The 57,671-nt window shown below is 48.2% G+C and carries 48 protein-coding genes, 9 tRNA genes and 3 rRNA genes (2 of these 60 cut by a window edge); 6 read left to right on the top strand and 54 right to left on the bottom strand.

The genetic code is table 11. The features are described 5' to 3' along the window. The 5 genes from ABGV42_RS22220 to cymR all read right to left on the bottom strand — a co-directional run. Positions 1-46, bottom strand: the start of a protein-coding gene (locus ABGV42_RS22220) for an AI-2E family transporter (protein WP_183522167.1). 1,022 nt of this gene lie to the left of the window's left edge; the window shows 46 of its 1,068 coding nt (coding positions 1-46); the start codon lies at positions 44-46; its stop codon lies off the left edge, out of view. A 273-nt stretch (positions 47-319) separates the two neighbouring features. Then, entirely contained in the window at positions 320-529 is a 210-nt protein-coding gene (locus ABGV42_RS22215; protein WP_347383712.1) for a hypothetical protein, read from the bottom strand. 10 nt (positions 530-539) lie between these two features. Continuing rightward, a complete protein-coding gene (locus ABGV42_RS22210) occupies positions 540-1,061 on the bottom strand; it encodes a PRC-barrel domain-containing protein (protein ID WP_095289518.1) in 522 nt (173 codons plus the stop codon). Between the two features lie 165 nt (positions 1,062-1,226). Further along, the gene (locus ABGV42_RS22205) at positions 1,227-2,378 is read right to left on the bottom strand and encodes a cysteine desulfurase family protein (RefSeq protein WP_347383711.1); all 1,152 of its coding nucleotides are present in this window, start codon (positions 2,376-2,378) and stop codon (positions 1,227-1,229) included. 136 nt (positions 2,379-2,514) lie between these two features. Next, positions 2,515-2,934 carry a cysteine metabolism transcriptional regulator CymR gene (gene cymR, locus ABGV42_RS22200; protein WP_076287765.1) on the bottom strand — a complete coding sequence of 140 codons (420 nt, stop codon included), beginning with the start codon at positions 2,932-2,934 and terminating at the stop codon, positions 2,515-2,517. 316 nt (positions 2,935-3,250) lie between these two features. Between cymR and mnmA the strand changes: the two genes are divergently transcribed. After that, positions 3,251-4,375, top strand: a complete 1,125-nt coding sequence (mnmA, locus tag ABGV42_RS22195; RefSeq protein ID WP_347383710.1) for a tRNA 2-thiouridine(34) synthase MnmA — start codon at positions 3,251-3,253, stop codon at positions 4,373-4,375. A 132-nt stretch (positions 4,376-4,507) separates the two neighbouring features. On the opposite strand, the gene crcB (ABGV42_RS22190) is transcribed toward mnmA, so the two are convergent. The 4 genes from crcB (ABGV42_RS22190) to ABGV42_RS22175 are packed head-to-tail and all read right to left on the bottom strand — an operon-like array spanning position 4,508 to position 7,525. Then, positions 4,508-4,864, bottom strand: a complete 357-nt coding sequence (crcB, locus tag ABGV42_RS22190) for a fluoride efflux transporter CrcB (RefSeq protein WP_347383709.1) — start codon at positions 4,862-4,864, stop codon at positions 4,508-4,510. Next, positions 4,861-5,259 (bottom strand): fluoride efflux transporter CrcB, encoded by a 399-nt coding sequence (crcB, locus tag ABGV42_RS22185; RefSeq protein WP_347383708.1) that lies wholly within the window; start codon positions 5,257-5,259, stop codon positions 4,861-4,863. The genes crcB (ABGV42_RS22190) and crcB (ABGV42_RS22185) overlap by 4 nt, the downstream gene beginning before the upstream one ends. Positions 5,260-5,287: 28 nt before the next feature. Then, positions 5,288-6,595 carry a replication-associated recombination protein A gene (locus ABGV42_RS22180; RefSeq protein ID WP_347383707.1) on the bottom strand — a complete coding sequence of 436 codons (1,308 nt, stop codon included), beginning with the start codon at positions 6,593-6,595 and terminating at the stop codon, positions 5,288-5,290. Positions 6,596-6,637: 42 nt separating this feature from the next. Next, positions 6,638-7,525 (bottom strand): LysR family transcriptional regulator, encoded by an 888-nt coding sequence (locus ABGV42_RS22175; RefSeq protein ID WP_347384459.1) that lies wholly within the window; start codon positions 7,523-7,525, stop codon positions 6,638-6,640. Between the two features lie 137 nt (positions 7,526-7,662). Here ABGV42_RS22175 and ABGV42_RS22170 point away from each other — a divergent pair, with 137 nt between their 5' ends. Further along, a complete protein-coding gene (locus tag ABGV42_RS22170; RefSeq protein ID WP_347383706.1) occupies positions 7,663-8,406 on the top strand; it encodes an SDR family NAD(P)-dependent oxidoreductase in 744 nt (247 codons plus the stop codon). Further along, the gene (locus ABGV42_RS22165; protein WP_347383705.1) at positions 8,403-9,341 is read left to right on the top strand and encodes a DMT family transporter; all 939 of its coding nucleotides are present in this window, start codon (positions 8,403-8,405) and stop codon (positions 9,339-9,341) included. Before ABGV42_RS22170 ends, ABGV42_RS22165 begins: the two co-directional genes overlap by 4 nt. Positions 9,342-9,438: 97 nt before the next feature. On the opposite strand, the gene ABGV42_RS22160 is transcribed toward ABGV42_RS22165, so the two are convergent. The 11 genes from ABGV42_RS22160 to ABGV42_RS22110 form a co-directional block, all read right to left on the bottom strand. After that, positions 9,439-11,625: a HelD family protein gene (locus ABGV42_RS22160; RefSeq protein ID WP_347383704.1), complete on the bottom strand. Its 2,187-nt coding sequence runs from the start codon at positions 11,623-11,625 to the stop codon at positions 9,439-9,441. A 181-nt stretch (positions 11,626-11,806) separates the two neighbouring features. Next, the gene (locus ABGV42_RS22155; protein ID WP_347383703.1) at positions 11,807-13,600 is read right to left on the bottom strand and encodes an ABC transporter ATP-binding protein; all 1,794 of its coding nucleotides are present in this window, start codon (positions 13,598-13,600) and stop codon (positions 11,807-11,809) included. A gap of 71 nt (positions 13,601-13,671) precedes the next feature. After that, positions 13,672-14,970: an NCS2 family permease gene (locus ABGV42_RS22150; protein ID WP_347383702.1), complete on the bottom strand. Its 1,299-nt coding sequence runs from the start codon at positions 14,968-14,970 to the stop codon at positions 13,672-13,674. Between the two features lie 166 nt (positions 14,971-15,136). After that, positions 15,137-15,895: a tRNA threonylcarbamoyladenosine dehydratase gene (locus tag ABGV42_RS22145; protein ID WP_347383701.1), complete on the bottom strand. Its 759-nt coding sequence runs from the start codon at positions 15,893-15,895 to the stop codon at positions 15,137-15,139. Between the two features lie 18 nt (positions 15,896-15,913). Then, a complete protein-coding gene (gene aspS, locus ABGV42_RS22140) occupies positions 15,914-17,692 on the bottom strand; it encodes an aspartate--tRNA ligase (RefSeq protein WP_347383700.1) in 1,779 nt (592 codons plus the stop codon). Between the two features lie 208 nt (positions 17,693-17,900). Next, a complete protein-coding gene (gene hisS / locus ABGV42_RS22135; protein ID WP_347383699.1) occupies positions 17,901-19,154 on the bottom strand; it encodes a histidine--tRNA ligase in 1,254 nt (417 codons plus the stop codon). 725 nt (positions 19,155-19,879) lie between these two features. Then, positions 19,880-20,326, bottom strand: a complete 447-nt coding sequence (locus ABGV42_RS22130) for a hypothetical protein (protein ID WP_347383698.1) — start codon at positions 20,324-20,326, stop codon at positions 19,880-19,882. 71 nt (positions 20,327-20,397) lie between these two features. Further along, complete coding sequence (locus tag ABGV42_RS22125) at positions 20,398-20,904, bottom strand: type 1 glutamine amidotransferase domain-containing protein (RefSeq protein WP_175397172.1); 507 nt, start codon at positions 20,902-20,904, stop codon at positions 20,398-20,400. 323 nt (positions 20,905-21,227) lie between these two features. Continuing rightward, positions 21,228-21,395: a hypothetical protein gene (locus ABGV42_RS22120; RefSeq protein ID WP_347383697.1), complete on the bottom strand. Its 168-nt coding sequence runs from the start codon at positions 21,393-21,395 to the stop codon at positions 21,228-21,230. A gap of 73 nt (positions 21,396-21,468) precedes the next feature. Then, entirely contained in the window at positions 21,469-21,930 is a 462-nt protein-coding gene (dtd, locus tag ABGV42_RS22115; RefSeq protein WP_347383696.1) for a D-aminoacyl-tRNA deacylase, read from the bottom strand. A 12-nt stretch (positions 21,931-21,942) separates the two neighbouring features. Then, the gene (locus ABGV42_RS22110; protein WP_347384458.1) at positions 21,943-24,120 is read right to left on the bottom strand and encodes a RelA/SpoT family protein; all 2,178 of its coding nucleotides are present in this window, start codon (positions 24,118-24,120) and stop codon (positions 21,943-21,945) included. Positions 24,121-24,492: 372 nt separating this feature from the next. Between ABGV42_RS22110 and uraA the strand changes: the two genes are divergently transcribed. Further along, on the top strand, positions 24,493-25,809 hold the full coding sequence (gene uraA, locus ABGV42_RS22105; protein WP_347383695.1) for a uracil permease: 1,317 nt from the start codon (positions 24,493-24,495) through the stop codon (positions 25,807-25,809). 183 nt (positions 25,810-25,992) lie between these two features. Here the strand turns inward: uraA and ABGV42_RS22100 are convergent, their stop codons facing one another. The 6 genes from ABGV42_RS22100 to ABGV42_RS22075 form a co-directional block, all read right to left on the bottom strand. Then, a complete protein-coding gene (locus ABGV42_RS22100) occupies positions 25,993-26,505 on the bottom strand; it encodes an adenine phosphoribosyltransferase (protein ID WP_347383694.1) in 513 nt (170 codons plus the stop codon). Between the two features lie 36 nt (positions 26,506-26,541). Next, the gene (gene recJ / locus ABGV42_RS22095; RefSeq protein ID WP_347383693.1) at positions 26,542-28,950 is read right to left on the bottom strand and encodes a single-stranded-DNA-specific exonuclease RecJ; all 2,409 of its coding nucleotides are present in this window, start codon (positions 28,948-28,950) and stop codon (positions 26,542-26,544) included. Positions 28,951-28,990: 40 nt separating this feature from the next. Then, positions 28,991-29,956: a cation diffusion facilitator family transporter gene (locus ABGV42_RS22090; RefSeq protein WP_347383692.1), complete on the bottom strand. Its 966-nt coding sequence runs from the start codon at positions 29,954-29,956 to the stop codon at positions 28,991-28,993. 73 nt (positions 29,957-30,029) lie between these two features. Next, positions 30,030-30,938 (bottom strand): protein translocase subunit SecF, encoded by a 909-nt coding sequence (gene secF, locus ABGV42_RS22085; RefSeq protein ID WP_347383691.1) that lies wholly within the window; start codon positions 30,936-30,938, stop codon positions 30,030-30,032. Then, complete coding sequence (secD, locus tag ABGV42_RS22080; protein WP_347383690.1) at positions 30,928-32,178, bottom strand: protein translocase subunit SecD; 1,251 nt, start codon at positions 32,176-32,178, stop codon at positions 30,928-30,930. The genes secF and secD overlap by 11 nt, the downstream gene beginning before the upstream one ends. Positions 32,179-32,269: 91 nt before the next feature. Next, positions 32,270-32,509 carry a post-transcriptional regulator gene (locus tag ABGV42_RS22075; RefSeq protein WP_095289489.1) on the bottom strand — a complete coding sequence of 80 codons (240 nt, stop codon included), beginning with the start codon at positions 32,507-32,509 and terminating at the stop codon, positions 32,270-32,272. A gap of 228 nt (positions 32,510-32,737) precedes the next feature. Between ABGV42_RS22075 and spoVB the strand changes: the two genes are divergently transcribed. Next, positions 32,738-34,351 carry a stage V sporulation protein B gene (gene spoVB / locus ABGV42_RS22070; RefSeq protein ID WP_347383689.1) on the top strand — a complete coding sequence of 538 codons (1,614 nt, stop codon included), beginning with the start codon at positions 32,738-32,740 and terminating at the stop codon, positions 34,349-34,351. A gap of 15 nt (positions 34,352-34,366) precedes the next feature. On the opposite strand, the gene ABGV42_RS22065 is transcribed toward spoVB, so the two are convergent. Next, positions 34,367-35,062, bottom strand: coding sequence for a DUF421 domain-containing protein (locus ABGV42_RS22065; RefSeq protein ID WP_347384457.1), 696 nt, complete (start codon positions 35,060-35,062; stop codon positions 34,367-34,369). A gap of 228 nt (positions 35,063-35,290) precedes the next feature. Between ABGV42_RS22065 and ABGV42_RS22060 the strand changes: the two genes are divergently transcribed. Next, a complete protein-coding gene (locus ABGV42_RS22060) occupies positions 35,291-35,683 on the top strand; it encodes a TIGR04086 family membrane protein (protein WP_095359806.1) in 393 nt (130 codons plus the stop codon). Positions 35,684-35,770: 87 nt separating this feature from the next. Here the strand turns inward: ABGV42_RS22060 and yajC are convergent, their stop codons facing one another. The 27 genes from yajC to ABGV42_RS21925 all read right to left on the bottom strand — a co-directional run. Then, complete coding sequence (gene yajC, locus ABGV42_RS22055) at positions 35,771-36,085, bottom strand: preprotein translocase subunit YajC (protein ID WP_347383688.1); 315 nt, start codon at positions 36,083-36,085, stop codon at positions 35,771-35,773. 66 nt (positions 36,086-36,151) lie between these two features. Next, positions 36,152-37,288 (bottom strand): tRNA guanosine(34) transglycosylase Tgt, encoded by a 1,137-nt coding sequence (tgt, locus tag ABGV42_RS22050; protein WP_095289474.1) that lies wholly within the window; start codon positions 37,286-37,288, stop codon positions 36,152-36,154. Between the two features lie 52 nt (positions 37,289-37,340). Then, positions 37,341-38,369, bottom strand: coding sequence for a tRNA preQ1(34) S-adenosylmethionine ribosyltransferase-isomerase QueA (gene queA, locus ABGV42_RS22045; protein WP_347383687.1), 1,029 nt, complete (start codon positions 38,367-38,369; stop codon positions 37,341-37,343). A 7-nt stretch (positions 38,370-38,376) separates the two neighbouring features. Then, positions 38,377-40,461, bottom strand: coding sequence for a SpoIID/LytB domain-containing protein (locus ABGV42_RS22040; RefSeq protein ID WP_347383686.1), 2,085 nt, complete (start codon positions 40,459-40,461; stop codon positions 38,377-38,379). Between the two features lie 95 nt (positions 40,462-40,556). Continuing rightward, positions 40,557-41,567, bottom strand: a complete 1,011-nt coding sequence (ruvB, locus tag ABGV42_RS22035) for a Holliday junction branch migration DNA helicase RuvB (RefSeq protein WP_347383685.1) — start codon at positions 41,565-41,567, stop codon at positions 40,557-40,559. A gap of 54 nt (positions 41,568-41,621) precedes the next feature. After that, entirely contained in the window at positions 41,622-42,236 is a 615-nt protein-coding gene (ruvA, locus tag ABGV42_RS22030) for a Holliday junction branch migration protein RuvA (protein ID WP_095289470.1), read from the bottom strand. Continuing rightward, positions 42,233-42,736: a crossover junction endodeoxyribonuclease RuvC gene (gene ruvC, locus ABGV42_RS22025; RefSeq protein WP_056701196.1), complete on the bottom strand. Its 504-nt coding sequence runs from the start codon at positions 42,734-42,736 to the stop codon at positions 42,233-42,235. Before ruvC ends, ruvA begins: the two co-directional genes overlap by 4 nt. Positions 42,737-42,971: 235 nt before the next feature. After that, the gene (locus ABGV42_RS22020) at positions 42,972-43,667 is read right to left on the bottom strand and encodes a BofC C-terminal domain-containing protein (protein ID WP_347383684.1); all 696 of its coding nucleotides are present in this window, start codon (positions 43,665-43,667) and stop codon (positions 42,972-42,974) included. A 153-nt stretch (positions 43,668-43,820) separates the two neighbouring features. Beyond that, positions 43,821-43,894 (bottom strand) — tRNA-Pro (locus tag ABGV42_RS22015). An 8-nt stretch (positions 43,895-43,902) separates the two neighbouring features. Then, positions 43,903-43,981: transfer RNA gene (locus ABGV42_RS22010), tRNA-Leu, on the bottom strand. A gap of 16 nt (positions 43,982-43,997) precedes the next feature. After that, positions 43,998-44,074: transfer RNA gene (locus ABGV42_RS22005), tRNA-Arg, on the bottom strand. 8 nt (positions 44,075-44,082) lie between these two features. Continuing rightward, a tRNA-Gly gene (locus tag ABGV42_RS22000) sits at positions 44,083-44,157 on the bottom strand. A gap of 20 nt (positions 44,158-44,177) precedes the next feature. Next, positions 44,178-44,255 (bottom strand) — tRNA-Asp (locus tag ABGV42_RS21995). Positions 44,256-44,282: 27 nt separating this feature from the next. Then, a tRNA-Met gene (locus tag ABGV42_RS21990) sits at positions 44,283-44,356 on the bottom strand. 17 nt (positions 44,357-44,373) lie between these two features. Then, positions 44,374-44,449, bottom strand: a tRNA-Val gene (locus ABGV42_RS21985). A gap of 7 nt (positions 44,450-44,456) precedes the next feature. Then, positions 44,457-44,528, bottom strand: a tRNA-Glu gene (locus ABGV42_RS21980). 4 nt (positions 44,529-44,532) lie between these two features. Continuing rightward, positions 44,533-44,608 (bottom strand) — tRNA-Asn (locus tag ABGV42_RS21975). A gap of 82 nt (positions 44,609-44,690) precedes the next feature. Continuing rightward, a 5S ribosomal RNA gene (gene rrf, locus ABGV42_RS21970) occupies positions 44,691-44,807 on the bottom strand. Positions 44,808-44,880: 73 nt separating this feature from the next. Continuing rightward, a 23S ribosomal RNA gene (locus ABGV42_RS21965) occupies positions 44,881-47,806 on the bottom strand. A gap of 309 nt (positions 47,807-48,115) precedes the next feature. Continuing rightward, a 16S ribosomal RNA gene (locus tag ABGV42_RS21960) occupies positions 48,116-49,667 on the bottom strand. The 16S, 23S and 5S rRNA genes sit together here with 9 tRNA genes alongside, the layout of an rRNA operon. Positions 49,668-50,190: 523 nt before the next feature. Beyond that, positions 50,191-51,813: a LysM peptidoglycan-binding domain-containing protein gene (locus ABGV42_RS21955; protein ID WP_347383683.1), complete on the bottom strand. Its 1,623-nt coding sequence runs from the start codon at positions 51,811-51,813 to the stop codon at positions 50,191-50,193. Positions 51,814-52,014: 201 nt separating this feature from the next. Beyond that, the gene (ilvE, locus tag ABGV42_RS21950; RefSeq protein WP_347383682.1) at positions 52,015-52,899 is read right to left on the bottom strand and encodes a branched-chain-amino-acid transaminase; all 885 of its coding nucleotides are present in this window, start codon (positions 52,897-52,899) and stop codon (positions 52,015-52,017) included. Positions 52,900-53,041: 142 nt separating this feature from the next. Next, the gene (gene pheA / locus ABGV42_RS21945) at positions 53,042-53,923 is read right to left on the bottom strand and encodes a prephenate dehydratase (RefSeq protein ID WP_347383681.1); all 882 of its coding nucleotides are present in this window, start codon (positions 53,921-53,923) and stop codon (positions 53,042-53,044) included. Next, on the bottom strand, positions 53,920-54,888 hold the full coding sequence (thrB, locus tag ABGV42_RS21940) for a homoserine kinase (RefSeq protein ID WP_347383680.1): 969 nt from the start codon (positions 54,886-54,888) through the stop codon (positions 53,920-53,922). Before thrB ends, pheA begins: the two co-directional genes overlap by 4 nt. After that, on the bottom strand, positions 54,885-55,955 hold the full coding sequence (thrC, locus tag ABGV42_RS21935; protein WP_347383679.1) for a threonine synthase: 1,071 nt from the start codon (positions 55,953-55,955) through the stop codon (positions 54,885-54,887). Before thrC ends, thrB begins: the two co-directional genes overlap by 4 nt. A gap of 113 nt (positions 55,956-56,068) precedes the next feature. Further along, positions 56,069-57,355 carry a homoserine dehydrogenase gene (locus ABGV42_RS21930; protein WP_347383678.1) on the bottom strand — a complete coding sequence of 429 codons (1,287 nt, stop codon included), beginning with the start codon at positions 57,353-57,355 and terminating at the stop codon, positions 56,069-56,071. A 108-nt stretch (positions 57,356-57,463) separates the two neighbouring features. Further along, positions 57,464-57,671, bottom strand: partial view of an ACT domain-containing protein gene (locus ABGV42_RS21925; protein ID WP_024633956.1) — the final stretch only. It continues 230 nt past the right edge of the window; 208 of the gene's 438 nt are visible here — the last part of the coding sequence; the start codon falls outside the window, past its right edge; it ends in the stop codon at positions 57,464-57,466.

Here is a 57,671-nt window from a genome sequence, read left to right as displayed (position 1 = left end):
GCCAGATGGCATAACGGAACAGCTTGTTTTTGGTTAATTGCTCCACTTGCATCCTCTCCCCTTTGGACTGGCTCTGAGAGTCAGTATATGTAGGAAAGGGAATATTTATTAACCCCGCACAGATGTGGAAAAGAGAAAACAAAAAGCGCCTCCCTCACAATGGAAGGAGACGCATGCTGCACCCTGCTCCAGCATACATTAATGCATGGACAGACTGCTATGTAACTGTCATCTATACACATTATCTGTCACCAAAATGCGACAGTGGCCAGGACGTTTGTTGTCACAAAACCCCATATAGAGGAAGTTTCGCTGGCATTTAAGAAGATGCGTGCAGGTGAGGGAAGTCCTGTGGCAGCTCATCCCCGAAGAACAGATCGTCCAGAGAGCTGAGCGTTCCGTCTTCTTCGACTTGATATACAGACATTTTCTCACCATTTACGTTTAATTCAATAAAGCAACCCCAGCAATAAAACTGGTGGGAACCAATTTTCCCGATATCTTTTGAACTACAATTTGGACATTTCATATACATTCACCTATCCATTAACAGAATGAATGGCATTTTCCAAGCGCTGTTCACTCAGTGGAGGCACCATAATGGCACTTTCCCCGATAGACATATCGCTTGTACATGGCAGCCATTTACGGCCCTCAATCAGATCGGACACAAAACCGTCCGTAATTTCAATCCCTATTATTGTATTTCCCAACTCTTGGTCAAAATAAACATCGGAGACTCGTCCAAGCAGCAAACCTTCTTCTGTCAGCACGGACATCTCTTTCAATTTAGACTGGCCAAGAAGATACGTGTGTTTTATGTCGTCGGCTCCCGTCTTGCGGACAGCCTGTTGATTACGGATCATGACGGCATCTTCGCCGTAGGCAACAATGTCTTGCCACTGCACGATTTTGACATGATTGGTAAACAGGCCTTTGTTCTCAAGTTCAATGCCTTCAATTTTCCAATCGTCACTTACAATGAAATCCTGGATTTTACCGACCTGCTTTCCGTCCTCGACATCAAAAACGGCTAGTCCGATCATTTCCTGAAGCTTCATCGCAGGGTCCTCCTCATCTTCTTATCATTAAATAGGCGCGGCGCTATTGCTAGGTATGCCCAAAGTTGATGAGTGGCAATCAGACGCCGATCATCAAAACCGCTTCTATCTAACCGATGAAATGGAACTTCTTCCCTCCTTCTGTTCCATGTGCAAAAGAGCCCCTTAGGGTCTATTACGCAATCGTTCAAGAATGGTTCCAATTTTTTCGGCGGTTTTCATGATTTCTTCCGTAGTATTACCCAATCCCCAGCTAAAACGAATCGCTGAATGCAAAAATGCCTCCGGCAGCATCATTGCTTTAAGCACATGAGATACTTCGAGAGAGCCTGACGTACATGCAGAACCGCTCGCGACCGCGATGCCTTCCATGTCCAGATTCATTAACATGGTTTCTGTAGATACCCCAGGAAAACTGATATTCAGAATGTTGGGCAGCGTATATTCGGGATGACCGTTCACGTGAAAATGTGCTTTGCCTACATGGGTTTCCAGCTGTTCCAACAAAAGCTTCCGTAATTCCAGATCATGCTGACGATTCGTCTCTGCTTGCGCTGTCGCAATTTTAAGTGCCTCTGCAAATCCGGCAATCCCTGCTATATTTTCCGTACCTGCTCGCCGCTGACGCTCTTGCAGGCCTCCATGGGATCTGGCTTCCAGCACAATGCCACGACGTACATAAAGTGCCCCTACGCCTTGGGGCCCATTAATTTTATGCGCAGAGAAACTGATCAAGTCAACCGGAAGATCTTTACAAGAGATGTTTTGAGTGCCCAGAGCCTGTACTGCATCGGTATGAAATAAAATTTGATGCTTCCGTGCCAGCTCCCCTATTTCGCGGATGGGCTGAATCGTTCCTACCTCGTTATTGGCAAACATCATCGTAATCAATACCGTATCCGGTCGAATAGCCTCCTGCAGCTCATCCAAACTTACTCTTCCATGCTCGTCTACAGGCAAATAGGTCACTTCATAACCTTGATGTTCAAGCTCCTGGCAGCTGTGAAGAACCGCATGATGTTCGATCGCCGTTGTAATCACGTGTTTCCCTTGCTCTTTTCGCGCATAAACTGCGCCAAAGATCGCCAGATTATCACTTTCCGTGCCGCCACCCGTAAATACGAGTTCATCCGGGAAGCAGCCCAAGGAAGCCGCAATACTGTCCCTTGCTCCACTAACCGTCCGCTTCGCATCCCGTCCAAAGGCATGTATGCTTGAGGCATTGCCATATTGGCCTGTCATGACTTTCATCATGGCTTCCGCCACCTGCGGATGCATGGGTGTTGATGCAGCATGGTCCAAATAAATTCTGTTCATTGAATTCACCCCGTTATATGTTGAAATTCCATTTGATTCATTTGTATAAAATTTGTATAAAATGTTGCTTTGCATGGCTAAAGCCCCCATAATGGGGGCTTTAGTGTGTGGCCGCAATGTTCAATATCAACCTTGATTAAATATAGAACATGTAGCTGTCTTTTTGTTCCTGATCCTGGAATGTAATCAGGTCTTTGAGCGTTGTGGAATCCAGTACCTCTGCAATGCTGTCACGAATGCGCAGCCATAGATCACGTTTGGCCGGGTCATCTTCTTCGGTGAAGTCCACTGGGGAGATCGGCCCCTCCAGTACACGAATCACGTCTCCTGCAGTCACTGTCGCAGGATCTCCTGCCAAAATATACCCGCCGTATGCACCACGGATACTCTTGACGAGTCCGGCATTACGCAGCGGAGCGATCAGCTGCTCCAGATAATGTTCCGAGAGCTGATTGCGCTCCGCAATACTTTTAAGGGATGTAGGGCCTTCGCCTGTTCTGGCTGCCAGCTCCATCATGATGGTTAGCCCGTAACGGCCTTTTGTCGATATTTTCAAAGGAGTCACCTCTTTCAATTTTCAGAAAAACAATTAAACTATATACTTGGCGTGAAGCAAGATCGTCTTTTTCATGATCCGCCACAGCGGGATATGAATAATACAGATCTCTTGCCCGTAATCCTCCGTATTCCGATCATAACCCTCAGCTAATGTTAACATATCTGCAAGCTTTATGGAAAACAAAGATTGACGATATTCCAAATTGTGCGCATGGAGTGGACACTATCCAAAATTGGCCGGGTGTATCGTAACTTGAGTCGGGTTATGCTAGAATAGAAACGAAACACATTTATATATAGAAATGGTGATAACGATGTCCAAAACAATTGAGAATACTCGGGTCGTCGTTGGCATGTCCGGAGGTGTCGATTCTTCCGTTACCGCATTGCTGCTGAAGGAGCAGGGATACGATGTCATCGGCATTTTCATGAAAAACTGGGATGACACGGATGAGTTCGGCCACTGTACCGCTGAAGAAGATTCAGAGGACGTTCGCCGGGTTTGTGAACAGATCGGCATTCCCTATTACACTGTCAACTTCGAGAAAGAGTACTTTGATAAAGTATTTACCTATTTCCTTGATGAATATAAGTCAGGTCGGACACCAAATCCGGATGTCATGTGCAATCGCGAGATCAAATTTGGCGAATTCCTGAACAAGGCGCTTGATTTGGGCGCAGACTACGTTGCCACAGGCCACTATGCTCGCCTTATCGAAGAAGACGGCACGTTCAAGCTGCTGCGAGGCGTGGATAGCAACAAGGACCAGACTTACTTCCTTAATGCACTCAACCAGAACCAGCTGTCCAAAGCGATGTTCCCGATTGGTCATCTTCCTAAACCGGAAGTTCGGAAAATTGCTGAAGCGGCAGGTCTGTATACGGCTAAGAAAAAAGACAGCACAGGCGTATGCTTTATCGGCGAGCGCAACTTCAAAGAGTTCTTGAGCAACTACCTTCCTGCCAAAGGCGGAGACATGGTTGATATTGTAACGGGCGAAGTAAAAGGCCGTCATGACGGACTGATGTATTACACCCTCGGTCAGCGCCAAGGTCTGGGTATTGGCGGCTCCGGCAATGGTGAACCATGGTTCGTGGCAGATAAGGATCTGGAGAAAAATCAACTGCTTGTGGTTCAAGGCGATGCACATGCAAGCCTGTACTCAACAGGTTTGACGGCTACTGGCGTTAACTGGATTGCCGGTGCTGATCAAGTGCCTAACAAACCTTTCCGCTGTACCGCCAAATTCCGTTATCGTCAGCCGGATCAAGGCGTCACGTTGACTTGGCAGGAAGACGGAAGCGTGGATGTACAGTTCGATCAACAACAAAAAGCCATTACACCCGGACAAGCCGTTGTATTCTATGATGGTGATGTTTGTCTCGGCGGCGGCACGATTGATCAGGTTCAAAAAGTACCTGTACCAGCGATGCAATAATCGGGAAAGTCTCCAATATGTATAGATGATGTGGAATACCCTGTATTCCCATCATAAAAGCCATCTTTCATGTATACCATGAAGGATGGCTTTTTTCCTGCTTTTTCCTGCAAAAACATTTAAAATCTTTGGTTATGTAAACCACACGCCTGCGAAGGAGACAGCTACACCCAGCAAAACGGAACTCGTTACATATAGAATAGCCGATGGATAACGTTTCATTGCGAGCAAATGAATCGTTTCATACCCAAATGTCGAGAACGTTGTGTATGCTCCGCAAAATCCGGTACCCCACACAACCCAGAGCCCATCGGAGATCACCTCTGATTGATGCCATCCATATAACAACCCCAGCAGCAGAGAACCACTGATATTAATGACCCATGTCCCCCATGGAATAGCTGTGCCCAGTTTTCCTGAGATCCATCGCCCCAGACTGTAACGAAGTATGGCTCCTAAAGAACCTGCAAGTCCAATCCAGATGATCATGCTACACCATCCTGGGCGGATTTACCCCGCATGAACTGCCCAACCTTGATACCCAGAGCACAGAGCAGCAGACCTGCGAGCAAACTCACCAATGTATAAATAACGGTCTTCACCCACATGCCACCCTCGGATAGACGGACGATATCCAACGTAAACGTGGAAAACGTAGTAAAAGCACCTGTAAATCCGGTCCCTATCGCCAGACGAAGTTGTGGTGTTACTTTGTCGGGGACAGCGATGGTAAAGAACCACCCCAAAAACAGGCTGCCAATTGCGTTAATCAGCAGCACGGCCCAGGGAAAGCCTACATTGGCAGCTGGTATCCCTAATTGAATGGAATATCGGGTCAGTGTACCCAGAAATCCGCCAACACCTATATACAGAAGCTCTCTCATGTTGTATACATCTCCCGGATCATCAATCTTACAGTTCTTTTCTCCGCTGTTGGTTCAGCCTGATTTTCGACTCGTTGCCTTGCTCCGTTGCTTCATAGAATACTCTTCGCGAGAGCTGCTTGGGCAGGTATTCCTGCTTCACATAGTGTCCCGGATAGTTATGGGGGTATTGATAACCTTCGTGTCCCAGCTTCACTGCACCTGAATAATGGGTGTCCCTCAAATGAAGGGGTACCTCTGCCGATTTCACCTCATCGATTGCATTCATCGCCTTCGATATGGCCGTGTATACTGCATTCGACTTCGGACTCTCTACTGCAAATAAAATCGCCTGAGCAATATTCAGCTTCGCTTCCGGCCATCCGTTGTTACGATAGGCGTCCAGTGCTCCAATAGCCTGGGTCATCGCTTGTGGATTCGCCAGACCGATATCTTCGCTACTTGCTGCAATCAGACGTCTGATAAATGTCATCGGATCCATGCCCAGCTTCTCTACGGCGTACAAAAACCAGAACAACGCAGCATCACTGGAACCACGAATGCTCTTGTGAAAAGCAGACAGCACATCATATTGCGTGGACTCATCGGCCTTTACAATTGGACGACGGATCGATTCCTCCGCAACGGCAAGCGTAATATGAATGGAACCATCCTTCTCGGGCGGCGTGGTCAGTGCAGCAAGTTCCAGAGCATTCAGAGCACGCCGAATGTCTCCATTAGCCATTGTGGCAATATGATCCAAGGCTTCGTCATCTGCCTGCAGTTCCATGAATCCAAGCCCTTTATCGGAATCAGCCAGTGCTCGGCGCATGGCGACAAGCGAATGTGCCTTGTTCAGCGACTCAAGCTGAAAGAGGGTTGAGCGGCTCATCAAGGCTCCATTCACGTAATGAAAAGGATTCTCTGTCGTAGCACCGATAAATATGATGGTGCCCTTCTCCACTGCTGGCAGCAATGCGTCTTGACGGGAACTATTGAAGCGGTGTACCTCATCAAGGAACAATATGGTTTTGGTTCCGTACAATTGCTTGTTCGTCTGTGCCTGTTCGATGACTTCACGTACGTCCTTCACCGAAGCGTCCACTGCATTCAGACGAACAAACTCTCCCTGTGTATGCTGGGAGATGATGTGAGCAAGCGTAGTCTTCCCGCAGCCGGGAGGACCGTATAATAAGATGGATGAAATCTGGTCTGCTTCAATGGCGCGCCGCAGCAGCTTACCCGGTCCAACAATATGTTCTTGTCCAATATATTCATCAAGACGCTCTGGTCGCATGCGGTCTGCAAGCAGTCTTGCCTGGGGCTTGGAGTCCTGTTGAAACGAAAATAAATCCATTGCTCATCACTTCCTTAACGGATTACCTATCCTAGGTTGAAACTAAACGCCTGAATAATCTCTATTCTCTATCATATCATAATCCTGCGGCAGCATAGCCATAAATGCACCAAGCGCACTGCTGACGAACGCATCCTTGCGAGTAATAAAACGAGTCATCATCCGGCTCATCCCAGTGGGAAGTGAATGTTTGCCAAGCATGCCGCTTTCAATCTGCTGGCGAATAACAATCTCCGGTAACAATGAAATCCCCATCCCCGATGCCACGCCACTGATAATGGCTTCCAGCGTACCAAATTCCATAATTACCGGACGATTTACCCCATAGGATAGCAACCACTCCTCTAGCGTCTGTCGATAGGAACACCCCATGCTGTAGACAAGGATCGGTTTACGAGTCAGCTCATCTGCTGGCATTACGCCCGATGAAACCACAAACAATTCTTCATCAAATACATCAACAGATGCGATCTCGGGATGATCGCAGGAGCAACCAATAAACGCCCCTTCCAATTCATACCCGATAACTTGATCTATGAGCATTTGCGAATTGCCGGTAGCCAGTGACAAAGATACGTCAGGATATTGTCTATAATATCCTGCAAAAAGTTCAGGCAACCGCACCGCAGCAGCGGTCTGCGTAGAGCCTATTCGTAGTGGACCTGATGGCGTGTTCGTCGCCCGAAGCGCCTTGGAAGCATCATTCAGCAAACCAATAATTTTATCCGCGTAAGCCAGCAGCATCTCTCCGGCTGGAGATAACGTCATTCCCCGGTTGTGACGAATGAACAGCGTTGTACCCACTTCTGCTTCCAGATGTCTGATCCGGGCCGTTACGTTGGATTGCACATACCCCAGCTTCGAAGCGGCTTTCGTCAAGTTTCCTTCCTGTGCAACACATTGAAATATTCGAAGATCTCCGCTCTCCATCGAGTCCTCCACTCTGACATCATTCAAAATGATGTCCAGTTCACTAACAATCATTATACTTCATGTGCAAACAAGACTACAATTCATGTAGATTCCAAACCAGTCAACCAAATGGATGAGGATAAGGAGTGTTCAACATGACATACTGGAAAAACAGAGTAGCCTTAATCACAGGCGGCGGAACAGGCATAGGCCGTGCGGTAAGTCTGCTGCTGGCTCACAAGGGAGCATTGGTCGCCGTCAACTATTCCTGCTCGCAGGCTGCAGCCGAGGAGACGGTTCAACAGATTTTGGATGAAGGAGGGCAAGCATTCGCCGTTCAAGCCAATGTTGCCGATGATACGGACGTCAGGCAGATGGTCGCTACCGTAACCGAAACATATGGCCCCCTAACTGCCCTTGTGAATAATGCCGGAATCACTCATCATATTCCCCTGCACGATCTGGAATCCGTAACGGATGACATCTGGAATGAATTGTATGATGTGAATGTGAAAGGCATGTTTCATTGTGCTCGTGCAGTGTCGGAGGGAATGCGGCAGGCAGGCGGTGGCTCCATTGTGAATCTGGGCAGTATTGCGGGCAGCACAGGTTCCGGATCTTCCCTCCCTTACGCGGTCTCCAAAGCGGCAGTTCACGGCCTGACCTTATCTCTTGCTCACGCACTCTCACCGCTCATTAGGGTAAATGCCATCGTCCCTGGCGCTGTTGCAACACGGTGGTGGGCCGGAAACGAGGAGCGAATGAATCGTCTCGGCGGCTCGTTGTTATTGCAGAGAATTTCCTCGCCTGAAGATATCGCACATATGATATGCGCTGCGCTTGAACAGCCATCCATGACCGGACAGCTTATTACCGTAGATGGCGGACAGACGTTATGAGCCCCAGTAATGAAAAAGACAGCCGCACGATGAAACCCGTGAAATATACGATGTGGATCTTGCTAACGACATTAATCATGGGTACTTCTTTTCCGGTTGGCAAAATCGGCATGGTATATGCTCCCCCTTTCCTGCTCATGGGTATACGTTACGTACTGGCAGGTGGCTTGATGGCCTGGTTTCTGCGGAAACGCCTTTTACCTGCCGGATGGCAAGCCTGGTTGAAAATCATTTGGATTGGCCTGTTCCAATCTGCTGGAGTGATGGGATGCGCTTACTACAGCATGAACTGGATTACATCCGGTGAGTCAGCCATACTTACCTTTACCAATCCGCTGCTGGTCATTATGATCAGTGCTTTATTGTATCGGTTAACGTATCGCTTCAGCCAATGGATTGGTGTTATCCTCGGTCTTGTGGGCATCCTGTTAACCTTTGGTTGGCATATGAGTTTTAGCCCCGGTACCTGGATCGGATTCGGCGGTGCAGTCTCCTTTGCGGCATCCACTTTGCTCATTAAACGCTGGGGTGAACGTTACGATACCTTTGTGCTTACCGCTTACCAGATGCTAGCTGGAGGTGCTGTGTTGCTCCTGCTAAGCGCATGGACTGAACAGCCTCATTTTATCGTGAACGTAACTTCGGTCGCGGTGCTGCTCTGGTTGACGCTTGCTTGCTCCATTATCCAGTTCTCACTCTGGTTTTATTTACTGCAGCATAGTGATCCCGCCCAAACCAGTTCCTATCTGTTTCTGGCACCGTTCTTTGGTGTATTGTCGAGCTGGATTTTGCTGGGGGAACAGGTTCAATGGTTCGTTGGTGCAGGCGGCATACTCATTGGTATCGGTATTTTTCTGGTCAACCGTCGTTCAACTGCACTGAACAGGAAAAACCATTCATCCGAGCTCCACAGGTATTCTTCGTCAGCAAATTGAGATTTTTCATACAAAAGCAGAAAAAGGCATGCGCTATGGAATTTGCCCATGAACGTCATGCCTTTTATCTCATTTATATTACCAAGCTTTGCCATGTTTAATCGGTATCACTGTCCGGCCAACCCTGAATGGTTACCGGTTCGCCATCCGAATGATGTGCTGCAGCCGCATAAGACGGCAGTTCACCGTCATGGAACAGCCACAACTCGTGCAATGCCCTTGTACAGCCCACGTACAGCAGCTTGGCATCACCCGCATTAGACAGATAATGCTGCTCATCCGCATCTGCCACAATAACCGCATCAAACTCTAGTCCCTTGGACAGATAGACAGGTAAAACCGAATGTCCACCCGTGTACTGCTTTTTGCCGCCATCGATCAAATTTAGGTCCCAGCCCGCATCCAGAAGTTCACGATGAAGTTCCACTGCTTCATGTAGGGTACGCGTCAAAATGGATACTGTGCGGTAGTCTTTCACCGTTAACAGCTTCAAAGCCCGTTCAAGACTCTTCATTCTCCCTTCACCCTCATAGGCTAATGTTCGAACCGGATCCCCGCTCCGGAAAACAGGAATCGCCGTAATCCCGCTTTTGACGCCACGTTCCAGAATCGTATTGGCATAATCAATAATTTCCATGGTGGAACGATAGCTCCGGGTCAAGGCAAAGTAAGCATTCTGCTCGTCGGGAAACAGGGTACTCATCTCTTCCCACGCATGAACGCCGCGATACTCATGAATGCCTTGGGACAAGTCACCCAAGATGGTGAAGGAATGTCCCTTGACGAACAGATCCAGCAGAGCGACGTGAAATGGCGAGAAATCCTGCGCTTCATCAATTACGACATGATCAAATCGTTCCGACCCTTCAATATCATGAATAAGCGTGTGAATATACACGAGCGCAGGCAGATCCTCTTCACGAATGACATCCTGCTTCAGATCTGCTGTCGTCTGCTTCATCACATCTTTGGGAATAAGACTGCTTAGTGAAGCAGGCACTGAGCCGCCCTTAGCGGCCTTGAACAGCTGTTTGTACAGTGTGAGCGCTTCATATTGAGGCCACTTTTTGGCATATGCTTTTTCACGCGTCGCTGCTTTCTTTTTACGTTCTTTGCGCACGCTTTCGGGACAAGGCTTTTTGAGCTCCATTTCAATCCAGCGGTGGATCCGCGCCATGACGCGCTCTTTCCGTTTAGCCAGAGGGTAGTGCTTATATTCTTCGCTAAACCAGCTTTCAATCTCTGCCTTGCTAAGCACCGCACCGTCCCAGGGACTGAAGTCCAGATCGGGTACAGCTTCCTCCTCCATGCCTGACAGCCAATCCCGAATGAGTTCCATGAAGCGTATCGAACCCTTATAGCGCCCAGGTACATCATCGTTCAATTCGGGACGTGCTTCCGGCGTTTCAAACCAGGTGTTTAGTGTCTCCGACGTATCTGCCAGAGGCATATCCAATCCAAGCAGATTCATCGCCCAATCCGGGAATGTGCGCTGCTGAATATCTCCAACGCCAAGTTCTGGGAGTACATCCGAGATGTAATCGAGGAACATGTGGTTGGGTGCGAAGATAACCATCTTCTCCGCAGATACCTGCTCTTTGTACTGATACAGCAAAAAGGCAAGCCGGTGCAGGGCAACGGTTGTTTTCCCCGAACCAGCCACACCCTGGATGATCAATGCCGTGTTCCTTGCCGCACGAATGATCTGATCCTGTTCTGCCTGAATGGTGGATACGATATCACGAAGCTTGTTATCCTTGTTCTCTCCCAGCCGATAGACGAGAAACTCATCCGATACGGCCGGCTGGTCGCTATCCCGGTTGTATGTATCCGCAACACGCTCCAATATCCGCTGCCGGATAACCACGTTGCGTTTCAGATAGACCAGGCCTTCAATCAAACCTTCTGGTGCTTCGTAAGTTGCGGAGGCTTCCCCTCCTGTAAATGAGTAAAACAGGCTCGCGACAGGAGCGCGCCAATCGATGACGAGTGGATGCTCTCCCACCTCTTCGCGGTCTACGCCGACTTTGCCAATGTACAGCGGCTTCCGTTCCCCGCTGCCCTGTTCTTCGAAATCCAAGCGTCCGAAATAGGGTTGCTGCGCGCTCTTGGACAAGGCGGTGCGGCGCTCTTCGCGTCCGGCTTCCAGCACTTGTTCGGTGAAATCGTGGCCGGTATACACTGGAATACCCTGCAGCCGTTCCAGCTGACGATCCACTTCCTCCATCGTTCGCTCTAACCTGTACTCTTCTTCTTGATAGGCACTTTGAAAGCTGTCTGACATGTTTCAGTTACCTCCTAAGAATATGTTTTTTTGCATAGCCAATCTGACTGACGACACAAAAGGATACCCACTATATCATATTGAATTGCAAAAAGCTACAGCTAACAGAATGAAAAGATCAAAGGAAACCGCTGTTCTCCTCCCTTTAAGACGATTGAACAGCGGTTAACATTTCCATCAATTAATATTCCTCGGGCTCAGTCTTTCCATCTTGTGCAACAAACTGCTTCTGAGCCAGTTCACGATATACCGGATGTGTGCTGATCAGCTCTGCATGTGTGCCCGTCCCAGTGACATGGCCCTGCTCCAATACAACAATCTGATCCGAATCCACGACTGTGGACAAACGGTGCGCAATAACAACAGTTGTCCGCCCTTCCATCAGATTCGAAAGGGCTTGTTGCACTTCATGTTCCGAAGTGCTGTCCAAACTGGATGTTGCCTCATCAAGCATTAGTATATCCGGGCTGCGCAGCAGTGCCCTGGCGATGGCAATGCGCTGACGCTGACCACCAGAGAGCTTGATTCCGCGTTCCCCCACCTCGGTCTCGTAACCCTGAGGCAAGTTATCAATAAATGCGGACGAATACGCCATGTCTGCAGCATGCCGGATCTCGTCCATACTTGCCTCGCGTCCAAGTCCATAGGTAATGTTGTCCTTGATGGTACCTGCCATTAGCGGACTCTCCTGGGAAACATATCCGATCTTGCTGCGCCAGGAAGCAAGCGAATAATCCGTTATGTCTTGTCCACCGTATGTTATGTTACCCGTACCCGGAAGGTAAAACTGCTCGAGCAGCGAGAAAAGCGTTGATTTGCCACTGCCGCTCGGACCGACGATCGCCGTCACTTGACGTGCCGGCACGGTCAGATTAATGCCATGCAGCACTTCTTCTCCTGTAATATAAGAGAAATGCAGTTTGTTGAATGCAATCGTCTCGTTGCCCTTTGGGGCTGACTTCGTACGGTGTTGTGGTTCTTCTTCATGTGCGAGAATAGCCTGAATGCGTTCGGTTGCACCAACAACCTTCTGCAAACGCGAATACAGCGTCGTGAACTGCCCCATTGGCATAATAACTTGGAACAGCAGCAGGATAAAGGCCACCAGTTCGCCGGGAGATAACATCCCCGATGCAACCCGCATACCGCCAACGCCCAGAATAACAACCAATACAGCAGTCATGACAAAGGTAAACAGAGGGCCGATCAGCGCCAGGATTCTTGCTTCCTGCAAGCCAAATGCGAACATTTTGCCAATGCGGGAATGTCCCGCTTCCGCCTCCTGTTTTTCGGTGCCATACGCTTTTACCAATCGGATCTCACTAATAACCTGGCTCAGCACGGAAGTGAGGCCGGCCATCTCATCCTGCTGCTTTTTGGAGATTTTGTACATTTTACGTCCAACCGGCAGCAGAATCAGCAGCGTTAGCGGTACAAGGCTCAGGATGATGAGCGACATGACCCAATCGAGATAGAAAAGCAAAGCCACCCCGCCCACGACCGCAACGATATTGGATACAAAGGAGACCAGATAGTCGGCAATCAGTGTCATGATCTGGCTTGTATCATTAGTGATGCGGCTCATCGTATCTCCTGTACGATTACGATCAAAATATGGCATTGGCAGGGATAATACTTTGTTCCACAGCTTCGTTCGCAGCGTTGCTACCACGCGTTGTCCTGCATAATTCAACATATAGATGCTGATGCCTGAAGCAATCGCCTGAATGACAAAAGCGCCAAGCAGGAGAAAAATGACGGATTTATTGAGTGCAGACATCGTTAGTCCATCAATGAGGCCCTTGGTCATCAGTGGAACAATTAACCCGGCCGTAGTCTGAATGAGGGTCAGAATCAATGCGACGATCAAAATGAGTTTGGGAGGTTCTGTGGAAGCAATCAGCTTCACGAAATCTTTGAATCCTTTTTTCCCCAGCTTCGGTTCAACCCGGTCCGTCTGTTCCTTCTCTTCCATTCCCCGTTCCTCCCGTTCTCCACATGTTCACCAGAGATCATACGTATGACTTGTCCGTACGTCCCAACTTGTTACAATACGCCATGCAGTACAAAGTTGGCCAGAAACAGAATGGCTATGCCATACATGACCACAGGTACCTGTTTCCCTTGACCTGCGGCCAGCTTCGCCAGTGGATAGGCAATGAATCCAAACGCCATGCCGTCCACAATGCTATACGTAAAGGGAATCATGACCATAATCAGAAATGCCGGGAATGCCTCTGTAAAGTCACCAAAATCCATATCCTTCACACCTTGTACCATCAAACCGCCAATGATGATCAAAATGGGTGCTATTGCACTGTCTGGAATATACCCAAGCAGCGGGATAAAGAAAAAAGTCGCGCCGAACAGCACGGCTGTAACGAGTGGAGTCAAGCCCGAGCGTCCGCCTGCAGCAATCCCGGCCGTAGTCTCTGCCGCGGCTACAGGAGGACTGCTCCCGAATATGCCTGCCAATACCGTGCTGATCGACAGGGCGCGCAGGCTGCCTTTGAATCGCTGCGGGCGATCAATCATTTGCGTCTGAGCCGTTATCAATCCGATATTTTCGAATACCACAATAAGCAGCAGCAAAAACACGGCAATCCAGAACGCGACATCAGCCAGCTTCATTAGAGATAACTCGCCAAACAAGCCGCCGTATTGACGCAGCGCTTCCATAGCGGACACCGGTTCACCCGGGTGCACTGCACCAAGCACATAGGCAAGTCCAGTCCCGATAAGAATACTGATGAGAAGACCGCCCTGAATATTACGTATGAATAGAATCACGGCAAGCACCAGTGTTACGCAGGCCGTAATGACATTGGGATCATTGAAATGCCCGATTGCGACAAACGTGGTCTGATGAGCAATAACGATTCCGCTTTTCTGCAAACCAATAAAGGTCAAAAACAGGCCAATTCCCACCGTAATCCCATGCTGCAGGTTCTTCGGTATGGCTTCGCTGATCAATTTATATAGTGACGTAAACGCAACAATTGCAAACAGTATACCTGTAACGGCCACAACAGCCAGTGCTTCCTGCCAGCTCAGCTTCATGGAATGTACGAGTGTGTACGTAAAAAATGCATTAATCCCCATTCCGGGTACAACCACAATAGGTGACTTTCCGCCGAATGCCATCAGTAAGCAACCCGCAATAGACGTCAGCAGTGTGCCTACCATCGCTGCCTGCAAAGGCATGCCGGCATCTGCCAGTATTGTAGCATTGACCATCACGATATAAACGACAGCAAAATAGGAGATGGCTCCCGCCACAATCTCTTTTTTCCACTGGTCCCCCGGCTCCACACCGAGACGTCTGGTCATCCAACCTTGTTTCATCCGTTCTGTTCCCCTCTCTCTATGTACACTGACATTTCTCTATATATTTATCATCATTTCGCGCAGCACCACATATCATACACGGTTTTGAGATTGAAGTACATCACGCGATGACTATAAAAAAGCGCAGGCGCCTTGTAGGCACCTACGCTTTTCGCTCAACAGGTTACTGTTGTTTTTTCGCTGCATTTTCAATCAATTCCTTGACTGCCACACTGACCATAATCAGTCCGGCTACCGGAGGAACAAACGCGTTGCTCGCTGGTGGCTGTTTCGCCTTGCGAATTTCCGGTGCGTTCTCAGGAACGATCTTTTGAGTAACATCTTCACGCGGCTTTAATGGCTCCTCCGTAGAGAAAACCACTTTGACCCCTTTTTTGATGCCTTCTTTGCGCAGTTTTGTGCGAACCACACGGGCAATCGGGTCCATGGACGTTTTGGAAATATCCGCAACCTGGAATTTCGTCGGGTCCATTTTATTCGCCGCACCCATGCTGGAAATCACGGGAATCTTACGTTTAAGGCATTCCTTGATGAGATGGATTTTGTAGATGATCGTGTCGGATGCATCCAAGACATAATTCAGTTCATATTTAAACAGTTCCTCATACGTTTCTTCCGTGTAAAACATGTTCAAGGCGATGGCTTCAATCTCGGGGTTAATCAGCTTAACCCGTTCCACCATCAGATCCGCTTTTTTCTGACCAACGGTCGTGGTCAAAGCGTGAATCTGGCGGTTAACGTTGGTGATGTCCACCACATCCTTATCGATCAGGATGATGCGTCCAACCCCGCTGCGAGCAAGGGCTTCAACGGCCATACCGCCCACGCCGCCGATACCAAGCACGGCAACTGTACTATTTTTCAAGGCATCCAGACCTTCAGGTCCGATCGCCAGTTCTGTTCTCGAAAATTGATGGAGCATTGAGAATCGATGCCTCCTTTATTTCTTTTCCGCCACCGGTTTACGGGCTACACGGATGTGAAGCTGTTCCAATTGGGACCCGTCTACTTCGGAAGGTGCATTCATAAGCAGATCGGTTGCACTTGCCGTTTTCGGGAAGGCAATCGTTTCACGCAGGTTTGTACGGCCTGCCAGCAGCATCACCAGACGGTCGAGACCGAAAGCGATTCCGCCGTGTGGTGGCGTTCCGTATTCGAATGCTTCAAGCAGGTATCCGAATTTCTCGTTGGCTACTTCTGGAGAGAGTCCCAGGGCAGCAAACATTTTTTCCTGAACGTCACGTTTGTAGATACGCATTGAACCGCCCCCTACTTCATAACCATTCAGAACAAGGTCATAGGCTTGAGCGCGAATGGCACCTGGATCTGTATCGAACAGATGCACATCTTCGTCTTTTGGACGAGTGAACGGATGGTGTTCAGCCACATAACGTTTCGCATCTTCATCATATCCGAGCAATGGGAAGTCCACAACCCAGGCAAATTTGAATTTGCTGTCATCGATCAGACCAAGTTGACGGCCGATTTTCAGACGCAGTGCACCCAGAACGTCTGCAACCACTTTTTTGTTGTCTGCAGAGAAGAGCAGCAAGTCGCCTTCTTCAGCGCCAGTGCGTTCTTTAACGGCTTCAATCTCTTCCGGTGTAAAGAATTTCACGATTGGCCCTTTGAATTCTCCGTCTTTCACTTGAATCCACGCCAAACCTTTGGCACCGTAACGTGCTGCGAATGGTCCGAGATCATCGATCTCTTTGCGGCTCCATGTGCCACAGCCTTTGGCATTTAGCACTTTCACTTCTCCACCTTTTTCGATGACAGAAGCAAATACCTTCACACCACTGTTCGCTACGATATCGTTCATTTCCACCAATTCCATGCCAAAGCGCAGATCCGGTTTGTCAGAACCGTATTTACCCATCGCATCTGCATACGTAATCCGTTGAAACGGCAGTTCAAGCTCAATGCCTTTTGTTTCACGAAGCAATTTGGCCATCAGTTCTTCCATCATCGGCAGCAGGTCATCCTGTTGCAGGAAGGAAGTCTCGATGTCGACTTGTGTGAACTCAGGTTGACGGTCTGCACGCAGATCCTCATCGCGGAAACAGCGGGCGATTTGATAATAGCGCTCAAGTCCGCCGACCATCAGCAATTGTTTGTAGATTTGCGGGGACTGCGGCAGGGCGAAGAATTCACCTTCATGCACACGGCTTGGTACGAGATAGTCACGTGCACCTTCCGGGGAGCTCTTCGTCAGGATTGGTGTTTCCACTTCAACGAACTCTTCTCCATCCAGGAAGTCACGGAATACTTTGGACGCTTTGGAACGCAGTTTCAGTGTTTCGAACATTTCCGGACGACGCAGATCCAGATAACGATATTTCAAGCGAAGAGACTCATCGACTTCTACACCATCTTCAATGAAGAATGGCGGCGTTTTTGCCGCGTTCAGCACTTCGATTTCCGTAATCTGAACTTCAATTTCACCTGTAGGCAGGTTTTTGTTCACAGTCTCTTCATCACGTTTAACCACTTTACCCGATACGGCGATAACATACTCACTGCGTACTCGGTCAGCAATTTGCAGAGCTTCCCCGGAGTATGCCGGGTTAAATACCACTTGTACAATGCCGCTGCGGTCACGCAGATCGATAAACAGTACGCCCCCCAGGTCACGGCGGGTTTGTACCCAGCCGTTCAATGTTACGGTTTCGCCGATGTGTGCGGTCGTTAATGCGCCGCAATGATGACTTCTTTTCATAACCAAACTCCTCATTATGTGAATTTCCGTTCTGTGCAAGTAGGCCAAGACCTTTACTTTTAACAGCGCGGTTGCGTGAAGACGATGTATTGAAAGGCATGGTACTTACGGGAGCTGTAACCTTCTTGGACAAAATCCAGATAGAATGGCTCCAGGCCCAGTAGGATGCCGAATCATTAGAATTAAACTTAACTTACTAGGTACGAGCTTATTTGGCTCCCTGAATAGTTGCAATCAGCTCTTCCAGTTTCACGGTTTGCTGTTCTCCTGTATCCATCGCCTTGAGTGCAATTTCCCCACGTTCCAGTTCATCGTCGCCAAGAATGGCCGTGTAACGGGCTTTGTAACGATCGGCTGATTTCATTTGAGCTTTCATCTTGCGTCCTAGATAGTCACGTTCACCCGAGAGACCAGACTGACGAAGCTTGAACAACAGACGGTTTACTTCTCGATCTGCTGCTTCTCCAAGAGCAACAAAGTATACATCAAGCGGAGTGAGGGCACTTACATCAATATTTTGGTGTTCCAGAATCAGTTGAATGCGTTCCAGCCCGATCCCAAAACCGATGCCCGGTTGATCCGGCCCACCAATGTCCCCAACGAGGCCGTTATATCTGCCGCCGCCACCAACGGTGTCAATCGCACCAATCCCCTGAGCTTTCAATTCAAATGCGGTCATCGTGTAATAATCCAGTCCGCGCACGAGACGTGTGTTCACTTCATAATCCACGCCGAAATCATTCAGGAAACCTTGAACTTTGGCAAAGTGGTTCGTTGCTTCCTCGTCCAGGCTATCCAGAATGGAAGGCGCACCGACAAATTTGTCCTGATCTACCTTACAATCGAGGACGCGAAGCGGATTACGTTCCATACGATTTTGGCAATCCTTGCACAAGGTGTCCTTCATCGGTCTCAGGAAGCCCAGCAGCTCTTCACGATAGGCAGCACGGCTTGCCGCATTACCCACCGAGTTCACTTCAACTTTGACATCCTTCAATCCCAGCTCAACACAGAACTGATAACCAAGTGCGATAACCTCTGCATCAATCGCCGGATCTACTGCTCCGAATGCCTCTACCCCGAACTGGTGGAACTGACGCTGGCGTCCTGCTTGCGGACGCTCATAACGAAACATGGGACCTACATAATAAAGTTTCGTAACGTCTGGCTCCCCATAAAGCTTATTCTCTACAAAAGCACGAACAACACCAGCGGTTCCTTCTGGACGAAGCGTCATGCTGCGATCACCCTTGTCCTTGAACGTGTACATTTCTTTCTCAACGATGTCGGTTGTTTCCCCTACCCCTCGCTCAAACAGTGAAGTCTGCTCGAAAATGGGTGTACGGATCTCCCGATAATTAAACCGGCGGCACAGATCTTTAATTTTCTCTTCGACAAACTGCCACTTTTCCACGACTCCAGGCAGCAAATCCTGCGTTCCCGTTGGTTTCTGAAAAGCCATCTTTCATCCCTCCAGCATTATTTTCTCTATATAACAAAAAAACCCCTCGCCCTGTCGCTGCATACAGCAAACAAAGGGACGAGAGATTGTGTTTATACATTCACCCGTGGTACCACCCACATTCCGGAACTCCTGACACTTTCGCCGTTCAGGTGACCATCTGATCATAAAGGACTGACTTGCTGCAATCCGATCAAACCATCGTTCCGCTCTACGTGTAACGCACGTCCTGCGCAGGCCGGCTAATGACAATCAGAATCATGTCTGATGTGTTCGCCGTCTGTTCTCGGGGAAGTCATTCGTCCGCTCATCAAGAGAATCCTTACAGCCAGGGGATTCCTCTCTGTTCATGTGGGCACGGAGTACTTGGTCCCGTCATCAAATCAGTAATATAATTCAAGAAAACGACTGATATTGACTATAGTCAACATATTATTTTCTGATTGTAATGAACCGCAGTACTAAAGTCAAGGGCTAACATCAAAAGACAACAAAAAAAAACCTGCACACGGTGTGCAGGCTCAAAGGATATATAAAAAAAGGGGGTCATGCTTGTTATTATAAACGCCCTATGTTAAAGCCTTATGTAACTAATATTACAGTAATATTACAAAAATGATAGCGCTTTATTTACGCAAAATATAATTAGAGTTATTAAGAAGAGCCCTGGCGAATCGCACTGAACTAATAGTCAGGCGCCGCAAGGGCTCTTCACGATCTACACGTTAATTCAATTCTTCCACATAGGCGTTGTTGGACCGAAGCTTATGAATAATTTCATCATAATCCTCGTCCTGGACTTTGGCAGACAAAACATAATGCAGATCATCATAATCATCCGAGGATACGTCAGCCGCACCGAGTAGGTCGCCGTCCCTATTCACATTGTCGCGTGAATCCCGATCAGCATTACGATCCACATTACTAACCACTGGAACTACGTTCTCGCTTGCCGGAACCCCAGGTGCAGTTCCCACACCCATAGTTCCATTTGTACCTGCGCCACCTGCCGTGTTATAAGGCACCAGCGGTAGCAAGATTCGTTTATCTCTGCCAACCGCACTGTCCAGCTGTCCTACCTCCAAATGCTCGGTCCGAAACGTCTGAAGTGAAGTTCTAGCACCCTCCGCCTCATCTTCGGTTCGAAAATATGCCTGAATATGCTTTGCCATGTCAAACCCTCCTTTATCGGAATACATTGCATCTTTTATTGTGCAGATCTAACTTAATTACCCGTGACAGATTAGATGACTTTCAGCAGTTCACGAACAAATGCAGGCTCATCGGCTGGTGTTCTTGATGTAATGTAATTTCCATCCACTACCGCCTCATGATCCTTAAATTCAGCACCCGCATTGACCATATCATCCTTAAGTGGAGGATAGGACGTAATGGTTCGCCCTTTGAGTAAGTCAGCGCTGGCCAGAATTTGCGGGCCATGGCAGATGGCCGCGATTGGTTTCTTCGCACTGTTAATCTCCGTTACAAATTTCAGAATATTCGCATCCGTACGCAGGTTTTCAGGAGAAGATCCCCCTGGAATAACCACAGCGTCATAATCTGAAGCTGACACTTCTGAAATCGCCTTGTCTGAAGTATAGGAGGCCTTACCGCCTTTACCTTTAAGCGTTTCTCCTGCCTTCAAACCGATGATTTCCACATCATGCCCGGCTTTTTTTACCTCATCATATGGAACCTGCATTTCCGAATCTTCAAAATCGTTCGCCAATAAAAAAGCAACTTTACTCATAACGTACGTTCTCCTTTCCGTGTTCGAAAAATCTTTTCGTATTCGGGTTTTGCAGAACTTTGTAATCTACAAATTCAGTAAATCCGTTTACAAACCCTGAACCTCGGCACAATCATGCGCCTCGTGTTGTTATTACCCTAACCAGACCTGTTTATAACAGCTTAAGCAATCAATATTTAGAGTTTGGAACTCTCCAGCACAAAATGATGGAAGCATGAAAAACCCCGATTCATCCATCGAATCGAGGCTTTCTAGGCCTGTTGCTATACAGGTAAGCTTCAACATATATATGACTGCATGCTTACAGCTTTTCTTTCAACATACTAGGCACGCGGAAGATGACTCTGTTCTCCCTTGTCCGAATCTTGGGTAGACCAAATCGTAGCCATGCATTCAGAAGCTGCACGAGCCAATTTTAGCGACTCATACAGATTCCCTGGAATAAGCAGTGGTTCCATGCGGGAACGTGTTATCTTGGCAGATTGACGCATAGTGAGAGATACTCCTTTGATCAGCTTATCTAGTGCTTGAACTATCCCTCATTATGGCCTGATCTCGGATGAATTATGCACGTGCTTCCTGACGGACAGGGCTCTCCAGCATTAAGGTCACAGGACCCCAGTTGGTGAAGGACACATCCATCATCGCTCCGAATCTCCCTGTTTCCACCTGAATGCCTTTGTCCCTCAACAGTTGATTAAAGGTCTCATATAATACCTCAGCAGCTTCAGGCCGGGCGGCAGCTGCAAAACTCGGCCGTTTCCCTTTGCGGCAGTCGCCGTATAAAGTGAATTGAGAGACTGAAAGGACAGCGCCACCTACGTCCACAAGGCTAAGGTTCATCTTTTCCTGATCATCCTCAAAAATTCGAAGTCCTGCCACCTTGTCTGCGAGGTACACTGCATCCTTCTCCGTGTCCTCATGGGTAATACCCACGAGCAGCATTACCCCGGATTCAATCCGTCCCGTTATTTCGTCTCCAACGGTAACCTGAGCCTCTTTGCAACGTTGTACAAGAACTCTCATCTTACAGGCTCCTTACTGCATAATCCGATGCACTGAATAGACATCCTTCACCCGTTTGATCCGTTCGACAACAGAATGCAGATGCTCTGTATTGCGGATCAGGATCGTAACGTGCACCAATGCTAATTTATTTTTGTCTGTCCGTCCGGTGACGGCAGATATATTTGTTTTACTTTCGGACACTGCCTGAAGCACCTCATTAAGCAATCCGTTGCGATCATGTCCGGTAATCTCGATATCGACACTGTAATTGGCCTCGATATTTTCTTCCCATTCCACCTCTATCACGCGTGCTGCTTCTTCTCCATCCCCGCTTGACGGAATGTTTGGACAGTCACTCCGGTGCACGGAAACACCGCGTCCGCGCGTAACATAACCGATAATGTCATCACCTGGAACAGGGTTACAACAGCGCGCGAAACGAACGAGCAAGTTATCGATGCCTTTGACGCGGATGCCGTTGGTTGGACGATTCTTACGTTCAGGTGCAGGTTTCAGCTCCCGCATTTCGGAATTCAGTTCGAGCAAGCTCGACTCTTCCTGTTCCTTACGCAATTTCTCCGTTGCTTTGGTTATGATCTGCGCAGCTGTAATCCCACCGAATCCAACCGCTGCAAGCATGTCATCAATATCGTTAAAAGCATATTTTTTGCATGCTTCCATCAATTTGTCATCCGTCATCCACGCAGAAGGATCAAGCCCCATACGTTTCAACTCACGCTCACAGCTTTCGCGGCCTTTTTCAACGTTTTCTTCGCGGCGTTCCTTCTTGAACCATTGCTTGATCTTAGCCCTCGCATGAGATGATTTCGCAATTTTGAGCCAATCCTGACTTGGACCATATGAATGTTTGGATGTCAGAATCTCAATGATATCCCCAGTCTTCAGATGGTAATCAAGCGGAACGATGCGACCGTTTACTTTGGCACCAATTGTACGGTTGCCCACTTCGGTATGAATTCTGTACGCAAAATCCAGCGGCACGGAACCTGTAGGCAGCTCAATGACTTCACCTTTTGGCGTAAATACAAATACCAAATCAGAGAAGAAATCCATCTTAAGGGATTCGACAAATTCAGATGCATCCTGCGCTTCATTTTGAAGCTCAAGAATTTCCCGGAAAAACGTGATTTTATCTTCAAAATTATTTCCGGTTGCCGCACCTTCCTTATAGGCCCAGTGGGCCGCAATCCCGAATTCGGCAGTACGGTGCATATCCCATGTCCGAATCTGAACTTCAGTCGGCTCTCCATTCGGTCCAACCACCGTTGTATGGAGCGATTGGTACATGTTAGCCTTCGGCATGGCAATGTAATCCTTGAAACGCCCGGGCATTGGTTTCCATAATGTGTGTATAATGCCGAGGGTAGCATAACAATCCTTGATATTATCCACAATAATACGAATCGCAAGCAAATCGTAGATTTCGTTGAACTGCTTGTTCTTCGTTGTCATTTTTTTGAACACACTGTAAATATGTTTCGGACGACCAGACAGATCTGCCTGAATCCCCATTTCATCAAGCTTGGTCGTGATCCCGTCCATGACCGTATCGATATACTGCTCACGTTCTGCACGCTTCTTGTGCATCAGATTCGCAATTCGGTAGTATTGCTGCGGATTCAAATAACGGAGAGCGATGTCCTCCATTTCCCATTTGATCGCAGAGATACCCAAACGGTTGGCAATGGGACAGAAAATCTCCAGCGTCTCATAAGAAATCCTGCGCTGGCTTTCTTCCGACTGAAATTTGAGTGTCCGCATATTGTGCAGACGGTCAGCCAATTTGATAACGATGACACGGATGTCCTGCGCCATGGCGATGAACATTTTACGATAGTTTTCGTTCTGCTGCTCTTCCTTGGAGCGGAACTGAATACGTTCCAGCTTCGTCAAGCCGTCAACAAGCATGGCACACGTATTGCCGAAGTGATTGCGGATTTCTTCAAGCGATACCGTAGTATCTTCTACAACATCATGAAGAAGCGCTGCAATAATGGAGATGGTGTCCATCTGCATGTTCACAACAATGTCGGCAACCGCAAGCGGATGCAGAATATACGGTTCTCCCGATTTACGCGTCTGTCCATGGTGGGCCTGATCAGCAAATTCGTAAGCTTCACGTATGCGCACCAGATCGGGTTCTTTGATATAAGCTCCGGCCTTCTCGAGTAATTGCTCTATGCCCATTCTGATCTGTTCCGTGTCCTTTCTATACAAAATGGAACCCGTGACAAATGCATCAACACAGGTTCCCCGTAAAAGTAATTTCCTATAATTATGACGCTTCGCCCGTTTCCCGTCAACTGCTGACGAATAAGAGCATATATCCAATTTTTTAAAAGAATTTATGACTGGCCCATCCATGTCTCAATAATCCGCTTAAACGGATCGAACCGTTCCATTATCTTAAATATTATGGCCATTTATTACCGAAATAGAATCAACATCTGCTAAAAAACGTACATTCGAAGCCGAATCGCAAAAAATGTTATTGCTTAATTAAGAGAAACTCTGTAATCTATTGAAGATTTGTGTTTCGGAAAAGGAGATGAATATTCATTGCAACGCGAAATTCAGGTTAATCAGAAGATGCCACTAGGATCTGGCTCCCTGCTCAGTCTGCAGCATTTGTTTGCCATGTTTGGCAGCACGGTGCTTGTACCCAACCTGTTCGGGGTTGATCCAAGCATGATCCTGTTGATGAACGGTATCGGAACATTGCTTTACATATTAATGTGCAAAGGCAAAATACCAGCATACCTGGGTTCCAGTTTTGCATTTATCGCGCCCGTAACAGTTGTTATTGAATCACATCCGGGTAACGGCTACTCCATGGCCCTCGGAGCATTTATTGTAACAGGCATCGTATTCTGTCTTGTCGCTCTTATCATTAAATATGCCGGGACAGGCTGGATTAATGTTGTGTTCCCTCCGGCAGTCATGGGAGCCATCGTAGCCTTGATCGGTTTGGAACTCGTGCCTGTTGCAGCGGGCATGGCTGGACTGATCAACTCTGACCCTGTGAACAACCCCAACTGGGTTCCTCAGGCCAAGCCCATTATTTTATCCATGGTTACTCTGGGCATCACTGTAATCGGAGCCGTAACATTCCGCGGATTCCCTAAAATCATTCACATACTGATCGGGATTGTATCTGGATATGTACTTGGGTACTTTATGAAAGCAGTCGAAACGGATAAGATCACAAGTGCCGATTTCATTTCAATGCCAACGGTCACAACGCCGACGTTTGACTGGTCCGTTATCTTCACCATTCTGCCTGTAGCGCTGGTCGTTATCGTCGAGCACATCGGACACTTGCTCGTAACGAGCAGCATTGTAGGCAAGGATCTGTCCAAGGACCCTGGTCTTCATCGTTCCCTTCTCGGAAACGGAGTTTCCACTATTTTGTCCGGCTTTGTTGGATCCACACCAAATACAACCTATGGCGAAAATATCGGTGTTATGGCACTTACTAGAGTCTATTCCACCTACGTGATCGGTGGCGCAGCCATCATTGCGATCGTACTCTCGTTCTCAGGGACATTCTCGGCGCTTGTTGCCAACATTCCGGTACCTGTTATGGGTGGTGTATCCTTGCTACTGTTCGGGGTTATTGCCGCATCCGGTTTGCGTATCCTGGTCGAGCAAAAAGTAGACTTTGCCAAACCAACGAACCTCTTGCTGACAACGCTTGTACTTGTGATCGGACTGAGCGGAACTGAGGTATCCATCTACGGAGTACAATTGAAAGGGATGGCACTGGCTACCATTGTCGGTATCCTGCTGAGCCTGTTGTTCAAACTGTTCGAAGTACTCGGATGGTCCAATGATCAATCAGAGAAACAACCTCTGACAGAGAAAACGCCGGACTGATGTCCTTACCGGATACTCAGGCGCATTCCGGGTTACATGCAAACATATATACCAAAAAGCCTGCTTTCTCAATCCTTAGGAACTGAGAAAGCAGGCTTTTTAATAATCATTAATGCTGTATATTATTTCCCGGGAAACGGGAGATGCACTTTAATGTGGTGAGACAGCACGTATGCAGGGATCTTAGTAGTTCATCAACGTAAATACATCGATCTCCGGCAATTTGGCGCGTCCATTCAGGTCAGACAACTCAATCAGGAATGCCGCTCCTACAACTTTGCCTCCCAATTGTTCAATCAGGTTAACGGAAGTTGCAATCGTTCCACCTGTTGCCAGCAAATCGTCAGCAATCAGGACATTTTGCCCTTTTTCAATTGCATCGGTATGCATCGCAAGTGTATCCTTGCCATATTCGAGATCATAACCTACTTCAATCGTCTCTCCAGGCAGTTTACCGCTTTTGCGAATCGGGGCAAAACCGACACCAAGAGCGTATGCCAGAGGGGCGCCCACAACGAAACCACGTGCTTCAGGTCCAGCAATGACATCAATTTTGAGATCAGAAATCATTACTTTCAGCTCATTGATCGCCTTGCGGTACATTTCTCCATCCTTCAACAATGTCGTAATGTCCTTGAAGCTGATTCCCGGTTGTGGAAAGTCAGGAATGACACGAATATACTCTTTAAAATCCAAAATAATCTCCTCCTAAAATAAATACACAACTTCCATCTAAGATACGCCCTTCATCCGGGATATCATCCATTGTGTCAGCTGCGGTGTAGATGCATCCAGCAATACCTGTTCTGTCTCGGCCATACTTTCCAGTGCCTGATAATGACGGGACGAGGTCAGATCCCGTTTGGGCGGGTTATCCACAAACGATATTTTGCCATCTTTTCTAGTGATGAACGATAACTCCTCAAACACATCCAGCATCATAGTAATCATACGCGGCGAACATCCACACTGACGACTGAGTGCAGGAGTAATCTCTTGTTCCTCTACCGGTTCAGCTCTCCATTTTGACACCATCATATAAATACGCTTGAAGAGGTCTCTGGAAGGCATCTGAAGGCGATCTCGGCGGTTGCCTGATCCGTGCAGAAGGATGATATTCTCGGCTCCGCTGAACATGGCCAGCATGGCATCAAGTTGTTCCGGGGTTTCCGGCGTATCAAACACAAATAACGTCCGGACCTGTTCCTGTCCATAATGCTGCGCAGCAGCATTAAACGGAAATAAGCCGACCTTTCTATCATATACCCAAAGGCAAGGTTCATACAATGAATTTCCCTCAGAAACATGGATATCCTTCCGGACAATCGCACCTATTGAGCCAGACGTGTTCCTTAAATGTACTTCAAGTGAACCAAGGAACTGCTTCATCGCGTTCAGCGGATCAGCATTCCCACGCAAATCGAAGACTTGAGCATGTGGAACATGGATATCCTGGAGCATCAATTGCGGTTTGCGCATCCCGTTCCATTCATTGATGGACAATTCACCCATTACATCAATAAGAGAACCCACAGGCAAAAATTCAGCTAAAGCTCCCTTGCCAAATGCAACCGTTTCGAGCTGTTGCCCGTCCTGTTCGAGAACCAATTTCAGATGCCGTTTCTCCCGGCCCATCGTTCGTGTTTCTTTTACCATCACATCTCTTAAAACAAACCGAGGCGAAGGATTACTCATACCGAAAGGCTGAAGTCTGTCAATCTCCTGAATGACTTTCAGCGGCACGTCACTAATTCTACACTCGTCGTCTGCCAGCCGCTGAGGCATAAAATCCTCTTCCGTCAGAACGTTTGCTGCAAACTCGTTCAACCCAGCCTCCAGCTCTTCCAGCTGATCCCGATGAAGAGTCATGCCAGCCGCTGCGGGATGTCCACCATAGTGGTCCATTGTATGTTTATAAGCGGTAAGCGCCTCATAGATATCCAGACCATCAATGGAGCGAGCAGAGCCTTTGCACACACCGGTCTCCGGATCTATTCCCAATATGAGTGTCGGACGATAATAACGTTCCAGTACTTTGGAAGCCACGATGCCCACAACCCCCACATTCCAGCCTTCTCCTGCTAGAACGATCACGTCTGGAACTTTACCGGAACGAAGCTGAATTTTTTGTTCCAACTGTGCGCTGGCTTCCTGGACTATGCCCTCGACGACCTGCTGTCGTTCTCGATTCAACAGATCGAGTTGACCTGCAAGCATATGAGCCTCATCCAGATCCTCGGTTGTAAGAAGCGATACGGCTCTCCCTGCATGATCCAAACGACCACTGGCATTGATGCGGGGAGCCATCGCAAAGGCAATATTGACCGAGGTGACCTGACTTTGATCCACGCCGCTAATCTCAAGCAGCGCACTTACACCTGGGAGACGTGATCCACGCATGGACTCGACGCCATAACTGACAATAACCCGATTCTCTCCTTCAAGCGGCATCAGATCGGCGACTGTGCCGATGGCAGCGATCTCCATCCATTCACCAGGCACCTCACCGATCAGGGCTTGGGCCAGTTTCAAGGCAACACCCGCGCCGGCCAGTCCTTTGAAGGGATATGGACAACCTGGAAGTTTGGGATTGATCAACGTATAGGCTTCAGGCAGAATATCAGGCGGCTCATGATGGTCTGTAACGATTACTTCCATCCCAAGCGTTGCCGCATACGCAATCTGATCCACTGCACTGATTCCAGTATCGACCGTAATAATTAGAGTAACACCTTGCTGATGGGCCCAATCCAGCGCATGGTTGTGCAACCCATAGCCTTCATTGGACCGATGTGGAATGTAGATATCATAGGATGCCCCAAGATGCCGCATTAAATGGATCATTAGCGAAGTACTGGACACACCATCTGCATCGTAATCTCCATAAATTAAAATATGTTCACCGCGCTCCAGCGCAAGCCGGATACGGGGTACAGCTTCATTCATGCCCCGTAGCAGATAGGGATCATGCATCTGCCCCAGATCGGGATGAAGAAACCGCTCTGCCTCCGTTTCATTATGGACTCCCCGACTAACCAGCAAACGTCCAACAAGTGGTGAAACGGAAAGCGCCTGCGAGAGTCCCGCAGCCGCCTCCAAATCGATATTCGGTGTATTCCACCGGTATTGCGAATAAAGCAATGATAACGCTCCTTTCCTGATCTACGGGACCCGCGCTTCATTACTGAATTAATGTCGCTTCCTGATCGGGCAGTTCATGATTGGATTTGTAAGGATATCCCGGATCATAAGGGATAGCCTGGATTAGTACTTCTTTTACATGACTAAACCGGGTTAAGAGTAATGTCTTGGCCCGATTGGCAATTTCCTGTGCTTCCAGCACGGATATTCTCGGATTCACACTAATGACCAGTTCAATGGTTACATCATGTTCCTGTTCCCGGGCAGTCAGATGCTCAATCGTAATGACGCCATAAACCCGTTGTACCGTTTCCTTGAAGTCCATGGCCTCTTCCTGTTCCAACTCCTGAACCAACGAGCCATACACGGTATCTACAATCATACGGTAACCCTTATGAAGCACGAAACAGGAAGCAATGAGTGCAGCTGCTGGGTCCATATAGAGCAGAACATGTATACCCATCGTTTCACCAGCCATTGAACCTGCAATACCTACCAATACGGTGAGGGAACAATAGAGCGCACGGCGATGTTCCTGAGCATAGGCCAGCGCCTGCGACTGATTACGCCTGCGGAAATATCGATATTGAAATTGAAAAATAGCTTCTTTCACGGCAAGTGCAGCAAAGGCTGCAATAAGTGCATGATCATATTTTGCCGATTCGCCAGGCTCCTCTCCGGTCAATCCTGTCAGAGCAGAGATGGCAATCTGAAGGCCTCCCATAAGAATAAGGACAGACAGCAGCACCGTAATCCCGGGCCTCGCCATGCGCGAATGCTCCTTGGGCCGTTCCCGGCGAGCTTTGTTCCTATCCTGTACAGACTTCGAGGGGAAGAGACCTGCCAGTGAGGAAGCAGCTTCCGAAGCAGAATACAGACCATCCGCAAGCAACGATTTGCTGTTCGCCATATAACCGACGCCCGCCTTGATCACTGCAAGTGTCATATTCCCGGCAATACCACTCCACGTTGCCGCTTGAGCAGCTGGAATACGTTCTCTGGTCATGAAAATTCCCCCTTAATCCTGTACCTAAAGTTGCAAAACCGCGCCTGACAGACGCGGCTTACAAATAAGATGTTTAGTTGGATGCTTTGGCAGCCGTTTTCGGCTTGTCCACTTGTTTCCCTTTGAGAGCCAGCCACAATGGCGCTGCGATGAAAATGGATGAATATGCGCCGAACAATGTTCCGATTACCATCGCAAGCGAGAACATGCGAATGGATTCTCCGCCGAAGATAAACAAACAGATGGATGCCGCGAATACCGTAAATGTGGTGTTCAAGGAACGTGTCATCGTTTGAGCCAAACTGCGGTTAACCACTTCACGCAAATCTGCTCTCGTTGTTTTCTTGGCGAAACGCAGGTTCTCCCGGATCCGGTCAAAAATAACAATCGTATCATTAATGGAGAAACCGACAATCGTCAGTACAGCTGTAATAAAGGTCAGATCCACTTCCAAACGGAAGATGGAGAACACACTAATGACTACAAATGCATCATGGAAGAGCGCAATAACAGCTGCCAGTCCGAATCTCCACTCGAACCGGATCGCAACATAGATCATAATACCGATACTTGCAATGAGGACCGCATAGATTGCGTTACGTTCAAGCTCTTTGGCCATTTCCGGATCAACGGTATTGACTTCATAGGAAGCCTTCGGGTCCAGCTTGGTGAACTCCTCTTTGAACTTGCTCTCTTGTGTCTCATCCAATACGTTCGAGAACCGAACGTTGACTCGGTCGGCACCTGGCGTAATATTTACGTCGCCTTCATTGACACCAAGGTCTTCGATAATGGGAGTAATTTGTTCGGATGTAATCGCCTTGGATACGGTAATGTCCACATTCGAACCTGAACGGAAATCGACCGCATAATTTAATCCAAGGGAGAACAAACTGATAATCCCTGCCAAAGTCAAAATAATGGAGAACGTATAGGCAATTTTACTGCCTTTAATGTAATCAAAGTTCCAATTAAAGCGCACGAATTTCACTCTCCTTCACTCCGAAGTACTTAGGCTTCTTCAACACGTTAGCCCGCACAAGCAGGGTCAACAGGAAGCGGGAGAAGAAAATATTCGTGATAATACTGGTGACGATGTCAAAAATCAGCACGAGCGCGAAACCTTTGACTGCGCCAGTACCCAGGAAAAACATAACCGCTGCAGCAATGATGGTTGTGATATTAGAGTCGATAATGGTACGGAAGGAATGTTTGCTTCCCGCCTTAACCGAAGACAGAATCGATTTACCACTCCGCATTTCTTCCTTGATCCGTTCGTACGTAATGATGTTGGCGTCGACCGCCATCCCTATACCCAGGATAAATGCCGCAATACCCGGAAGGGTAAGCACAAATTCTCCCATATAGAAAATCGCCAGTACCAGCCACGTATGTGTGATCAGGGCAAAACTTGCGATGATCCCCGGAATGCGATACAGACCAATCATGAACACTAAAATAATAACGGAACCGATCAATCCCGCTTTAATCGTTTGGTCGAGAGACAATTTACCCAGCGTTGCTCCAACGCTTTGTGAGTATTTCTCTGTCAGTTTGAGAGGGAGTGCACCCAGGTTGATGGTGTCACGCAGCTGATTCGCTTCCTCACGTGTATAGCTGCCTGTAATTTGTGCCGAACCGTCCGTCAATTGCTGTTGTACAGTTGGAGCAGAGAGCAGCTGATCGTCCAGATAAATAGCCAGAGGTTGTCCGATGAGACGTTTGGTAATTTCAGAGAACTTCGCTTTATCCTTGACCTGGATATCAATCATCGGTTCATTCAGCTGATTGAATGTCACTTTTGCTCCGTTCTCCACAAATTCATTTCCTCGAAGCTCAATCTTTGTATACTCGCCTTCCTTGTCGTTCTCCCCTTTACTTCGGAAAGTCAGGACGGCAGGTTCTTTCATTTTGGCTCTTACTTCTTCCTCGTCCGTAACGCCAGCCAACTTCAAACGAATCCGGTTCGTTCCTTCTGTGGTTACTTCCGGCTCGCTTGTTCCGAGCGCATTGGCACGGCTTTCCAGACTTCTTGCAGTTTGTACCAAAGAAGCTTTGGTAACTTGCTGCCCTTGTTCCAGCGGCTCTGCTTCATATAAGATCTCGTAGCCTCCCTTTAAATCAAGGCCCAAGCGTATATTTTTGAGCAGGCCCGGACTTGTGCCGAGCATGACTCCTGCGGTCACAAGCACGACCAGAATGAAACTGACAATTCTCTTCATGCCGTTCCTAGATCCCCCTTCATTCTCAATATTCCTATTATAGCGATGCCGTAAAAAGCAGTCAATTTCCAACACAAAAAGATCCCTTTCGTTAGAAAGAGGACCCCCGGTATGCAGAAACGGTCATAAAGTTCATAAAGCTTGTTGCTTTCAGTGACAAAATGTCGTTCACCAATTGGTGAAGCGGTGGAATGCCCTGTTTTTCATATTTATGACTAACGCAATTCCAGACATCTTTGCTGGTCACATATTCGTACCCGACAAGCCTTAATTCCTCCGCCTTGCTGCGACATAACATCTCAATGGATTCTTCCAGCTCCATATCGTTCATTTCTTCCAAGCGGGGAGCGCCTCCCTTCTCACACACAAGCCTTTATGCGGCATCAATATTACATGATTCGACTTCATACATTCAGATTCCTGCTTGCCCGGTTTGGATCTTTTTGTTAATGGCGTCCAAGTTGTCATGAGAAGACAGTGGACTGGCATAGGATGAAGAACAACGGCTTTGTCCCGTTTTACGAGACCTGTTACTTTCAACCGGGAAAGAGGGGTAGTTTTGAAGAAACAGACATTTATCCAGGGAGCCATGATCCTGCTTGCCGCAGGCATTATTAATCGCATTCTCGGTTTTATCCCCCGTATTGCACTGCCTCGCGTGATCGGAGCAGAAGGTGTTGGTTTGTATCAGCTGAGCTATCCGTTCTTCATTGTACTCGTGACATTAATTACCGGAGGCATTCCGCTCGCCGTTGCAAAACTTGTTGCTGAAGCAGATACAGGGGCCAACCGTTATTCTCCCCAGCGCATATTACAGATTAGTCTAAGCTTCACCTTGACCTTGGGCGTTGTTTTCATGTTTCTGTGCATTGCCTTTGCCCCGTGGGTTACACGTTATGTTCTTACGGATGAGAGGGTATATCATACGTTTGTAAGTATGAGTCCAATGATTGCAATTATCGCCGTATCCGCGGTGTATCGCGGTTATTTTCAGGGCAAGCAGAATATGATTCCTACTGCCGCTTCCTCGATTACGGAAACCGTTGTACGCATTATTTGCGTGATCTGGTTTTCCTGGCTGCTTCTCCCCCAGGGTATTGCTCAGGCAGCAGCAGGGGCCATGCTCGGAGCACTCGTCGGCGAATTTGTTGGCATGCTTGTATTGCTATGGAATTACAACAGACATAAAAAAGATCCCGAGCGATCCAACCATCTGATGACTCCACAGAATGCAAATGTCCCTTCACCAACACTGCCCGTTGATTCGAATGCTTCACAAACAGGATTGATCAGGCGTCTCCTGGCCATCTCTGTACCCGTAACAGCAGGCCGACTGGTAGGCTCTCTCTCCTACCTCGCTGAAACGATTGTCACCGCTCAGAGTTTGGCTCTTGCAGGGATATCCCGTGGACTCGCCACCGCCCAATATGGTGCGTTACAAGGCATGATCATTCCCCTGCTGCTGCTGCCGGGTGCACTGACTTCATCGCTTGCCACATCACTTGTCCCCTCCCTGTCTGAAGCATCCGCACAGGGTGATCGAGCCCTTATCCATAAACGCATGCATCAGGCACTGCGGCTTGCACTCGTCACAGGTGCCCCTTTTTCTGTTTTTATGTATGTGCTTGCCGAACCGATGTGTTTACTACTGTATAATGATGCATCGATTGGAAGCATGCTTAAACTGATGGCTCCATTTGCGCTGTTCATCTACATCCAGGCACCTCTTCAGGCTGCTCTACAGGCACTCGATCGTCCAGGAAAAGCTCTCCTTAATACTTTTATCGGTGCCGTAATCAAAATAACTTTGATTTTGCTGCTTGCATCCAAACCTGAATACGGTATTTTCGGTGCAGTGATTGCCATTTGTGTGAATTCAACTGTTGTTACTCTTCTACACGCCAGAAGTGTTCGCAATTTGCTTCAATTCCGGTTCAAAATGATGGATTGGGTCAAAACAGCAACCGGCATGGTGATCATGGGAGCAGCAACCCTTATGGTATATGAACATACAGCTGTTTTGCTACCTTTTTGGCTGAGAATGATCCTTGCTCCTTGTGCTGGTCTCATTGTTTATTTTATCGTCATGGGCATGACCCGCATGATTGACTTTCATGACCTTTCCCGGATCCCGATCATCGGTTCTTGGTTCCAACGCCGTTCTCGCAAATAAGGCACTACGCTATCGCTATCTTTTATCATCTTTCAAACTTACGAATACTTTGCCGTTGTGGTCGATGGAGCATATAAATACATCCTTGAAATCGAGCACACCCTTCTGTTGAATCTGATTTTTCAGCCAGAAACGTGTCTTTTGGATTAGTTCAAGGTTTTGATCCTGGACTTTTCCATCCATAATTAGTGGCAGGGGTAGGCCCTCGTATTTAATATTTTGAAAGCCATCGACCTTGTTCTGCCTGGGCTTGTTCTTGTTATTTTGCGATGAGCTGTTCCCTTGGTCCGAAGAAGAGTTGTCCATGGGGATAACGGTTAACTTACCCGTCGTCTCCAAAATGGCAAATTCAACCTCACCAATACTGTCGATATTCTGCTCACGCAACTGCAGCAGCAGGTCATCCAAATTATATCGCTGCTTACGCATTTCATCGCGATGGAGTGTGCCCTTGGAGATGAGTACCGTCGGTTTGCCATCAATCATTAGTCGTAATCGACGGCTCTTGAGACTTAGAAAAGCCATGCCAATCTGGACAATGAGTACCGTGACCATGGGCACAATGCCGTGATACAACGGTTTTTCGGTATCCTCGATTACAAATGCCGCGATTTCGGCAAGCATGATCGACACGACCAGATCAAACATGGACAGCTTTCCGATTTCCCTTTTACCCATCACACGAATCGCACCATAAACAATGAAATACATGAGAATCGTTCGAAAGATATGTGCACCGATATCCGACAAGTTCACTACACGGTTCCTCCTTCACATCTGAGTTAAAGACAGATACCTGAAGCGTAATCCCTATTTTGACCTGAACCGGATAGGCTCATGCGAATCTTGATTGTTCATTTAATGGAAAATTCAGTTCATAACTACAGAGGCTTGACCATACAATGTAATAATTTCAAACTTGTACAAGGGGGTTGCTTCATGCAGCTGATTCGCCGAGTGATTTCGTTTCGAATGTCCAACCCGATTTTGTCGGGCCTCTGCCATGCATTTGTATGGATGTTACTGGGAGCATTGATCCTCTCCCTCTTTCTCTGGATGAGCAGCATGCGGGAGCAAGAACTTTCGCTCTACACGTATGTCGTTCATGGCTTGTCCTTGCTAGTTGGGGGATTTGTAGCGGGAAAACGGTCTGGCGAAAAAGGCTGGTACCATGGAGGGCTGACCGGCATCATTTATGGATTGATCGTCTTGCTTATTGGTTTCTTGGCTTTGGATGCTTCATTCAATTGGAAAGACAGTCTGCAGCTTGCAAGCGCATTTCTGATTTCGGCACTCGGAGGAATTTTCGGGGTGAATACACACAGATCGTAGAAGTTTGACGCATTGATTATACAGAGAAAAAGAAAAAGAGAACCGGGTCTCCTACGAGATCCGGTTCTCTGCACCAAACGAAACAATCTATTCAACAGCGGTTTCACGACTCACTGCACTGCTGATGGCATTACGGTCAAATGTAAGCTTGGTTACATCGTTTACACGAAGTACAACAACATCATCCGTAATTTCAGCGATTGTACCGTGAAGGCCACCGATCGTTACAATTTTATCGCCTTTTTTCAACTGGTTCAGCATCGCATTGCGCTGCTTTTGCTTTTTGTTCTGTGGACGAATCATCAAGAAGTAGAAAATCGCAACCATGAGTACCAAAGGTACGATTAAAGATACAATTCCACCGCCCGCGTTGGCCGCTGTTAAAGGCATTCCCTGAAACATTCAAAACTCCCCCTTATTGACTATACTTACAAATACTGCTTGTTTCACCGGTTCTGCAAAACCTGATCAGAAACCTTTGTCATTGTCATGAAGACCATATTGATCGAAAAATTCATCACGGAAATCAAGCAAACGATCTTCCATTATGGCTTTGCGCACATTGCGCATCAAATTCTGCAAGAAATGAAGATTATGAATGGTCGTCAAACGCAAGCCAAATGTTTCATCCGCTTTGATCAAATGACGCAGGTAAGCTCTGGAGTAGTTACGACAAGTATAGCAATCGCATTCAGGATCCAGTGGACCAAAATCTGTTGCAAACTTGGCGTTACGAACAACGAGTCGTCCCTGGCTAGTCATAGTTGTTCCGTTACGGGCAATCCGGGTCGGCAGTACACAGTCGAACATGTCCACTCCACGAATCGATCCCTCAATCAATGCATCGGGCGAACCTACTCCCATCAAATAACGTGGTTTATTGGAAGGTAACAGCGGTACTGTGTAATCCAATACGCCATACATCAAATGTTTCGGCTCTCCAACACTCAGTCCACCAATAGCATACCCCGGGAAATCCATGGAAGTCAAATCTGCGGCGCTCTGGCGACGCAAATCCTCGTGCATGCCTCCCTGTACGATCGCAAACAGACCTTGATCATGCGGACGAGCATGACTTTCGAGGCAACGTTCCGCCCAGCGGCTCGTTCTCTCGAGCGATTTTTTTACATATTCATATTCAGCTGGATACGGAGGACATTCATCAAATGCCATCATAATATCGGAACCGAGTGCGTTCTGAACTTCCATCGCAACCTCAGGGGAAAGGAATTTCTTGTCGCCATTCAGGTGGGAACGGAAGTGAACGCCTTCTTCTGTAATTTTGCGCATTTCGCTAAGGGAAAACACCTGAAACCCGCCGCTGTCCGTCAGAATTGGCCGATCCCAGTTCATGAACTTGTGCAGACCGCCAGCCTGGCGAACAATCTCATGACCCGGTCTGAGGAACAGATGATAGGTGTTGCTCAGAATAATCTGTGCATCCATCTCCTTCAACTCTTCAGGGCTCATCGTTTTTACCGTCGCCTGTGTACCTACAGGCATAAAGGTTGGTGTCTCGATAATACCGTGCGGTGTATGTACACGTCCCAGACGCGCACCGGATTGTTTACATGTTTTGATATGTTCATACGTAATTGCTGCCATTGGTTTTAATCATCCTCTAAAATTAATCGTTATGCCTTGTCATGCCAGTGGATCAATAGATCAACATGGCATCGCCAAAGCTGAAAAAGCGGTATTGCTCCTGAATCGCCTGCTCATATGCATGCATGATATGTTCTCTGCCTGCAAGTGCACTAACTAGCATAACAAGTGTCGATTTCGGCAAATGGAAGTTTGTAAGCATACCATCAATAACCTTGAAGGTGTAACCTGGGTAAATAAAGATTTTGGTCCAGCCGCTGCTTTCCTGAAGCAGACCATTTTCAAACTTGCTGCCCACGGTTTCAAGCGTTCGACAGCTCGTCGTACCTACTGCAAATATACGGTTACCACGTCTCTTCGTTTCATTAATTAAGTCCGCCGTTTCCTGAGACAGGGAGTAATACTCTTCGTGCATCTCATGATCTTCCACAACATCAACAGACATGGGGCGGAACGTCCCGAGTCCAACATGAAGCGTGATAAAGGTAACATTGACTCCTTTGGCACGAATCTCGTCCAGCAGTTTATCCGTAAAATGCAGCCCGGCGGTTGGAGCCGCTGCTGATCCTTCGTGCTTCGCATATACCGTCTGGTATCTCTCACGATCATCCAGTGTTTCTTTGATATAAGGAGGCAACGGCATCTCACCCAAGCGATCCAGGATTTCCTGGAAGATTCCATTGTAGGAGAATGTGAGCATGCGTGCGCCCATTTCCCCCTCTTCATCAATAACGGCCTTAAGCTCATCACCGAATACGATAACAGAACCGGCTTTCAGCCTCTTCCCTGGTTTAACAAGAGCTTCCCATCGGTCCCCCTCCACATTTTTCAGCAGAAGTACCTCTGCTTTAGCTCCGGTATCTTCTTTTGTACCGAACAACCGTGCTGGCAAAACCCTTGTGTCATTCAGCACCAATGTGTCGCCAGGCTCCAGAAAATCGATGATATCCGGAAACGAGTGATGGTTGACCTCACCGTTCTCCTTGTTTAAAGTCAGCAACCGGGACGCCGTACGATCAAGCAAAGGCGTCTGTGCAATCAGCTGCTCCGGCAATTCAAAATCATATAAGTTCACATTCATCTTCAATTCATTCCTTAACAATAGTCGCATTTTGATAATAGTGTTTCAATATTGCCTGGTAATCATACCCTTCATCTGCCATACCTTTGGCCCCCCATTGAGACAAGCCCAATCCGTGACCGTTCCCCTGGCCAATAAACATGAAGGTCTGACCCTGGGTCACTGCTCTGGCTTGACCATCACCGCTCATAACGACAAGTGCATTACCGGATGATGTTCCCGTTCCAGAAGCGGACAACACAGCAGCACCTTTCGATCCGGTTTTGCTTGAAGTTTGCCCGTCAGCGCCTAATACAGTATAACTTCCGGTCCCTGCAATATCAAATAAAGTGCTCGGCAAACCCCCGAGTGCAGAACGATATGTATCTGCATATTTGACTGTCAAAGGTTGTCCATTCGCACTGACTTCAAGAGCTCTTCCTGAAGGTCCACGCTTTGTGACTTCCAGCGTTGAGATGGATGCAGGAACAGTTGTCGTTGTTTTTCCTTGCAGGGCTTTAACCAACGCAGCGGAGGTGAATGGTCCTCTTACCCACGCGTAATCATTGGACTGAGCCACTTTCGCCAAAACAACAGCCTCGGTGCCCGGGTTCATTTTGGCCACCGGTTCAACCGTGGATTGAATGAGCGGAATGGGACGTACATTGGTATTCTGGGCAGTGACTGTTACTTTGGATAATCCTGCCTCTGTTTTAGTCGTCAATTCTTTCACATTATCCTCACGGATATATCCACTAACCCCTGAACTCAGCAGCACATGGTACCATGTATGTAAACCCGCCTGAGCTGATGCATCTCCATGGCTGTCCACATTACTGAACACACCTGCTCCCCCGTTCCATACTTCGGACGGGTGTGCCGTTTGGCCGCCAGCATTGGATGAGAACACAGCCTCAACGATTTTACCGCCACTTTTAATGACTTCACCTGCTGTTGCGTCTACGGCGCTTGTTACTTTATCGTTCTCCGAGCCTATTCCGTTATAAGCTTGGCTGAGTGTCGTATCCACAACATTGGCGATTTTGAATCGCTCTCCCTGTTGAAGTGCATAAGAGCGAGCTGCGACGGCTTGAACTTTCAGAGCCTCTGCCGGCCAGGATGAATATACTTCAGCTCCAACAACCGAGTACAGATACTGCTCAAGCGGGACAACGTTGACCAAAGCCAAATCTCCGCCTACGATACTAACTTCCATGTCCCCCCGGTATGTCCGCGCTGAACGCTCCAACACTTTGATCCCACTTCCATCACCTTGCACATAGGCTTTTGCTTCACTGCCTGCAATCGTGTAATGTGGTGCAGTTTTCAGCGTATCTGTGCTGAGTCCCGCATCCTGGCGGATCATCAGCACATCACTGTTAGTTACAGGAGTTAAACTTACTCCCGACACCGTGGCCTCCACCGTTTTTTTCAATGCTGCTAGTTCGGCATCCGTTACCGCTTCCCCGACCCATACCGAATATCCTTGAGCTCCTCCACTCAACTGCAATATGGTAATGGCATTGATTCCAGCGGCTAAGAACGATGCCTGTGCAGCCTCAGCTTCCTGAAGCGAACTGTAGCTCCCTGCTGACAAATGTTTGTTTCCAGTTACCACCGGTTTTTGACCACCCAGCCCGGCTGCTGCCACTTTTTGCACTCGTGCAACGGCTTGGGTAGCCAAGGCTTCTGTCGCATAATTTCCTGTGTATAGTTGATATGTTGCTTTACCGCTCAGCGTCGTTGTAAACAGTAATGGTTTGTCACTGGTTGCCTGCAACAATTTTGCCGCTGAAGCTGCAGTCTTGAAGTCCCCGGTTTCCAGCACCTTTACGCGGAAGCCATCCGCACTGAAGCGAATTTGACCAGCAGGAAGCGTTACTCCCGCCCCACTCTCTGATCCAATGCTCCACTTACCAGTTGATTCAAGTGTGATGAGAGGGGTTGTTGACTTATATGTGCTCCCCAGATTTGCAAACATGGCTACCCGAATCATCTGCCCATTACTCTCTGCAGCAAAAGCGGGCACTTGCAGACATCCCACAGTTAAGAGAGCAGCAGCCAAAACCTTTAACCGCCGACTCCACTTCTTCGTTTGTATTGCTTTCCCCACGTTCAAACTCCTCTCCATGCTGTTTCTACACTTTATATCGGGAAGTTTTCATGAAAACTTCAATTTCATTGATTAAGAGATTGCAATGGCCCGAATTACTTACCGTCCCTCGGTGGTATAGGCAAACCAAGATGATGATAAGCCAGATCCGTAACCACCCTGCCTCTTGGTGTACGCTGAATCATACCGATTTGCAGAAGATAAGGTTCATAGACATCCTCGATCGTCTGACTTTCTTCACCAATCGTAGCTGCAATCGTGTCCAGACCAACGGGGCCTCCGCGGAAACTGTTAATCATGGATGTAAGCATCTTGTGATCGATCTCGTCCAAGCCGCGCGGGTCAATCTGAAGCCGTTTCAACGCTTCTTCAGCCAGTGCCTGGGTAATAATCCCGTCGCCCCTTACCTGGGCAAAGTCACGTACCCGTTTTAGCAAACGATTGGCAATTCGCGGTGTCCCGCGGGAGCGCAGAGCAATCTCTTCTGCGGCATCGCCGACAATCTCGACGCCCAAAATTTCTGTAGATCGTGAGACGATGTAAGCCAGCTCATCCACGGTATAAAACTCCAACCGACTGATCACACCAAACCGGTCTCGAAGCGGTGCTGACAGCAGTCCAGCGCGTGTTGTAGCCCCAATCAGGGTAAACGGCGGAAGATCCAGTCGGACGGAACGGGCACTTGGGCCTTTTCCGATCATAATATCAAGGGCAGAGTCCTCCATAGCTGGATACATGACTTCTTCAACGGTACGATGCAGACGATGAATTTCGTCAATAAACAGGACATCGCCTTCCTGTAGATTCGTCAGCAGCGCTGCCAGATCACCTGGTCGTTCAATCGCCGGTCCCGATGTGGTACGCAAGTTTACGCCCAATTCGTTGGCAACGATATTGGCAAGCGTCGTTTTACCAAGTCCAGGCGGACCGTAAAGTAACACATGATCCAATGCTTCATTGCGTAATTTGGCAGCTTCAATATATACTTTCAAATTTTCCTTGACCTTGTTTTGTCCGATATATTCATTCAGATACCGGGGACGAAGACTCAGTTCAACATTCTGATCCTCCATCATCAGGTTGGCGGAAATAATCCGGTCATCCATGTTCATCCCTACCTTTTTTTGTGCGGGCTACTGCCATTATATATGCAAATTTAACTATCCGGTAAACAGCATTTGCAGCGCACGTTTCATCAACACATCAACAGAATCAGCCGATGTAACATCCTTTTTCAATTTCAGCCACACTTTATCGAGCTCACTGTCTGTATAACCGAGAGCCTTCAAACCGTCACGAGCCTCATCCCAGGCCGAACCGCTTCCCGCTTCCTCAGAAGGTGGGGCAAATAAACCTGTGGCATAAGCCGCTGCACCAAACCCGTCCAGCTTGTCTTTCAGATCCAAAATCATACGTTGCGCTGTCTTTTTGCCGATACCCGGCAATTTCGTCAGGAATGTCAGGTTCTCCTGGTAGATCGCTGTAACGACATGGTCTGGCGTACCGCCTGCCAATATCCCCAGTGCCACCTTTGGTCCGATACCGGATACTTCAATCAGTTTGCGGAACAAACGCTGTTCTTCCCTTGTAACAAACCCAAACAGCAGCATCGCGTCTTCACGCACATGATGATGGGTATACACCGTGATCTCGCCTTCCTGCTTCGCAAACGCAAACGGATTAGGACAAAATACACGGTATCCCACGCCATGAACATCAAGCACTATATATTCATTCTCTACATGTACGAACTGTCCTCTTAGAAAATCAATCATTTTCGCAATACCTCATTCAACTTGGAATTTAATGTATATGAGTGCGCGTGACATACAGCCACAGCCAGAGCATCCGCTACATCATCCGGCTTCGGTATAGCCTGCAAACGCAAAAACATTTTGACCATTTCCTGCACCTGACGCTTCTCTGCCTTACCGTACCCTACGATCGCTTGTTTGATCTGCATTGGGGTATACTCCGCTATGGGCAAGCCCTTCTGAGCAGCAGCAAGCACCATAACACCTCTCGCCTGGCTGACAGACATCGCTGTAGTTACATTCCTGTTAAAAAAAAGTTTCTCCAGTGCAACTGCATCCGGTTTGTATTTATCGATCAACTGCACCATGCCCTCATAAACGTGAAGCAACCGTTCTTCTTCAGGTGTATGGGCTTCAGTCTGAATGCAGCCATATTGTACGGGTACCACTTTACTACCGATCTTATCCACAAATCCAAAACCGACAATCGCAATCCCCGGGTCAATTCCCAAAAAACGCAAAACCATCTCTCCCTTACAATAAAGCGAACATATGTATCGTTCATTTCATTATAACAAAAGATAGACCCTGCGACAGGAAAAACTTTGTCTATTCTCCGTAGTGCTTGTTTCGGCATAATATCGGCTTTTTTGAGCAAGGTGCTCCCACATGTCGACTCGTGTTTTACTACGACAAAAAGGGCATCTTTCGATGCCCCAATTAACCTCTCGGTATTACCATTTGGAGGGTATCCATTCATCCACCATTTCGAAGCTCTTCTTTATGTGGCCCATCAATGGCATAATCGCTAAAAGTCGAGATCACACTGTTATACTCATCTTTGTCTTGTACACGGATACCTTGCTGTAGTTGCTCCAGTACCCCTTCAGGCAGAGAACTCTCCAACGATCCGACATCCATTTGAAAAAAAGTACGTATAACTTTCTCTTCTGCAGGTCGACCCTCGTAAAGATTGAGATTGCCCACCGCATCCACGCTGATATACGCTTGTTCCTTGCATAGCGGAGAAAGATCATCAACATGTTTCTTCACTTGCAATGTATCCGAAGACACCACCTGCGCCTCCCATTCCGGATGCTGTTGAAGTAACACTTTTAATTGAGGTATAGCCATTTTCCCTAATTGTTCCGTTTCAACTCCGCAAATATAATGTGTCTCCATAACAACAGAAGTTAAACGATCCGTCTCGGATCCAAGCCGTCCCAATATGCTCTGTACCTCTTCTTCGGAACGTTCTTGCATGGTGACTGGAGCCATCGCCGTAGCAGCCTCACTGAAGTTAGTAGTTAACAACCGCTCAATATGAGATGAAATCGACAACCCGCTGTATGCCAGTATGGTTATAGCCACCAATGAGGCAGTCATCCAAGCAGTTCGTTTCCAACGCCGCCATCGTCTTTTAAACTGTTTTCTGAATTTAAACGTGTTCACATGAACCCCTTCTATCACTTTTTTAAACCTAGTGTGACCGAAAGGATTATGCTTTATGCAAAATTAACCCAGTGAGCAGAGTCAAAGTACTTATCCTTATTTTAGAAAAACAAAAAGTGGACTATCTATAGTAAGATAGTCCACTTCTTAAGATCGGGATGACACGATTTGAACATGCGACCCCCTGGTCCCAAACCAGGTGCTCTACCAAGCTGAGCTACATCCCGTTATGTTATACCGGCGAGAGGACTCGAACCTCCACGGTTTCCCACTCGATTTTGAGTCGAGCGCGTCTGCCATTCCGCCACGCCGGCAAATTAAGTTATATAATGGCGCGCCCTGAGAGATTCGAACTCCCGGCCTTTTGATTCGTAGTCAAACGCTCTATCCAGCTGAGCTAAGGGCGCAAAATAATTGGAGCGGACGACGGGAATCGAACCCGCGACCCTCGCCTTGGCAAGGCGATGCTCTACCGCTGAGCCACGTCCGCATGCGGTATTAAATATTAAATGGCGGAACCGACGGGATTCGAACCCGCGATCTCCTGCGTGACAGGCAGGCATGTTAGGCCAACTACACCACGGTTCCAGATCACTTTCTGTAAAGAAAGTATAATTGCGGGGGCAGGATTTGAACCTGCGGCCTTCGGGTTATGAGCCCGACGAGCTACCGGGCTGCTCCACCCCGCGTCGTTATAAAAGTTATATGGTGGAGGCTGAGGGGCTCGAACCCCCGACCCTCTGCTTGTAAGGCAGATGCTCTCCCAGCTGAGCTAAGCCTCCATATCTATGACCCGTAGGGGATTCGAACCCCTGTTACCTCCGTGAAAGGGAGGTGTCTTAACCCCTTGACCAACGGGCCTTAATGGCTCCCCGAACAGGACTCGAACCTGTGACAACTCGATTAACAGTCGAGTGCTCTACCAACTGAGCTATCAGGGAATAAAATATATTCATGTTACAAACGCAACATCGTACAACGTTAACATGCAGAGCCTGTTTTCTATGTATGATGAAAGAGTTCGCTTGGCAGCGTCCTACTCTCCCAGGACCCTTCGGTCCAAGTACCATCGGCGCTAGAGGGCTTAACGGTCGTGTTCGGGATGGGTACGTGTGGAACCCCTCCGCTATCGCCACCAAACGATGCTGCTACGCTCAGAGATCATTCTCTGAAAACTAGATCCGAAACGAAATATGCGACTAGAACCTGCAATTTGGATAAGCCCTCGACCGATTAGTACTGGTCAGCTCCATGCATTACTGCACTTCCACCCCCAGCCTATCTACCTCGTCGTCTTCAAGGGGTCTTACATACTGGGAAATCTCATCTTGAGGGGGGCTTCACGCTTAGATGCTTTCAGCGCTTATCCCGTCCGTACATAGCTACCCAGCGGTGCTCCTGGCGGAACAACTGGTACACCAGCGGTACGTCCATCCCGGTCCTCTCGTACTAAGGACAGCTCCTCTCAAATTTCCTACGCCCACGACAGATAGGGACCGAACTGTCTCACGACGTTCTGAACCCAGCTCGCGTACCGCTTTAATGGGCGAACAGCCCAACCCTTGGGACCTACTTCAGCCCCAGGATGCGATGAGCCGACATCGAGGTGCCAAACCTCCCCGTCGATGTGGACTCTTGGGGGAGATAAGCCTGTTATCCCCAGGGTAGCTTTTATCCGTTGAGCGATGGCCCTTCCATGCGGTACCACCGGATCACTAAGCCCGACTTTCGTCCCTGCTCGACTTGTAGGTCTCGCAGTCAAGCTCCCTTATGCCTTTGCACTCTTCGAATGATTTCCAACCATTCTGAGGGAACCTTTGGGCGCCTCCGTTACTCTTTAGGAGGCGACCGCCCCAGTCAAACTGCCCACCTGACACTGTCCCCGCACCGGTTTACGGTACCAGGTTAGAACCTAGATACGATCAGGGTGGTATCCCAACGGTGCCTCCACACAAGCTGGCGCTCATGCTTCAAAGGCTCCCACCTATCCTGTACAGATCGTACCCAAATTCAATATCAAGCTGCAGTAAAGCTCCATGGGGTCTTTCCGTCTTGTCGCGGGTAACCTGCATCTTCACAGGTATTAAAATTTCACCGGATCTCTCGTTGAGACAGCGCCCAAGTCGTTACGCCATTCGTGCGGGTCAGAATTTACCTGACAAGGAATTTCGCTACCTTAGGACCGTTATAGTTACGGCCGCCGTTTACTGGGGCTTCGGTTCACAGCTTCGGATTGCTCCTAACCGCTCCCCTTAACCTTCCAGCACCGGGCAGGCGTCAGCCCGTATACTTCGCCTTACGGCTTCGCACAGACCTGTGTTTTTGCTAAACAGTCGCTTGGGCCTTTTCACTGCGGCCCCCTCGTGCTATTCACACTACCGGGGCACCCCTTCTCCCGAAGTTACGGGGTCATTTTGCCGAGTTCCTTAACGAGAGTTCTTCCGCGCGCCTTAGAATTCTCTTCTCGCCTACCTGTGTCGGTTTGCGGTACGGGCACCTTCATCTGGCTAGAGGCTTTTCTTGGCAGTGTGAGATCATGACCTTCGCTACTGTAATTTTCACTCCCCATCACAGCTCAGCCTTACGATGTGCGGATTTGCCTACACATCAGCCTCACTGCTTGGACAGGCATCCATCAGCCTGCGTCACTACCCTACTGCGTCCCCCCATCGCTCGTAACGATTTACGGTGGTACAGGAATTTCGACCTGTTGTCCTTCGACTACGCCTTTCGGCCTCGCCTTAGGTCCCGACTTACCCTGAGCGGACGAGCCTTCCTCAGGAACCCTTAGGCTTTCGGCGGATCAGATTCTCACTGATCTTTTCGTTACTCATACCGGCATTCTCACTTGTATAATGTCCAGCGCTCCTTACGGTACACCTTCAACCCTTATACAACGCTCCCCTACCCCTGATGCAAAGCATCAAGCCATAGCTTCGGTGGTGTGTTTAGCCCCGTTACATTTTCGGCGCAGAGTCACTCGACCAGTGAGCTATTACGCACTCTTTCAATGGTGGCTGCTTCTAAGCCAACATCCTGGTTGTCTGTGCAACTCCACATCCTTTCCCACTTAACACACACTTGGGGACCTTAGCTGATGGTCTGGGCTGTTTCCCTTTTGACAATGGATCTTAGCACTCACTGTCTGACTCCCGGAAGTAAGTCTATGGCATTCGGAGTTTGACTGAGCTTGGTAACCCTTGCGGGCCCCGCACCCAATCAGTGCTCTACCTCCACGACTCTGTTTTCCGAGGCTAGCCCTAAAGCTATTTCGGGGAGAACCAGCTATCTCCGAGTTCGATTGGAATTTCTCCGCTACCCCCACCTCATCCCCGCACTTTTCAACGTGCGTGGGTTCGGGCCTCCAGTGCGTGTTACCGCACCTTCACCCTGGACAGGGGTAGATCACCCGGTTTCGGGTCTACGTCCACGTACTACATCGCCCTATTCAGACTCGCTTTCGCTGCGGCTCCGGCTCTTCACCTTAACCTTGCACGGGAACGTAACTCGCCGGTTCATTCTACAAAAGGCACGCCATCACCCCTAAAACGGGCTCTGACTTCTTGTAAGCACACGGTTTCAGGTTCTATTTCACTCCCCTTCCGGGGTGCTTTTCACCTTTCCCTCACGGTACTGCTTCACTATCGGTCGCTAGGAAGTATTTAGCCTTGGCAGATGGTCCTGCCGGATTCATACGGGGTTTCACGTGCCCCGCACTACTCGGGATCCGTCTCGGAGGGAACAGACTTTCAACTACAGGGCTTTTACCTTCTTTGGCGGGCCTTTCCAGACCTCTTCGTTTAACCGGTTCCTTTGTAACTCCATGTGAGACGTCCCACAACCCCAGAGAGCAAGCTCTCTGGTTTGGGCTGTTCCGCGTTCGCTCGCCGCTACTGACGGAATCACTATTGTTTTCTCTTCCTCAAGGTACTTAGATGTTTCAGTTCCCCTGGTATGCCTCTACATAACCTATGTATTCAGTTATGAGTAACTGGATATTACCCCAGCTGGGTTTCCCCATTCGGACATCCCCGGATCAAAGCTTGCTTACAGCTCCCCGAGGCAGTTTCGTTGTTCGCCACGTCCTTCATCGGCTCCTAGCGCCTAGGCATCCTCCGTGTGCTCTTAGTAGCTTAACCAGTTGCTCCGGTTTCGACTGCTCACTTCCCTTGTTTTGCTTACGCAAAGCCAAAAGTCGCTCCCATTCGATACCATCGCAAAGCAGTTTTCGCTATTATTTGAAACTTGTTTAACACAAGTTCAGCTAAAAGGAATGTTCTAATTCGCATTTTTCGTTTCGATATCTAGTTTTCAAAGAACAAGCTCCATGCAAAAGCAAGCTGTTTTGAGAGTTTGAGCTCTCAAAACTGAGCAACGAGTGAGTAACTAGCCGACCTGGCTAGATTTTGGTTTTGAATGTCTTCGTTACAGAAGACGATTCTCCATAGAAAGGAGGTGATCCAGCCGCACCTTCCGATACGGCTACCTTGTTACGACTTCACCCCAATCATCTATCCCACCTTCGGCGGCTGGCTCCTTGCGGTTACCCCACCGACTTCGGGTGTTATAAACTCTCGTGGTGTGACGGGCGGTGTGTACAAGACCCGGGAACGTATTCACCGCGGCATGCTGATCCGCGATTACTAGCAATTCCGACTTCATGCAGGCGAGTTGCAGCCTGCAATCCGAACTGAGACCGGCTTTTTAGGATTCGTTCCACCTCGCGGCTTCACTGCCCGTTGTACCGGCCATTGTAGTACGTGTGTAGCCCAGGTCATAAGGGGCATGATGATTTGACGTCATCCCCACCTTCCTCCGGTTTGTCACCGGCAGTCACCTTAGAGTGCCCACCCGAAGTGCTGGCAACTAAGATCAAGGGTTGCGCTCGTTGCGGGACTTAACCCAACATCTCACGACACGAGCTGACGACAACCATGCACCACCTGTCTCCTCTGTCCCGAAGGAAAGGTACATCTCTGTACCGGTCAGAGGGATGTCAAGACCTGGTAAGGTTCTTCGCGTTGCTTCGAATTAAACCACATACTCCACTGCTTGTGCGGGTCCCCGTCAATTCCTTTGAGTTTCAGTCTTGCGACCGTACTCCCCAGGCGGAGTGCTTAATGTGTTAACTTCGGCACCAAGGGTATCGAAACCCCTAACACCTAGCACTCATCGTTTACGGCGTGGACTACCAGGGTATCTAATCCTGTTTGCTCCCCACGCTTTCGCGCCTCAGCGTCAGTTACAGCCCAGAGAGTCGCCTTCGCCACTGGTGTTCCTCCACATCTCTACGCATTTCACCGCTACACGTGGAATTCCACTCTCCTCTTCTGCACTCAAGTCACCCAGTTTCCAGTGCGATCCGGGGTTGAGCCCCGGGATTAAACACCAGACTTAAATGACCGCCTGCGCGCGCTTTACGCCCAATAATTCCGGACAACGCTTGCCCCCTACGTATTACCGCGGCTGCTGGCACGTAGTTAGCCGGGGCTTTCTTCTCAGGTACCGTCACTCCTTGAGCAGTTACTCTCAAGGACGTTCTTCCCTGGCAACAGAGCTTTACGATCCGAAAACCTTCATCACTCACGCGGCATTGCTCCGTCAGGCTTTCGCCCATTGCGGAAGATTCCCTACTGCTGCCTCCCGTAGGAGTCTGGGCCGTGTCTCAGTCCCAGTGTGGCCGATCACCCTCTCAGGTCGGCTACGCATCGTCGCCTTGGTGAGCCGTTACCTCACCAACTAGCTAATGCGCCGCAGGCCCATCCTCAAGTGACAGATTGCTCCGTCTTTCCAGCTTCCTTCAGGCGAAGAAAGCAAGTATTCGGTATTAGCTACCGTTTCCGGTAGTTGTCCCAAGCTTGAGGGCAGGTTGCCTACGTGTTACTCACCCGTCCGCCGCTAACTATCAGAGAAGCAAGCTTCTCTTCAAGTCCGCTCGACTTGCATGTATTAGGCATGCCGCCAGCGTTCGTCCTGAGCCAGGATCAAACTCTCCAATAAAGTATTGAAAAGAGCGATTAGCTCATTTTGAATCTGACGAGATTAAAAATCTCATTGTTGTTCCAGTTTCCATACAGCCAGATGGCATGCACCAAAAACCTTCACGTTCATCCTGCAAACAGGATGATTACTCACTCGTTGTTCAGTTTTCAAAGATCAAACTCGTTGATATGTTTCTTTATCGCGTCAGCGCTGTGTTTCAGCGGCGACTTAAATAATATAACATATCAATGAGACCAATGCAACACTTTTTTTCATTTTTTTATTTCATAGATTTTAGATACGTAATAACTCTTCCAAAATCAATTGAAATAATATAACTAGGGACAAAATAAAACGTATGGATATATTATCACACATACATCGAATTAACAATTAATTTACAACTATTCGTTTACTTCTAGTTCACATTCCTTCGTTTGCAGATTCTTCTCCCCTTAATCAAAGCAACAGGCCATCCTTTAAACATAGGCTGGCCTGTTGCTTTTTTTCAATCAGGAATCACGCATCCTATCTGTATTAACTATGACTGTATCCAGGGATTGCGACGTTTTTGGGTTGAATTGCGTTTCTCCGCTTCCGAGTTTCGTCTGCCACTGGCAGAAGATACGGATACTTTGGAAGTTCTTTTAGCACTTGGTTTGCTTGTTCTGCGCTTTGCCGTACCGGTTTTCGCAGAGGCCTGCTTTGTTTTGCTCCCCGCATCCGTTACTTCTTCTCCCGATACATTGGACTGGCTTACATCCACTTCTTCACGCCCACCTTTTTTACTTCCACCATTGCTTTGAGCAGGGTACAGCTCCCCAAAAGCTCCGAGTGGAGAAGGGGGTACCATGTTCTGTGAAGGGTACGGATTTTGATAAGCATACTCTACGGGCTGGTTTGGTACCATGTTTGGTCCCAAATGTGTCTGCACACCGTACGGGTCATATGAACCATACATTCCCCACGCAGGATCTTGATAATTGTATGCAAGGTGACCGTAATGCGGATTATGCATATGTCCGCCACATCCACAAGGTGGATACGGAAGTGTTGAATAAGGGGAAATAAATGGCGGCTGGTTCATATGTGTATCAGCAACAAATGGAGGGAATGGGCTGTTGACTTGTGCAGCGGGTGCAACTGGATAAAAGTTCTCCTGCTGCTCTGGAGCCAGGTTCGGCATGACGTTGTTATGGTTTTGCTCCGGCCATTGACCTTGGTACGAAGGGCTCACTGAATACGGAGTAGCTTCAGGTAGGCCTGGAAACCCTGAATTATGGTTAAACCCTGCAATATGTGTTGATTCAGGAGCGGCAAAGACCTCTTGAACAGGCACAGGGATTTGAGCATATGGATACTCCGCCGGCGCGTGGTGCAACTTTTTACCGCAGCCACAAGGGGATTTGGTGGCAGGGGAAACGACAGATGGCGACTTGGTATTCTCGATGACTGGTAGCGGCATGACCTCAGGTGAAAGATTAGGCATGGTATAAGTTGGCACTTCCGGCAGCGGCTGTACTTCAGCAACTGGAGCGACTTGCTCTTTTTTCTCAGGCGATTTCTCCGGTTTAACCTCAGGAAGCTCTGGTAACTGTGGCAGGACTTCCAATTCAGGCATCACATTTGGAATGACCGGATTTGCATGTACGGGTACAGGTGCAGGCGTTGGTGTTGGAGTAGGGGCTGGCTTCTCTTCCACTGCCTTTGGCGTTTCCGGCACTGGTGGTGCCGGCTCTTCTTTGACGCCTGTATATTCCTTGCCTTCAGGCGAAAGCTTTTCATGGGCAGCAACATTGCCCGCACTGCTTCCTGTAACCATATTTCCCTGTACATGCTGGGATGGAATATAGACTGTCTCTCCTACAAGCAGGGCATTGGGGTTTTTCAACTGAGGATTGGCGTTGATCATATCCTTCAATGAGACTCCCCAAGCTTGGGACAGCTTCCATAAGGAATCTCCCTGCTGGACTTTGTGACTGTGCATAATTCCTTCCGGTTTTGGTGTTACTGGCTCTGCAGGGATTTTAACCTTCGTGCCGATATCCAGCTTGTCGGGATCAGTAATTTGCGGATTCGCCGCAATAATTTTGTCCAGGCCCACATTATATTTTTGGGACAGTAAATATAACGTGTCGCCTTTTTTAACCATGTGTATTTTCACGGGGAACTAACCTCCTAGACGTGTTACTTGGGCAGTGCATTCGCCCATACCGTTACTACATCCTATGCAGGAACTAGGCTAATGACATCATCTAAACAAAAAAAATCCTCCCCGCCTCCAAAACCCGCATCCTATTTGGCATGCTGATTTTATTGGACAAGAAGGATATTGCATTTCAATATGTTAACAAGTTTGAAAAGATTAAGCTTCCCAAACCTTATAACCGTCTTTATCTACAATTTGACGGAACGCTTCAAGCAATCTCAATGTGACTGGGCCTGCTACACCCGATCCAATGGTTCTTCCATCAACCTCATATGCAGCGATGACTTCTGCGGCTGTTCCCGTGAAAAAGACTTCGTCAGCGATGTATACATCATGCAGGGTAAACGGAACTTCTTTTAGCTCCAGATCGAGTTCACCACACAGATCGATGATCGCCTGACGCGTAATTCCTTCCAGAGCTCCGAGGTAACAAGGCGGCGTATAGACTACCCCATTTTTGATAATAAAGATGTTGTCACTTGAACCCTCAGTCACATAACCTTGTGAATTCAGCATGATCGCCTCACCAACACCTGCATAGTTGGACTGAATTTTAACAAGTATGTTATTCAAATAATTCAACGATTTAATTTTGGGATTGAGTGCATCCGGAATATTACGGCGTTGGGATACAGATACGGCCTTTAACCCCGTAAGATACGCTTCCTCAGGATAAATAGCCAGCTGCTCCACAATAATAATAACAGACGCTTTCGGACAGCGCAGCGGATCCAGACCCAAATTACCAGGTCCACGAGATACGATCAGACGGATGTAGCCGTTACGCATATCGTTGCGGCGCACTGTTTCTGCCATAACTTCCAGCATTTCATCATAGGATAAAGGAATGTTCAAACTGATCGATTTTGCCGAATCATACAAGCGGTCCAAATGCGCTTTGCATCTAAAGATATTACCGTTATAAATTCGGATACCTTCGAAAATTCCGTCTCCGTACAAAAAGCCGTGATCATACACGGAAACGGTTGCGTTCTCCTTGGTTACATATTGACCATCCAAATAAATCCACTGTTCTGCCATGGATGACTGCACCTCCGTTTAATTTCCAATCATTAATTCCCGAATCTTGAATTGTTCCAACTCATTGTCAACAAAATGACAAGCTTTTACGTTCACGTTTTACCCGTCTTGGTAACAATCCTCAACAAATCCTACCCGTTTATCAAGTGGTTTTCAATGAAGGATATGTATAACAGGGATAGCTGCCCAGAACACGGACCTGACAATTCAATGCCTCGATCTCAGCCATGGCTGCTGTGAGCAATACGGACTCTACGGTTTCCTCGACATCGATATAAAAATAGTAACTGCCCAGCCGTTTCTTCGTAGGACGAGACTCCAGCCTAGTCAAATTCAGCTTTCTCCAGGCAAATGCAGACAATACCTGATGCAGAGCACCAGGTGCATCTTCGGGCAAAGTCACCAGCAAACTCGTTTTTACATGATCCGGCTCACGTTGAATCTGCACTGGCTCATGACCAATAAGTACAAAGCGGGTGTAATTGTTATCATGATCAGTCACCCGTTCAGCCATGATATCCAATCCATGCTTTTGTGCAGCAAGTCGGGTGCCAATAGCGGCCCAGCCTTTTCCGGGATTCTTTTTCACCAATTCAACCGCTTCTGCTGTACTATTAACGCCTTCAAGCTCAGCGTCCGGGGAATGAAGACGGATAAAGTTCTGGCACTGCGGAATGGCTACCGGATGAGACATGATCTTGGTAATTTTGCTGAAGTCGTATGCACCGCTCCCGTCAGAGAACTCGGAGCCATGTCCGATCACATTCTGTATGGAAGGATATACCCACTCCGCTTGCATTGGAATATCCACTTCGTTAACCAGCCAGTCCATATGCAAACTAACAGAGCCTTCAATTGTATTTTCAATGGGAATGACGCTATATTGCGACTTCCCACTATCCGTGGCACGAAAAACATCAGAAATCAGTTTGGAATGAAGCAGTTCCAGCGGTTCCCCATTAAACAGAAAATCTACAGCTTCATGGGAAACGGAGCCTTCAGGTAATACGGCAATTCGTTTCATGCATTAACTTCCCCTTTAATTCTGTCCAAAAAAGGACGTTCATCTTGATCAGGCAGAACGGTTACACCGTCCAGGTCCGGATCCAGCCATAGTGACGTTGCATTAATGTCTTCATGACTCATAGTCTTCATCAAATACTGTTCCAGCTCGGCTTTGCGAGGATCATGCCGATCCACCAATGTCAGAACGGTTGGTCCAGCTCCACTTAGTGCAGCCCCCAAAGCGCCATGTTGTACAGCATGTTCCAAAATTTCAGTCATGCCGGGTACCAAAGATGCCCGATATGGTTGGTGAATACGATCGAGCATAGCCCTTTGTATCATATCCAGTCGCCCGCTTGCCAGCGCTGCAACCAACAGGGAAGACCTGCTGATATTATGCACGACATCCGACTTGTCAAATTGCTGCGGGATGACATTTCTTGCTTTTGAAGTCGATAGTTCGAAGTCTGGCACAATGACCAACGTCTGTAAATCCTGGTGCGGCTCAATACGGATGTGATCCACACGACTGCCATCCCACGCAGCCGCAATGATCCCCCCATATAGAGAAGCCCCCACATTATCCGGGTGCTTTTCGAGCGAAGTAGCCATATCCATTAACTTATCATCTGATAGCGGAGAACCAATTAATGCGTTCGCGGCAGCCAGTGCACCAACTATGGCAGATGCGCTGCTTCCCAGTCCGCGGGTAAGAGGAATATCCGAAACCATCGAAATCTCCAGTTCAGGAACAGATACACCTGCTTCATTGAATACCATCTGTGCGACTTCGTAGATTAGATTGGATTTATCCGTTGGCAAACCATTCAAATGATCTCCATACAGATGAAAAACTGTCTGTTCAGACGGCTTCATCTCAATCCAGGCATACAAAGACAATGCCATGCCCAGGGTATCGAACCCTGGACCCAGATTGGCTGTACTTGCAGGTACTTTTACTGTAACACTTTGCTGCAAACTCATACGGATTGCTGCTCCAGCTGTGCAATAGCTGACATAACTGCTTCTTCCGAATCATCTACTACAAGCGGCTCTGTTGCTACCGTTTTGATCGCGATGTTCGGATCTTTTAAACCATGACCCGTCAAGACACATACAACCGTCTCTCCGCCTTTAAAGTATCCTTCCTCTTTCAATTTATATACTCCTGCAACCGAAGCGGCCGATGCCGGTTCAGCGAAGATACCTTCCCGTGCTGCAATCGTACGATATGCTGTCAAGATTTCCTCGTCCGTTACATAATTGATCTGTCCACCAGACTCTTCAGCCGCGGTTACAGCGGTCTTCCAGCTAGCTGGGTTACCGATGCGGATCGCAGTCGCCACAGTCTCTGGCTCAAGAATCGGCTCCCCCTTAACGATTGCCATCGCGCCTTCTGCTTCGAACCCAACCATCCGTGGCAAGGAGTCCGATTTCCCCGCCTCTTTGTATTCTTTGAAGCCTTTCCAGTAAGCAGAGATGTTCCCTGCATTGCCGACAGGGATTGCAAGTACATCAGGTGCTTGGCCCAATTGATCAACCACTTCAAATGCAGCGGTTTTTTGACCTTCAATGCGGTAAGGGTTCACAGAGTTCACCAGTGTGATTGGGTGCTTCGCTGTAATCTCACGTACAATTTCAAGTGCACGGTCAAAGTTACCATTAATCGCAATCACTTTGGCCCCGTAGATCATGGCCTGAGCCAGTTTGCCCAATGCGATATTATTGTTAGGGATCAAGACGATACAGTTCAGACCACCACGTGCCGCATATGCAGCTGCAGCAGCTGAAGTATTACCTGTAGAGGCACACATGATCGTACGGCTGCCCTCTTCCATCGCTTTCGCTACAGCCATCACCATTCCCCGGTCTTTAAAAGAACCACTTGGGTTCAAGCCTTCGTATTTAAAATATAAATTAAGTCCAAGTTCCTTGGACAGATTTTCGGCATGAATCAGTGGAGTGTTTCCTTCCTGAAGCGTAAGCATAGGTGTATTTTCATTAACCGGAAGGTACTCTTTGTACGTTTGCAGCAATCCTTGATATCTCATTGTAGTAAGCTCCTTTATGATTAAGTAATACGAATATGAAGACCTGAAATTATAGTGTTAAAAATTGTGCATTCCATTTAATCCAGCAATTCAGACGATACATGATTAGAAAATTAACCCTCAACCCGATATACACTCTTGATGCGGCGAATAACGCTAAGGGATTCAAAGTGTTTTAACACTTTATCCATGCTCGCCTTGCTTGCATTATGAGTAACGATGATGATCTCAGCATCCGGGTTATGCTCATTCGGCTGTTGAACTACCGAAGCCAGGCTGACTTCATACTCGGCAAAAATTTGCGTGATTTGTGCCAAAACACCTGCTTTGTCGTCCACGTGCAGCAAAATGAAGTTCTTCGACATAATATGTTTATCGCTTTGCAGACGCTTCTGTTTGTAAGGAACGATAGCTTTAAGTCCGTTTACGCCAAGCTTCAGGTTTTTGATCACAGCTACCAGATCTGCAACTACGGAAGTGGCCGTTGGAAGTTCACCCGCACCCGCACCATAGAACATCGTTTCGCCTACTGCTTCCCCATGTACATACACCGCGTTGAACACGCCATTAACGGAGGCAATTGGGTGGCTCTGTCTTACCATGGTAGGCTGAACACTGATATTGATCTCATCATCACGGCAATCCGCAATTCCAAGCAGTTTCATCTCATAACCGAGTCTTCTGGCATACGTAATGTCCTCACGGGTTACCGAAGAAATACCACTAACGGCTACATCTTGCAGTTCCACATTGGTGCGGAAACCCAGCGTTCCCAGTATTGCCATTTTGCGAGCAGCATCCAGTCCCTCCACATCCGAAGTTGGATCTGCTTCCGCATACCCCAGAGCCTGTGCCTCTGCAAGAACCTCTTCATAAGAAGCGCCTTCCTGGCTCATTTTGGTCAAAATAAAGTTCGTTGTTCCGTTCACAATCCCCATAATGCGAGTAATCCGGTCAGAGGAGAAACCTTCAATCAGGGTGCGGATAATGGGAATCCCACCGGCCACACTGGCTTCATAGAAGACATCACATTTCTTCTCCTGTGCCTTCGCCAAAATCTCGGAGCCATGGAGAGCCATCAAATCCTTGTTAGCCGTTACGATATGTTTCCCCCGCTCCAGCGCTTCAAGAATGTACTCTTTAGTCTGCTCAATACCCCCCATAACCTCCACGATCACATCAATGTCCGGGTGGCGAATAACTTCCCACGGATCTTCTGTCAGTTTGGCACGATCCACAGCAATGACGCGATCCTTAACCGTATTTTTCACGGAAATCTTCTCGATAACAATCGGTGAGCCGACCTGACTGCTTAGATCCTCCTGATTCCCTTCCACGATGCGAACGACTCCCGTTCCTACCGTTCCGAGTCCCAACAATCCCACTTTTACCGGTTTCACTAACGATCTACCCCCTAATGTCTTTTATGTCTGCCAACTCTGTACGCTCTCTATGTACAGTGAAGCAGTTTTTTTGCATATATCCGGACGTTATGAGATAAAATCCAGTTAGCCCTGACCTACAATCCGTGTGCGCCTAACCCCTGGCATATCCTGCATCCGATCCAACATTTCACCAATTTCTCCGTGAAGATGCGACGTCTCTACCGAGATAACGACATTGGCTCTTCCTTGAAGCGGGATACTCTGATTAATCGTGAGTACGTTGGCTCCATATCCAGCCACATGTCCTAATACACGTGACAATATACCAGAC

The organism is Paenibacillus pabuli (assembly GCF_039831995.1).
Classification (GTDB): Bacteria; Bacillota; Bacilli; order Paenibacillales; family Paenibacillaceae; genus Paenibacillus; species Paenibacillus pabuli_C.
The sequence above is the reverse complement of the archived record's forward strand: the minus strand, read 5'-3'. Positions and strand labels throughout refer to the sequence as shown.

Excerpts from the sequence above, each read along its gene's own strand:
- pheA (WP_347383681.1), bottom strand. The coding sequence starts at position 53,923 with ATGAAACGAATTGCCGTATTACCTGAAGGCTCCGTTTCCCATGAAGCT.
- ABGV42_RS22155 (WP_347383703.1), bottom strand. The coding sequence starts at position 13,600 with ATGGAAGAGAAGGAACAGACGGACCGGGTTGAACCGAAGCTGGGGAAA.
- queA (WP_347383687.1), bottom strand. The coding sequence starts at position 38,369 with ATGAATGTGAACTTATATGATTTTGAATTGCCGGAGCAGCTGATTGCA.
- ABGV42_RS22215 (WP_347383712.1), bottom strand. The coding sequence starts at position 529 with ATGAAATGTCCAAATTGTAGTTCAAAAGATATCGGGAAAATTGGTTCC.
- yajC (WP_347383688.1), bottom strand. The coding sequence starts at position 36,085 with ATGTTTCAGGGAATGCCTTTAACAGCGGCCAACGCGGGCGGTGGAATT.
- crcB (WP_347383708.1), bottom strand. The coding sequence starts at position 5,259 with ATGAGAGAGCTTCTGTATATAGGTGTTGGCGGATTTCTGGGTACACTG.
- ABGV42_RS22060 (WP_095359806.1), top strand. The coding sequence starts at position 35,291 with ATGCAGCTGATTCGCCGAGTGATTTCGTTTCGAATGTCCAACCCGATT.
- ABGV42_RS22180 (WP_347383707.1), bottom strand. The coding sequence starts at position 6,595 with ATGGATTTATTTTCGTTTCAACAGGACTCCAAGCCCCAGGCAAGACTG.
- secD (WP_347383690.1), bottom strand. The coding sequence starts at position 32,178 with ATGAAGAGAATTGTCAGTTTCATTCTGGTCGTGCTTGTGACCGCAGGA.
- tgt (WP_095289474.1), bottom strand. The coding sequence starts at position 37,288 with ATGGCAGCAATTACGTATGAACATATCAAAACATGTAAACAATCCGGT.
- ruvB (WP_347383685.1), bottom strand. The coding sequence starts at position 41,567 with ATGGATGACCGGATTATTTCCGCCAACCTGATGATGGAGGATCAGAAT.
- aspS (WP_347383700.1), bottom strand. The coding sequence starts at position 17,692 with ATGAAAAGAAGTCATCATTGCGGCGCATTAACGACCGCACACATCGGC.
- ruvA (WP_095289470.1), bottom strand. The coding sequence starts at position 42,236 with ATGATTGATTTTCTAAGAGGACAGTTCGTACATGTAGAGAATGAATAT.
- ABGV42_RS22125 (WP_175397172.1), bottom strand. The coding sequence starts at position 20,904 with ATGAGTAAAGTTGCTTTTTTATTGGCGAACGATTTTGAAGATTCGGAA.
- ABGV42_RS22090 (WP_347383692.1), bottom strand. The coding sequence starts at position 29,956 with ATGACCAGAGAACGTATTCCAGCTGCTCAAGCGGCAACGTGGAGTGGT.
- ABGV42_RS22150 (WP_347383702.1), bottom strand. The coding sequence starts at position 14,970 with ATGAAACAAGGTTGGATGACCAGACGTCTCGGTGTGGAGCCGGGGGAC.
- ABGV42_RS22065 (WP_347384457.1), bottom strand. The coding sequence starts at position 35,062 with ATGTATTTCATTGTTTATGGTGCGATTCGTGTGATGGGTAAAAGGGAA.
- ABGV42_RS22075 (WP_095289489.1), bottom strand. The coding sequence starts at position 32,509 with ATGAACGATATGGAGCTGGAAGAATCCATTGAGATGTTATGTCGCAGC.
- ABGV42_RS22130 (WP_347383698.1), bottom strand. The coding sequence starts at position 20,326 with ATGGCAAAGCATATTCAGGCATATTTTCGAACCGAAGATGAGGCGGAG.
- thrB (WP_347383680.1), bottom strand. The coding sequence starts at position 54,888 with ATGAGTTTGCAGCAAAGTGTTACAGTAAAAGTACCTGCAAGTACAGCC.
- ABGV42_RS22110 (WP_347384458.1), bottom strand. The coding sequence starts at position 24,120 with ATGGGCATAGAGCAATTACTCGAGAAGGCCGGAGCTTATATCAAAGAA.
- ABGV42_RS22165 (WP_347383705.1), top strand. The coding sequence starts at position 8,403 with ATGAGCCCCAGTAATGAAAAAGACAGCCGCACGATGAAACCCGTGAAA.
- ABGV42_RS22120 (WP_347383697.1), bottom strand. The coding sequence starts at position 21,395 with ATGCGTCAATCTGCCAAGATAACACGTTCCCGCATGGAACCACTGCTT.
- mnmA (WP_347383710.1), top strand. The coding sequence starts at position 3,251 with ATGTCCAAAACAATTGAGAATACTCGGGTCGTCGTTGGCATGTCCGGA.
- ABGV42_RS22170 (WP_347383706.1), top strand. The coding sequence starts at position 7,663 with ATGACATACTGGAAAAACAGAGTAGCCTTAATCACAGGCGGCGGAACA.
- ABGV42_RS22145 (WP_347383701.1), bottom strand. The coding sequence starts at position 15,895 with ATGCTCCATCAATTTTCGAGAACAGAACTGGCGATCGGACCTGAAGGT.
- hisS (WP_347383699.1), bottom strand. The coding sequence starts at position 19,154 with ATGGCTTTTCAGAAACCAACGGGAACGCAGGATTTGCTGCCTGGAGTC.
- ilvE (WP_347383682.1), bottom strand. The coding sequence starts at position 52,899 with ATGGCAGAACAGTGGATTTATTTGGATGGTCAATATGTAACCAAGGAG.
- ABGV42_RS22175 (WP_347384459.1), bottom strand. The coding sequence starts at position 7,525 with ATGGAGAGCGGAGATCTTCGAATATTTCAATGTGTTGCACAGGAAGGA.
- ABGV42_RS22160 (WP_347383704.1), bottom strand. The coding sequence starts at position 11,625 with ATGTCAGACAGCTTTCAAAGTGCCTATCAAGAAGAAGAGTACAGGTTA.
- ABGV42_RS22205 (WP_347383711.1), bottom strand. The coding sequence starts at position 2,378 with ATGAACAGAATTTATTTGGACCATGCTGCATCAACACCCATGCATCCG.
- crcB (WP_347383709.1), bottom strand. The coding sequence starts at position 4,864 with ATGATCATCTGGATTGGACTTGCAGGTTCTTTAGGAGCCATACTTCGT.
- ABGV42_RS22210 (WP_095289518.1), bottom strand. The coding sequence starts at position 1,061 with ATGAAGCTTCAGGAAATGATCGGACTAGCCGTTTTTGATGTCGAGGAC.
- thrC (WP_347383679.1), bottom strand. The coding sequence starts at position 55,955 with ATGAGATATCAAGGATTGCTGCAAACGTACAAAGAGTACCTTCCGGTT.
- dtd (WP_347383696.1), bottom strand. The coding sequence starts at position 21,930 with ATGAGAGTTCTTGTACAACGTTGCAAAGAGGCTCAGGTTACCGTTGGA.